Origin of the sequence: Nitrobacter vulgaris, from assembly GCF_002028545.1 — a bacterium.
GTDB lineage: Bacteria > Pseudomonadota > Alphaproteobacteria > Rhizobiales > Xanthobacteraceae > Nitrobacter > Nitrobacter vulgaris.
Window position 1 is genome coordinate 1 of the sequence record NZ_MWPQ01000009.1, and the last position, 55823, is coordinate 55823.

The following is a 55823-nucleotide window of genomic DNA, read 5'->3' on the forward strand; positions in this document are numbered from 1 at the left end:
CTTTAGCAGCCAGCGAGGCACGCGCCCTGGGCGACATCATGTCGGAATCTATGGGCGGCATCATCTCGGAATGCCCGGGCGACTTCATCGGAATCCGCACCATACTGCGCGATGATTTCCTGCACGCGCATCTCTATGTCGTCCATCTTCATAATCCTCTCGGCTGTCATGCTCATATGGCGACCCCGCGCCCGCATAACCAGCCTGCACGCGCCGAAAGGCTCCTAGCAATACGAACTTAGTTCCGGTCGTTGAGGAAGTCTTTGTACTCTTCATGCAGCTCGACCATATTGCGCATGAGGATTTGCATCCGTTCTTCCCGCGTGCCGGGGCCGTTCTCAAGGAAATGCCTCAGCATTTTCTTGAACTCCTGTACTGAAGTCTCCGTGCTCTGAGGCGCGTCGGCGTACTGCTCAATAAGCTCCCGTGCCTTCAACTCGTCATCGTAGCTCATTTCATAACCCTCTCGGGGTAGTCAGGTTATATGGTGGCTGACTCGCTACGAGGCTAGACCACATTGAAAGCAGGCGTACCTTCACACGTTAAATTGCGCAGACAAAAGCCGCGCCGTTATGGAGCGGCTTCTTGCTTCGTCTTTCCCGGATCGGACGAGCCGCGAATTTTATTTGCGCTCTAACCCTTCTCTTTTGAAGTAAGCAACGACGCAATCGCTGGATCGATCGCCGCTTTTGTACCGGCGGAGCGCCTCATAGTCGCCATCCAGGAACATCGCCAGCGCAACCTTGCTGACAATCCACTGGCCACCGCCAACCCTGCGACCAATACCGTGTTCGATGCACCAGTTACGGACAGTGCCAGGTGATTTGCCAGCGCGTTCGGCGGCTACGTTGAGCGGAATGCCTTCACGTTTGTCGTAGGGGATGAGTGTCATGCAGCCTTCAGACATGGGCGACCTCCGACAGAAGGACGCCGCCCGGCGAGGGGCGGGAGAATCTCAAGACGGCTCCGCTCGCTCGTCTGATCAATGCACCTTCCGCGGTGAGCGCAATGACCTCACCGCCTTGGACTAGAAGCAGCAGGCCCATGACATCGACCCGGCGAGCAGGCTGAGTTGGGTGGACGCCAAACAGATCGAGCGCGGTCCAGCCCATCGCATGCGCCGTCGATGACCATCGGCCGAGGAATCGATCGGCGTCGTGCAGCAGCACTTCCCACCGATCTGGCATCATCCAATCAGGGGACGCGCGCTCTTTCAGCCCTGCGAGAATTGCAAGCCATTCAGGAGGAAAGTCGTTGTCAGCATTCGCAGCTTCCCCTTCTTCAAAATAACGGGTTACGGGGGTTACAGGGGTTACACCATTGACAACTAGCTGATCTGACTCACTTTTGTTGTTACCCCTCAGGTGCGATGGCTGTAACCCCTCGATCTCAAGGGGTAACATAGGCGCGCGACAAGGGGTTACGGCTACAAGATTGTTTCGACTCGTGTTTTCTAACTTGTAACCCCTGTAACCCATGTAACCCCTGTTTTTCAGCAGGGTTGAGATGTCATCTGCGAGGTCATCGAAGCTATGCATCGCAGTCGGCCTCCAGGAAGCGCGCTGGCAGGTGATAGAGCCGCAAGCAGCCATGTCCCGGAACACGAACGACCTTCGCCCGATGGCGCGGATTGTCGGTCACCAGCATTCCCTTCTGATCGAGGATCGCCGCCACCCGGCGTGCATCGAGAGCGCGACAGACTTCTTCCTTCCATGCGGTGGTGGTGATGAAGTAGTCCCAGCCGTCGCCGACCTTCTGGCGATAGCCGGCCACGTCGCGCGGCTGAATGCGCTTGTCCTGGTCATCTTCCCAAGCTGGAATGAAGCGGGCCATGCCGTTGGCGAGAAGGAACGAGCGAACCTGATCGATGCCCTCGCGAGCTTCTGCCGGTTCGATCCCGCCGCGAACGGCAAGCCAGTCTTCGAAGCAGCGGCCAGCGGCCAAGGTCGCTTCGCCGCGCTGCCACGGGACGACGCCGCAGCGGACGGCAATCTCGCCACCGGCAGCGACCAACCCGAACCGCTGGGCTACCCGTTCGACCTGCCCATCAGCGCCGGCTGGCACGAACTGCTCGCAGAAGGCACGGACCAGATCCGTGACCTGTTTGCGAAGAACGTCGATGTTGGAGACCACCGCAGCCAGATACTCGCGAGCAGCGACGCCATAGTTCTGCATCGTGGCACCGCGTAGATGACGGGACAGCGCTTCAGCGGAGTCAAAGCCGTGCAGGTTCTCGAACAGCCCCATACCAGCGCCGGCATCGGCCGGAATGTCGACGATGCGCACCTGCTGACCGGCGGCGAGACGACGACCACGGCCATCCTCGGCAACCTTGTCGGCCAAGCTGATTTCACCAGACGAGAGGAACATGACGCGCCACTTGGCGGCACGTCGCGCCGACCCGTCACGGGAGGATCGGCTTTTGCCGGAGCCGTTGCCAAGCATGTAGGCGGCTTCACCTGCATCCTTGGCCGCAAGCTGCGAAAGCTCATCCAGACAGAGCAGCGTATCGGAATGACCCAGCGCCACGCCTTCGAGGCCGTTCGCGGTAGCGCGCCAGGAACGGACGAACCCGGTGACCTCGCCACCACCCCAGACGCTACCGGCCACCAGAAGCGCCGTGCTCTTGCCGGTGGATGAGGCGCCACGGAAATGCAGGCCCCCACCCTCCGCCGAACACGGCCCGATCAACGGGCCTGCAAATGCTGCCGAGAGCGCAACAACCAGTCGGCTGTTGCCGATCGCGTAGCGTGCAACTTGGTCCTGCCAGTCCTGCAACGTGCCCTTCTGGCGGAATGAATGCTCGTGAGCCGTCGCACTTTGCAGGAGCAGCATGTCGCGCTGATCGGCGCCGAAGCAGTCGTCCGGGAGAACGAACGAGTTACCGTGCCAACCAACGCGCTGGGTGGCACGCGCCCGGTTCGGAGAACGTACCTGGAGCAGGAAGGAATTGAACTGCGTGCGCGCCCCCGCACTTGGAGCAATGAACATGCCGCCATCGAGCAAGGCCCGACGAGCCTCCGACCCGTCACCGGCCAGCATGGCGCGCGGCAACGCATAGCGGTGTTCACGGCCATCGTGGTCCTTCCAATGGAGCAACAAGCCCCAGCTGCCGCCTTCACCGTCCCGGGTCTCTGCGAGAATGTCGAAGTGGCCGGCAATCTGTATCGGCGGCTTTTCATCACTATCCGGGTTGAGCCACATCAACCCGCGTTCGGTGAATTTGTAGCCATAGGGCAGAACGGTGGCGCCGGCATCCTCCTCCTTCGTATCCGATCCTGTCTCGTCAGCCGGCGGCGTCCATAGCAGTGTAGCATCGACACGGGCCCGCAAGTCATCCGCCGTGTGTCCGGCCTCGATCCAGTCGGAGACATCGCCTTTCTTCGGAACGTCGTCGAAGTGAACGAGGCGGACGCTGGCTACCACGGAAAATGCAAGAGCCGCCTTCTTGTCGGCATGGTTGCGACCCTCGTCGTCATTGTCAGCGAGGATCACAACATTGCGGCCGGTCAGATACTTCTCACAACCGGCAGGCAAACCGTCACCACAGCCTCCGAAGGTGAAGGCGGGTAAGCCGATCCGCGCGAGCGTCTCTGTATCCTTCTCGCCCTCTAACCAGTGGATGAATTGGTCCTGCTCACCCTCGAACGGATTGCGGCCGGTAAAGTATGGGACAGCGGCATAGCCCTCCGGCTTGCGGTACTGCCAGCCCGTCGCGCCGTCGGTGTCCATCACGCGATAGACGTTCATCGCGTTGCCGTCCTTGCGCATGATCTTAATCCGAACCGGCACGCCACCGACGCGATAGACATGACGCCGCTTCTCGTCGTCCCGGATGCGCGGACCCTCGTCGCCCGCCACCACGAAACGCGGCTTGCCGTCCTGATCCGACGGAGTCCGGGGCGGGAATGTCGGAGCCGCGTTTAGATCGATCGGAGGCGGTGTGGGGTTTGGCTGCTTCGCGGGGTGTGATGTTGACGCCGTACCACCCGTCACGCCGAGCCGGTGTGCAATCGCTCGTGCGGCATCCAGCTTTGATATCCCTTTGAGATAAGCCAGCAGATCGATGGCGTCGCCACCAGCTTCCCCGGTCGCAAAATCCGACCACACTCCGGTGGACAGATTGATCTTGAAGGAGCCGGGACGGGTATCGCAGCGCGTCGGGTTGCGATCGACCCATTCGGAGCCTTCGCGTTTTCCATCCGGTAGCCAGTCATGCACAAGGCTGGCCAAGGCGCTCTGGGCGGCATGGCTAACAGCCGCAAAATCGATCCGGCCGCTATGTTCAAAAGCCTGATTGACCGCGCCCATTATTGCACGCCTCCCTGCGGTTCGACGGTGCAGAGCAGCAGCGCAATGCCCGGATGATGAGATTCAACGAAGGTCTTCCAGGCCGGCTCGAACTTAAGCCGGGTTTCGACAATCAGGATGTCTTGACGAAACACGGCTGCATTGGTCGCGGCTGCGGCATAGGCGGCCGGCAATGGCGCGCATGACACGATGACTGCTCCACTCGCCCGCCTGATGAAGCGAACAAGCGATTTACGATGAAAAGCATTCGGTCCTTTGGCCTCGTGCATGTCATCACCGACGATGACGATGTTCGGACGCTTGCGCGGCGGATTGAACCTCTCTGCACCTTGAGGGACGACGCAAACACCTACGCCGTGATCCCGAGCCGCGCCCATAATGGGCCGAAGATGCTCCGGCCCATGTTCGATGGCGTGTGTGAATCGCTCACGCGGAACTGACACATTGAGGATGCTATTCATGCTGCATCCTCCGAAACGATGGTCACCGGAGTTTCGAGCCGATAGCGGCCGTGGCTGCCTGGGTATGGGCCACTATGGGATTCCCGGTCGGTCGAGATGATGAGACCGGCCCTGCGCAGCTTGAACACATAGTGCGACCAGCGCGGCGCGGGCTGCTCCAGCGTTGTGATGCCAGCAGGCCCGGCATTGACGAGGTGACGCAACGTCCAGGCCTCGCGCCCTTCGAACGTCTGGCGTCGCCCATCAGGCAGACGGATGGTGATTTTGTTGCTCATTGCCGCGCCTCCGTCTCAATGCCGAGACCGGCAAGGCGAGCGATGACGAGAGCGTGAGGGACGGTGATGCCGTAGCGCTGGGCCAGCTTTCGGACAACGGTTGGGGCGGGATTCAGGGTCAACGACGGATGCCAGTCGAATAGCGGCAACCCTGAAAGCGGATGACAAATGTGGGGGTGGAGAGTATGTTTGTGCACGTTAAAGACTCCTGCGAGCCCGGTGCGCACGATTTGATCCGCCAAGATGTGGATCGTGCTGCCGGGTTTTCGTTTGGGGAGGGTCAAGCTGCGTGACGCGCGTGCTCGGAGGTCGAGCGGACCAAAGGTCCGATCTTGCTGCGAGCCCAGGCGTCCAAGCCGTCTTGCGGATAAAGGGGAATGCGGCCGGCCATTCGAAAGGGCGGGCCGTCAGAACTGACGCAAGCCAGTTTTGCTAGTGTGTTCGGCGAACACGGAAAGCCGTAAGTCGCCGTTACATATTGAGCGGCTTCTTTCCGCCGCAGCAAGCGGTCCACGCTGCCGTTTTCTTCGGGATCAATTTCCATCTCGTCCTCGCAATGCGGAGCAATTCCGCGATGCGAGGAACATGGATGATGAAAAATTAGCGGCCTAAATGCGCAAACGCGCGGCTTATTTATTCTTGCGCGTTTGCAGTTTTGGCTGAAATCCGCAGACTATTTCTTGCGCGGGCGCCCAACCTTGGCTGGCTTGCCCTGTTTCTCGCGAGCCAGTTTCCATGCAGCCCGCACAGAATCGCGGTTAGCGCCGAGTTTGACTGCCAATGCATCGGCCTGTCCCTGGGGCGCTGTCGGGTTCTTATTGATCAGTTCGGCGACCGCTGCGATGACGTTTTGTCGTGACGTCCGTCTTTTTGCCGACGCGGGCACGAAAACCTCTGGCCAGACGCTCACGACATCACGTCGGAGTAAAGTTAAGTCGCGGTATTTTTCCTTGGTAGGAGTATGGCGATCTGACAGACAGTCGGTCGCTTGATCCTCACGATGAATAGTCGGTTCCAGCTTGCTCCACTCAAACGGAGCAACCTGAAGAACCTTTCCCGTAGTCGCTTCGACTGCTGTGGCCTTCATTTCATCGTGTGTTAGCGCTTCCCATAGCGATTGTCGGCCAGCGGTGAGCGACATTATCGGCGGGGATTCGGTAGCTTCGTAATACGACATACGATCAAGAGACATGAAGCCCCAAGGCTTCAGAACCCAGCCACTGTAATTGTAGTACGTCCAAGTGAGATGCTCCCCTCGGAAAGCATTCCAACACCGCTGAACCGCAGCTGGCGTCCGCCAGCATATCCACGCAATTGCCATTGCCAGCGACCAGTCCGTGACGGTCATTGGATCGTACATAGCCGGATCGGGGTATGATTCTTGTGGATCGCTCGGCTTTGGTTCAATGATCGGGAGCGTCAAGCCTTTCCGGAGCGCAACACGCTCTATCGTTGCGAGGCTCCATCCACGCTCGATGTACTTGTTCAAAACTCGCCGTTTCAACTCGGCCTTGTCGTCAATCATTCGCCCCTCCGCTCGGAGCATCCGCATAGTGACGACGCGGCAGGCCAGTGCGGTACTGGCTTTTCGGGAGCTACCCTAGCCGCGCCGGTTCTTTGTTCTCTTCGCTTCCGACAGATCGGCAATATTCGCGGGCGACGCTGGCGCTTCGCCCATCGCGGCCGCAATTTCATTCGCAATATAATTTGACGCTTTGCGCAAGGGATCGTTGTCGAGGTGGGCATAGCGCGCGGTGGTAGCTGCCTGAGTATGGCCGAGCAGTTTACCGATGATCGGCAATCCCAGGCCGGCGCCTGCGCCGATTGATGCATGCGTATGGCGTAGATCGTGGATGCGCACGTATTCAAGGCCAGCGCGGCGAGACACGGCTCGCCACGGCTTTTTCAAATCAGAGCGCGGACGCTCGTCCTCATGACCGGCCGACATGCCGGCAATGACGTACGTGCCGACGCGCGGCAGGCCGGAAAGGACCGAAAGGGCAGGGGCGTTCAGGATGATAGTTTTCTTGCCCGTCTTGCTCCTAGGCAGAAGCAGCAGGCCACGCTGGAAATCGATCTGGTCCCACTTGAGATGGAGTATTTCGCGGAGCCGAGCGCCAGTGAGTATCAGGAGCCTGATTGCCGCCGCCGCATGCGGGCCCAGCACGGTGCGGCGGCTTTCTTCTTTCCGCGCATGCTTCGCCGTCGGCTTGGTGTCGTCCACCGCATACGGCAACCCGACGGTTTCTGCTTCCCGGAGAGCTTCACCGAGCCGCGCTAGTTCTTCCCCACTGAGATAGCGTTCTCTGCCCTCCTCATGGAATTTCTCAATTCCCCGACAAGGATTAAATCCGGCCGGCACCAAATGGGCTTTGCCCGCATAGGTGAACAAGCTGCTCATGATCCGCAGTGCGCGGTTGGCCTGGTATGGATGGTCGCCAAGCTTGGAGTGGAGGCGATGAATTTCGGCGCTGGTGACCTTCTCGGCTTTGCGCTTTCCCAGTTCAGGCAGCACTAGCCGTTCCAATAGGTCCCGATATGAGGCTTCCGTGTTTTCGGCCCGCTTGGCCGCTACATGCTTAGTCAGGAATTGCTCGGCGACCTCGGCGAGGGTTGATGCTCGCTTTTCCGCCGCCCGCTGAGCTGCCGGATCGGCTCCATTGGCGACCGCCCCGAGCATTTTCCGAGCCTGAGCACGAGCCTCGTCAGGGGTGAGGGTCCCGACCTTGGCCAAGGTCAGCCGGCGGGTGGGGGCGGTACGGCCTGCTCCAGCCCGATATTTCACGACATAAGACATCGCTCCGGTGTTTTTCTGCACCCGGACGCCGAACCCAGACAGGCTGCCCTTGCCGCCATCCCAGACGAAGTATTCCTGCTCGCGGGCTTTCAACCCATCGACCAATTGCTTCGTGATTTTTGAGTGTGTTTCCAAACCTGCACTCCGCTCTAGGAACCACGGACGGCCAAGGAACCACCGCGTAACCACCGATTGGAAAACTCAGGAAATCTCTGGAAATGATGATAAGCTATAAAACAATGATTTTAAAGAGACTTATCTATCTGAAGAAAAACCTTGCAATCCCCGGAAATGTCAGGCCATCTCATTCGTAATGATGGGGTCAGGTGTTCGAGTCACCTAAGCGGCACCACTTCTTTCATCGTTCGATCCCGCAGATATTGGTGCCGACGGTCGCCGTCGATACAGGCAGATGTCACCTTGACTTGATGGAGCGCCAATGATCCGTTTCGCCGTCATTTTATCGCTTCTTCCCCTGCTCGCTGGCACCGCCGCGGCGTCGGCGCAGACCGCGGCGGAGAAACGCAATTCCGGGTGCGCGCGCGACGTTGCCAAATATTGCCGAGCCAAAATGAATGATGGCGACATGGTCGTTCTCACATGCTTGAAGGAACACCGTGCGAAGGTGAGCAAAAAGTGCGCCGAGACCTTGGCGGAGCACGGCCAGTAACCCAACTGCGGGCTGAGTCTTGTCAACGTGTGTAATCCAGCTACGAGAAACTCTGGCGGATGGCGCATGTTTTGCTTTCCGCGCGCTTATGAACGCACTCGTACGGCATTCCAAACATTGCGGTAGGCGGACCAATGCTTGATAGATTGCGCCATTTCATCATCGACGTCATATCGCCCGAAGCACCGGACCATCGATCATTCGATGAAACCGGTTGCAAGCTTGCGGCGACCGCGCTGTTCATCCATGTCATCTCGCTCGACGGCGAGCCGTCCGACGTGGAAATCCGCAAACTGCACGAGCTGATCGAAACCCGTTTCGGATTAGATCCCGGCACCGCCAACAAGTTGATCACGTCTGCGACGCTGGCGGAAGGCGAGGCGGTCGATCTTTATCAATTCACCAGTGTGCTGATGCGCTCGCTGACTGATGAAGATCGCTTGCGTATCGTCGAAATGATGTGGGAGTTGGTGTATGCGGACGGCCGCGTCAGCGAATTCGAGGAGAATGTCGTGTGGCGCGCCGCTGATCTTCTGGCCATTTCATCGCGCGATCGTATCGAACTCAAGCATCGCGTCGGCAGCAAAAGTTCAGCGCCAGATCCTGCGACCTGATCGGCAAATGTGCGAAGCAGAACTGAGGGTAGCGCGATAGGCTGGCAGGCCCCGTCGTCGCGCCGAACGTTGATCGTGTCATCTTCTAACCATTCAAGAGTGCAGATCGTGACCCATCCGGTGACATTGATAACAGGCGCTTCCTCCGGGATCGGCGCCGAACTGGCACGGGTGTTCTCCGCGCACGGGCACCGGGTGGCCCTGGTCGCCCGGCGTGCCGACCGCCTCCACGCACTTGCGGCTGAAATCGTCGCATCGGGCCGCATCTCTCCGATCGTGATCCCCTGCGATCTCGGGGAGGCCGATGCGGCAGACCGGATCGCTGCGGCGCTCACCGCCGAGAGCGTCGAGGTCATGTATCTCGTGAACAATGCCGGTTATGGATTGTTCGGCCGCGCCGCCGAACTGGATCGCGCCGCTCAGCTTGCGATGATCGACCTCAATATCCGGGCGCTGACGGATCTGACGTTGCGTTTCGCCGCAAGCGTGATCCGGCTGCGCGGCGGTATTCTCAACGTCGGTTCGATTGTAGGATTTCTGCCGGGTCCCGGCATGGCAGTCTATTATGCGTCGAAGGCCTATGTCCTGTCGTTCAGCGAAGCGCTGCGCGGCGAACTAGGTCCCCGCGGCGTCCGTGTCACTGTGATCTGTCCCGGCCCCGTACCATCGGAATTTCAGGCGCGGGCAGGCGTGACGCCCGGTTTCGACTCTGCGATCCTGAATGTTTCCGCCAAGGATGTTGCTCAGGACGGCTACCGCGGCCTCATGGCCAATAAAAGGGCCGTGCTGCCCGGCCTCGGGACCAAGGTGATCCCGTTTCTGCTTCGGTTATTCCCGCGCGACTTCGTCCTGTGGGGGGTGGCCGGCTTCCAAATGCGGAGGCGGCGATCATGACGTCCACCGCCAGCGTCGCCTAAGACCTTCACGCTCTCGAAAAATTCGCGCGGGACGACGACTTTAGCGCCGATCTGTTCGCGGCAACGCTTCTCTTGAAGAACGGTTTTCTTGAAGGAATCGATGGTGGAGCCAGGCGGGATCGAACCGCCGACCTCGTCATTGCGAACGACGCGCTCTCCCAGCTGAGCTATGGCCCCGTCTGCGATCAGCGGCGAATAAACGGGCGCTGCGACCGAAACGCTGTCATTTACAATCCTCGCCAACGGCAAGTCAAGAACGGCCGAAAACAGCGCGAATCGGCTCTTTGAGCGTCATTTGCCCTGCGTTCCCTTGTTTAGCGGGAACCGAAACGATATTTAGCAGGCTCGCGTTCCGAATTCGAAGCGCGTTGCCTTGGTTGTGTAACAAGGCGAATCTTCGAATTCTAGGGGACACGGAAGACCAATACTCCTAGTGTGGCTGCAATTCGGAGGTTCTCTTGACGGACTTTTGGCAAGGTGAAGGAACATCCGCATTGCAGCCACATCAGATACCGGTGGTCAGATCCTGACATTCGCATCCGGTTTCACCGAGCGTTCCTGCGAATGCCAGAATCCAACACCACTGGCAAATAAGTCGCGAACGTCAAATTCACTCCACTGGTCGTATTCACGATCAAACCCGCGAGCCAATCCGCCATGCGAGCCATACTGGATATCGTCCTTATCATCCTCGACCTCTATGTTTGGCTGCTGATTGCCTCGGCGATCCTGTCATGGCTGATTGCATTCAATGTCGTGAATACCCGCAATCAGTTCGTCGGCGCGGTGGCTGAGTTTCTGGAGCGGATCACCGAACCCCTGCTGGCGCCGATCCGTCGGTTGTTGCCGAATCTCGGCGGGCTCGACATTTCTCCGATCATTCTGATTCTGATCATCCTGTTCATGCAGCGAGTCATCACCTATTACATCTATCCTGCGGTGTTCTGACCGGCGGCCTGATGGAGCCGTGGCGGTATTCTTCGCAGGGCCTCAGCATCGCCCTGCGGGTGACGCCGCGCGGCGGCCGCGACGGGATCGACGGCATTGAAATGTTGGCCGACGGCCGGCCGGTGGTGAAGGTTCGCGTCCGCGCCGTTGCCGAAGGCGGCGAGGCCAACCGCGCTGTCATGGCGGTGTTGGCGAAGGCGCTGGGTGTGCGGAAAATCGACGTCCGGATACTTGCGGGAGCGACGTCGCGGCTGAAGCAGGTCGCTGTCGACGGCGACCCCGGTCAACTCGGCAACGCCCTGCGTGAATTGACGGCGGCTCAATCGAAATAGCCCGAACTGAGGATCAGCATGGCGGCCAGTATCATCGATGGAAAAGTCATCGCCGCCGATTTGCGTGCGCAGGTGGCCGGTGAGGTGACGCGGATGAAGCGTGACCACGGGCTGACGCCGGGTCTCGCCGTGGTGCTGGTCGGCAACGATCCGGCGAGCGAAGTCTATGTCCGCAGCAAGCACAAACAGACCCAGGCCGCCGGCATGGCGTCGTTCGAGCACATGCTGCCTGCGGACGTCGTGCAGGCCGATGTGTTGGCGCTGATCGCTGAATTGAACGCGGATGCCGCCGTTCACGGCATTCTGGTGCAATTGCCGCTCCCCAAGGGCCTTGATACCGAGGCGATCATCGCCGCCATCGATCCGGCGAAGGACGTCGATGGGTTGCATCCCTACAATGCCGGGCGCCTCGCAGGCGGTCTGTCAGCCCTGTCGCCATGCACGCCGCTTGGCTGCATCATCCTGACCAAAAGCGTGCATTCCTCGCTCGAAGGTCTGGACGCCATCGTGATCGGCCGTTCCAATCTCGTAGGACGACCGCTGGTGCAGTTGTTACTCAATGAAAACGCCACGGTGACCATCGCGCATTCGCGCTCCCGCAACCTGCCCGAACTCTGTCGCCGCGCCGATCTGGTTTATGCGGCGGTCGGCAAGGCTGAAATGGTGCGCGGCGACTGGCTTAAACCGGGCGCGACCGTGATTGATGTCGGCATCACGCGTGTGCCGACAACCGACGGCAAAACGCGGCTGATAGGCGACGTTGCATTCGACGAGGCGATGCAGGTCGCGGGCGCGGTGACGCCGGTTCCCGGCGGCGTCGGGCAGATGACCGTGGCCTGCCTGCTGGTCAATACGCTGCGCGCGGCCTGCGCGATCAGTGGGCTGCCTGCGCCGACGGTATGAGCGCCAAAAGACCGTCGTTGCCCGACTAGTTCGTTTCTGGGTTAACGGATGCGCGTGCGACGCGAGCGGCGCCGTTTTTCGAAGACTGTGCCGGCTGATGACGCTTGATTACGCCCCTCCGGCCCGCGCGATGCCCTCCAGGATCAGTCTGCGGGCGTCGTCCGCGCTGCCCCAGCGCAGCACCTTGACCCATTTGCCGGGTTCGAGATCCTTGTAGTGCTCGAAGAAGTGCTGGATCTGCTGCAACGTAATATCCGGCAGGTCGCTGTAGTTTTTTATCCTGTCATAACGCTGGGTCAGTTTCGACGTCGGGACGGCGATGATTTTCTCGTCGCCCCCGGCCTCGTCCTCCATCAAGAGCACGCCGACGGGCCGCACGCACATTACGGCGCCCGGCACGATGGCGCGTGTGTTGGCGACGAGGACGTCGCAGGGGTCGCCGTCTTGCGAAAGCGTGTGCGGGATGAAGCCGTAGTTACCGGGATAGCGCATCGCGGTATAGAGAAACCGGTCGACCACCAGCGTGCCGGCATTCTTGTCCATCTCGTACTTGATCGGCTCACCGCCGACGGGCACCTCAATGATGACATTTACCTCATGCGGCGCATTGGGTCCGATCGAGATCGCGTCGATACGCATTGGGGCTCCATGATTGAAGAGCGTCGGTCAACATATGGTCGTCATACGCTGGCTTGACGCGCGTATCTATCTATCTTCGAGAAAAGTCTTCCGAAAAACGATGGATGGCCCGGCACAGGGGATGCCGAACGGCAATGTCCGGCGCTGACCGAGAGCTGAAGAATGGCGATCAGAGATCTGGCTTCTAACTCGTCCAGGCGAACGCCATCTTGTCGAGCGACTTCGGCCCGAACCTCTCGGAGGAGCGGGCGACCATGCGGCCACCGAGCGCGCGATAGAATTCCATCGCCGGCTCGTTGTCGGACAACGCCCAGGTCACCATGCTTTTCAGCCCGCTCTGTATCAAATCGCGCCGCGCCGCGGTGAACAGCCGCCGGCCGAAGCCTAAGCCCTGGAATTCGGGGCGCAGGTAAAGCTCGTAAATTTCGCCTTCGTACTGCAGGCTGCGGGCGCGGTTGCGGCCGTAGTTGGCATAGCCTGCAACCTGCTCGCCGAAAACCAGAACGCTGATACGACTGCCCTTGCGGATCGCGCTGTCCCACCAGTGCGGGCCGCGCCGGTTGATCAGCTTTTCCAGCTCCGCGCCGGGGATGATGCCCTGATAGGCCGAACGCCAGGACTCGTCATGGGTTGCTGCGACCGCGGATGCATCCGCGACCTTGGCCGGCCGGAGTTCGATCAGGATCGTGCTCATGTCCCGATCAAAGCAAGTCGGCGCGCCGTCTTCAAGGTCCATCGTTAATTAAGGGTTAAAATGTGCATTTCGCACATCACGAGTGCGACGTTTTGTATCGAAAAGGGACAGTCATGACGCGGGCGCCGCGATCCTTCGACAGAAATCGGTTGGAGGTATCGTGACGTCTGCAAGGGCAGACCTGTTCAGCTCGACCGGTCCAACAAACGCACGACGGTATCGGAGGAAATAACCGGCACGAGAAAGTTGTTGGTCCGCTCCAACGCACCCGCAAGCTGTCCCGATTTCTTCGTGCCGTTCGTATTGCCGATGACGATAGGGGATCAGCGCTTTGGCAATTCTGCCGCCTTCATCACCTCCCGCGCCGCCCGCTCGCCGCTGTCGCGTGCGCCGTGCGCCGTGGAGAAAAAGTTCGGTGAAGTGGCTTCGCCGGCAAAAAACAGCCGGCCGTCAACGGGCGCGGCCAGCGCGGCGCGGTCGCCGGCATGCCCGGGCAGGGCATGGGAATAGGCACCTTGCGCGAAAGGATCGCTGGCCCAATGCGATTCCGCAAGCGGTTTCAGCTTGCTGCGAAAACCGGAACCGAGCAGCGCCGCGATCTCGTCGATCGCCTGCGCGGCGAATGCGCCATCGCCAGCGTCTTCCAGTTCGCGCGCGAAGCTGCCGCCGAAAAATCCCTCGATGCAGGGCTGGCCGAACGGGCGCAAGTGATACGTTCCCATCTTGGTCCGCATGGTGGCGCCGCTCAGGTTGCCGTCCTTTGGCACCATGCCTTCCGGATCGTCGAGGGTCAGTATGACCTTGTCGTCGACGCCAAGCGGCAGGCCGGCCGCAGCGTCCACTTTTGCGGGCAGCTCGGGATGGAAGCGGATCGATTCGTTCGCGAGCAGGTTGGTCGGTACGGTGATGATTACCTGCGTCGCGGACAGCTCGCCTTTCGATGTTTCGATACGGATACGCCGGCCGGAATGATCAATGCGCCAAACCTGCGTGTTCAGCACCAGCGGGCACGGCTTGGCGTAGGCGGCGATCAGCGCGCCGTAGCCGCGGCGCACCCGCCAGTTTACCCGTGTATCTTCGTAGGTGCTCGTGTCGCGAACCGAGACGCTGTCGAGTTCGCAGCCGTTCACATAGGTCGAGATGGCGTCGATCATCGAATTCCAGCGGTTGCCTTGTTCGAGATAGCGACTGGCGGAGTCATCGGCATCGTTCTTCGCTGCTTGCTGGAGGCGTTCATCGAACGCATCCAGCGCCGCGAGGAAGTCCTCGTGCTCGGCCATCGGAAATCCGGCATCAAGGCCGCGCTTGCGCCATGGGGGTGGTGTCTTGTCGATTTCGAAGCCGAGCTTGCCTGCGACCGGAACGAAGGAGTTCCTGTCGGCCGAATGCAGCCAGCCGCAGCCGAGATCGAAGACAACGCCGGGGGCGGGGACAATGGTGTGGGCGCGTCCACCGACCCTATCGCGGGCTTCGAGCATGACGACGGAGAGGCCGGAGTCTTTCAATGCATCGGCCGCGCCCAGCCCGGCGGCGCCGGCTCCGATAATGGCGACATCGATATTGGAGGGGAGATTTCGCGACATCGCAACACTGATTACTGTTTCGGCAGTTTCGCCTTGAGCGCATAGAGCGCTTCCAGCGCCTCGCGCGGGGACATCTCGTCTGGATGCAGGGATTTCAACGCTTCGATCAATTGAACGGTTTCGCTCGGCGGTGCGGATTCGTCGGCGGCGCGCGCCGGAACCGCAAACAACGGCAGATCGTCCACCAGCGTTCGCACGGTCGATCCGCGATCCTGCGCCTCCAGTTTCGCCAGCACCGATTTGGCGCGCGCGATGACCGACGGCGGTAGCCCGGCGAGCTTGGCCACCTGGATGCCGTAAGACCGGTCGGCGGCGCCGGGCAGTACCTCATGCAGAAACACCACCTCGCCGTGCCATTCCTTGACCCGCACGGTGGCGTTGAACAGCCGCGGCAGCTTTGCCGAGAGCGCGGTGAGTTCGTGATAGTGCGTCGCAAACAGCCCGCGGCACTTGTTGGCCTCATGCAGGTGTTCGATCGTCGCCCATGCGATCGACAGGCCGTCGAATGTCGCGGTGCCGCGACCGATTTCGTCCAGGATAACCAGCGCGCGTTCCGACGCCTGATTGAGGATGATGGCGGTTTCCACCATTTCGACCATGAAAGTCGAACGCCCGCGCGCCAGATCGTCGGCGGCGCCCACGCGCGAGAACAGCCGGTCGATGATGCCGATGCGCGCGCGGCGCGCCGGCACGAAACTGCCGGTCTGCGCCATCAACGCGATCAGCGCGTTCTGGCGCAAGAAGGTGGATTTCCCGGCCATGTTCGGGCCGGTGAGCAGCCAGATCTGCCCCGAAGTCTGGCTTGGGATTGGCGACAGATCACAGGCGTTGGCGATGAACGGATGGCCGGCGCGCTTCAGCGCCTGCTCGACCACCGGATGCCGCCCGCCTTCGACGGCGAAGCTGAGTGAGTTATCAACATCCGGCCGGGTGTAGTTCTCGTCGATCGCGAGCTTTGCGAGCGATGCCGCGACGTCCAACTGCGCAAAGGCGTGCGCAGCGTTGCGTAGCTCCTCGCCATTCTGGATTGCCATCTCGGCAAGCCGGTCGAAAATCTCGAGTTCAAGACCAAGCGCACGGTCGCCGGCATTGGCGATCCTGGCTTCGATTTCACCGAGCTCCGATGTTGTGAAACGCACCTGACCGGCCAGCGTCTGGCGATGGATGAAGGTGGCGTTGAGCGGCGCGCTCATCAATCGGTCGCCGTGCTGCGCGGTCACCTCGACGAAATAGCCGAGTACGTTGTTATGACGGATCTTGAGCGTCTTGACGCCGGTCTCCTCGGCGTAGCGCGCCTGCATCGCAGCGACGACGAGACGTGAATCGTCGCGCAGCTTGCGCGCTTCGTCGAGCGCGCGCTCGTAGCCTTCGCGGACAAACCCACCCTCGCGCTTCATCAGCGGCAGGCTTTCGGACAGCGCATCACCGAGTTCGCGCGCGAGATCGCAGGACGGCCGCCGCAGCGACTGCATCGCCGCGGCGATGTCCGCCGGTGGATCGGAAAACTCCTCAAGCCGCGCGAGCGCCTGGCCCGCCGCCAGCATACCGTCGCGCAGGCCGGCGAGGTCGCGCGGCCCGCCGCGCCCAACCGAGAGTCGCGCCAGCGCCCGCGACATGTCAGGAGCAGTCCGCAGGATGGTGCGGATGTCGTCTCGTGCCGGGCTGTCGGATGTAAATGCGGCGACGGCATCGAGCCGCCGTGTAATCGCGGTCGTGTCGGTTAGCGGGGCCGCCAGCCGTTGTGCCAGGAGGCGCGATCCCGCCGCCGTCATTGTGAGATCAATGGCGTCGAGCAGCGAACCGCGCCGTTCGCCGGCGAGCGTGCGCGTCAGTTCGAGGTTGGCGCGGGTGGCGGGATCGACGGCCATGGTGCTGCCGGACGCCTCGCGTGATGGCGGCGAGAGCGGTGGCCGTTGGCTAATCTGAGTGCGATCGATGTAGGTGACGGCGGCGGCGGCCGCGGTCGCTTCCAGCCGTGACATGGCGCTGAGGCCATCCATGGTGGCGACCGCGAAATAATCGCACAGTCGACGTTCGGCGGTCGCGCTGTCGAACACGTCGCGGGTCAACGGCGTCACCGACGGCAATTCGCGCAGCAGGGCGCGCAAGTCCGGATCGCCATGAAGTGCGTCGGATACGATCACCTCGTTGGGATTGATGCGCGCGAGCGTCGCCCCGAGTTCACCCGCCCCGCATTCGGTGACCATGAACTCGGCGGTCGAGATGTCGATCCAGGCCAGTGCGAAGCGATCGCCCCCGGAGGACGCTTGCGCCCTCGCCAATGCCAGCAGGTAATTGTTGGCCTTGGCGTCGAGCAGCGTGTCTTCGGTCAGCGTTCCCGGCGTGACGAGCCGGACCACGTCGCGGCGAACCACGCTCTTGTTGCCGCGCTTGCGCGCTGCAGACGGATCCTCCGTCTGCTCGCACACTGCGACGCGGTGGCCGGCTGCGATCAGCCGGTGCAGGTAATCGTCGGAGCGTTCGACCGGAACGCCGCACATCGGAATATCCGCGCCCTGATGCTTGCCGCGTTTGGTCAGGGTGATGCCGAGCGCGCGCGAGGCGATTTCGGCATCCTCGAAGAACAGCTCGTAGAAATCGCCCATTCGGTAGAACAGCAAGAGGCCGGGATTGGCCGCTTTTATTTCAAGGTACTGTTCCATCATCGGCGTAACCCGCGTCGCCTCAACAGGGGCGGCCGGGTTCGGTGATGGCGGCATGGTGCGCTGGATCGTCATGGCGGCGAAGCTACAAAGTTTCGCCGCCGGCTCCTACGGCATTGCGGCGGTCGTGCGCCTTTTCCACGCATCGCTTCGCGTTTAATAGCTCTTGGATCAGGGCACGATTGCCCATGCCCCCACAAGCCGCGGGTAGAAAACGCAATATTCGTCGGAAGCGGCCTCCTGCAAAAGCCGCTGGCGTAGCGTATCGATTTCCACGGTTTTCTCGGTCGCTATTCCCAGCTTCACGATCGCCGGCAGCAGGCTGCGCACAGAGTCGACCAGGAAGTCTATCCCCGCCTCGTCGTCAGCGGTCGTTATCCGGGTGAGCCCAGCCATCTGCGGTGTCAAACCTGCGGCACGGAACGTACTGAACAGCGCTACCCCCATATCGAGCTGGCGCCCGCTCCGGCGATAAACCTCACCCACCCAGCCGATACACTGTTGGAAAAATGTCAACGGCGGGTGGACCGCTGCCGTACTCAGATCAAATTCAATAAACGACAAGATCGCGCCCGTCCGCAACCGGTTCCGCAGTCCGCTCAGCGCCTCCGCTGGGTTCGCAAGATGGATAAGGATGAATCGGCCTATGACCGCATCGAACTGAGAACAGTCTTCAAGGCTTTCGAGCGTCCCCGGCGAAAAGCTTGCCCAAGGCTTGCCGTCGGCATCGAGTCGCATCCGCGCAATCGCGAGTGCCTCAGTGGCCGGATCGATTCCCTTTACGGTTCCCTCTTGGGAAACAAGGTCTGCAGCAATCAGGGAAACATCGCCAACGCCGCAACCAATATCAAGAACGTGCATCGCCTTTTTCAAGCCGGCGCGCACGAGAAGATCACGCGTGAGATCGGAGAATAACGCTCCCTGGCGGCGAAGCCTCTCAAGTTCTCGGTCGGAATGGCCCAACACATAATCCGTGCGGATCTTGCCATCCTGATCTTCGACCGCTGCAGTGCTGGCTTCGGAAGGAGGTGCCGAACAACTCACAAATGTCTCCTAAATCTTTAACACCTCTTGCGTCTTATCGTGCCTAAGCTGGGAACAGAGGTAGGGCGATGTTGTCGCGCACGATCAGTACATCGCAAGGGCAAATGGCGTTCCTGGAAAATTCAGGGAGCGGCACGCCTGTTGTTTTTATACATGGAAATTCGACCTGTCGTGACGTATTTCGGCATCAATTCGAAACAACGTGGGCGACGACACAGCACATCATCGCGATCGATCTTCTCGGGCACGGGCAATCGGATGACGCGCTGGAGCCGCAACAAGCTTACACCATTCCCGGTCATGCTGCCACGTTGATCGAGGCTTTACGATCATTGAATATCACGCGCGCGGCGCTTGTTGGCTGGTCGCTGGGTGGGCACATCAGCCTCGAAATGGTCGGGCAGGGATTCGAAGCTTCCGGTGTTATGCTGGTCGGAGCGCCGCCCATCAGGCGCGGTATTCTGGGAATGGTCCGCGGCTTTCGAATCCAGCGCGATCTGCTGCTCGCAACAAAAAGCGTTCTGAATGCGCACGAGATCAGCCGATTCGCGCGTGTCTGCGTCGGGGAGAAGCACGCGGCGCGGTTCCACGACACAATCGCTCGCACGGACGGTCGCGCACGTCAGATCCTGGGCCGTGGGTTGATAGCTGGGCTAGGCGTCGATCAACGCTGGATCGTCGAAAAGCTGTCAACACCGATTGCCGTCGTCAACGGTTCTGAGGAGCCGTTTGCACGCCTCGACTACGTGGCAAGCATCTCCTACAGGTCACTTTGGGACCATTCCTGCCATATCATCGACGGTGTCGGCCACGCGCCCTTTCTCGAAGCGCCCGAGCGGTTCAATCCGCTGCTATTCCGCTTTCTGAGCGACATCAATTTTAGCCGCATCGACAATACAACACAGCAACAAAGCTGTAGCGTTGCTTGAGCGCGGCACGTCAAGCATTCCGAGCGTCTGAACCCGGCAAGTTCCTCAGGCCATTCTTCGTGCATTCGAGAGGTCGGTGAACAGGCCTTTATTAAAAGGCTGGCGCAGGACGATGTGCTTTCAGATGCGTCGCATCGATCGCGCCAGCGCAGACCGTTTTTGATGACGAAGACGATGCCGCTGATCGCCCCGTCGATCGTCACTCCTCGCAGTTCCGCACGGCAGCGGCTCGGCCTGGTCCATTATGCTGCATTGCAATATGAACCAAAATTTGTCGGGTGATGGTGCTGAAGGGGGAGCAGAACCGGCTTAAACGGGTTAGATGAGTGAATCGAATGACCGCGACGAGACCGACATTCCCCGTTCCGGGGCACGACCATGACCGCTGCGCCGCGGAGGCGATCAGCCACGCGGAGCAAATCTGCGCGCGGCGTGCCCAGAAATTCACGCCTATCCGTCGCCAGGTGCTGCAGGCGCTGCTGTCGAGCCATCGGCCGCTCGGCGCCTATGAGGTGATAGAGGAACTGGCAAAGTCGATGCCGCGTCCCGCGCCGATCACGGTCTACCGCGCGCTGGATTTTTTGATAGGAAACGGCCTGGTTCACCGTATCGAAAGCCGTAATGCGTTCCTGGCCTGCGGGCATGACCACGATGAGAGCGCGATGGTGGCGTTTTTGATCTGCGAGCAGTGCGGCTCGGTCGGCGAAATTCCCGCAAGCCGCGTGGCGCAGAGTCTGAGCGATGCAGCCCGCACCACGGGGTTCACGCCGAAGCTGTCCGTGGTTGAAATTACCGGCACCTGCGCCCATTGCCAGAACGCGCCGTAGTTCTTGCGATTGGGCTCTTGCCGGGGCTACGAGGCACGAGGGTTCTTGACGGTGGATACTTCATGACCTTGACAGGAGACACTCGTCGTCAACTCGCGGCAATGAATGAAGTGACCATCCGTACATTTTTCGTAAATTTTTCAGTGGTTTAAATGCTTGCCAGCGAATTGTCGGCTTTTGGGTTCATAAGTTCTTTGTTTTGGTGTGGGACTGGCTATCTCATGCCGGGGATGCGGCTTTCGGGCATCGCATTGTTGTTGGCATGTCGGCCCTGGCTCGAAACAGTCTCTACACTCTCCATTGATCCGTTGCTGGATGTTACGAAAACCTGATATTTGAGCCCCATGAACAAGTTCGAAAGTCCGTCGGATATCGACGTCGCAGGCCCAAGCCCGCGGCACACAACCACGCAAGTGATGGTCGGCAATGTCGCCGTCGGCGGTGGCGCGCCGATCGTGGTGCAATCGATGACCAACACCGACACCGCCGATGTCGAGGGCACGATCGCTCAGGTCGCAGCCTTGTCGCGCGCCGGCTCGGAAATGGTCCGCATCACGGTGGATCGCGACGAGGCCGCCGCCGCCGTGCCGTATATCCGCGACGGCTTGCGCAAGCGCGGCATCACCACGCCGCTGATCGGAGATTTCCACTATATCGGCCACAAGCTGCTGGCCGAACATCCGGCCTGCGCGGAAGCGCTCGACAAGTATCGCATCAATCCGGGCAACGTCGGCTTCAAGAACAAGCGCGACAGCCAGTTCACCGACATCGTCGAAATGGCGATCAAGTACGGCAAGGCGGTGCGGATCGGCGCCAACTGGGGCTCGCTCGATCAGGAGCTGCTTACCAAGCTGATGGAAGAGAACGCCAATTCGGCGGCGCCGCGCGATGCCCGGGCGGTGACGCGCGAGGCGATGGTGCAGTCGGCGCTGTTGTCGGCGAAGCGCGCCGAGGAGATCGGCCTACCGAAGAACAAAATGGTTCTGTCGGCGAAGGTCTCGGCGGTGCAGGATCTGATCGCCGTCTACCAGACGCTGGCGTCGCGTTCGGACTACGCGATCCATCTCGGCCTCACCGAAGCCGGCATGGGCTCGAAAGGCATCGTCGCCTCAAGCGCCGCGCTTGGCATTCTGCTCCAGCAAGGCATCGGCGATACCATCCGCATCTCGCTGACGCCCGAGCCCGGCGGCGACCGCACGCTGGAAGTTCAGGTCGCGCAGGAACTGTTGCAGACCATGGGCTTCCGGACCTTCGTGCCGCTGGTCGCGGCATGTCCCGGCTGCGGGCGCACCACCTCGACCACGTTCCAGGAACTGGCGCGATCGATCCAGGACTTCATCCGCGACGAGATGCCGAACTGGAAGGCGCAGTATCCCGGCGTGGAGCAGCTCAACGTCGCGGTCATGGGCTGCATCGTCAATGGCCCCGGCGAATCGAAGCACGCCGATATCGGCATCTCGTTGCCCGGCACCGGCGAGGCGCCGGCGGCGCCCGTCTTCGTCGACGGCAAGAAGTTCAAGACCTTGCGCGGGCCGGCGATCGCGCAGGACTTCAAGGCGCTGGTGATCGATTACATCGAGCAGCGATATGGTAACGGCGCCAAGGCGCGGGCCGAAGCGGTGAGCGCGGCGGAGTGAGGCCGTCTCCTGAATCGCGTGAGATCAATATGCCGGCTTCTCAGCCGTCATATTGACGGAGCGCTCGTCGTATTCCTCACAGCGGCGTATTCTTTTCCCGGTTGTTGACAACCGCTTCTTCGAGGTCGAGATCGCGTTCGATCCGGCGGCGGGTTTCGTCGGTGATCTTGCCTTCACGTAGCAGCCTGTGCAGATGCGCGCGCTCGATACCGATGATTTCCCGCACCATGGATGCTCCCTTCGTCGCCGGCGAATGTTCGTCGCCCTCGCGCGGCGGATCGGGTAACGCCCGTATCCGGGTTTCGTGCCGTGCCTCGAGAAACCTGGCGAGGCCTTCGGGCAGCTTGCGTTCGGCGATGATGGTGTCGAGGGCGCCCCGCGTGGCCTCGATAATGCTGCGCCGCGCCGTGATCTCGGCTTCGCGTTCATTCAGTGCTTCACGGTGGCCGTGCTGCGAAATGCCGAGCAGGTTGACGACAGGCGGTAGCGTCAGACCGATGCCGAACAGCGTCGCGAAGATGACGCCGAAGCTCGTCAGCTGAATGAGGTCGCGGTAGGGAAACGGCTCGCCGTCCGGAAGCGTCAGCGGCAAAGCGAGAGCGACCGCGAGCGACACCGCGCCGCGAATGCCGGTGAAGCCGATGACGGCGACATAGCGCCACGGCGGCGTCGGATCGCGCCGCCTGACCCGCGCGCTTAGGATGCGGGTCAGGTAGGTGGCCGGAAACACCCAGATGAATCGCGCAGCGATCACGATGGCCGAGGTCAATGCGATCGCGACTAGCACCTGGCTGACCGGAACCGCCTTGGCCTTCTCCATCAGCACCCGGACTTCGAAACCCATCAGCAGGAACAGCACGCCCTCGATCAGCCAGATGGCAAGATCCCAGAAGAAGATGCCCTGAAGCCGCGTTGCCGCCGAGATCAGCAGCGGTCCGTTCCAGCTCACGTAAAGTCCCGCGGCGACGGTGGCGATGACGCCGGAGCCGCCGAGATGTTCGGGAACCCAATAGGCGAGATAAGGCGTCAGCAACGACAGCAGGATTTCCACCCGCGCGTCATGGGCCCACTGGCGTAGCCGCAGGCTGAGCCAGCCGACAATGATGCCGAACGCGATTTCGCCGAGCAGGATGAAGATGAACGATCCGGCGGCGGATGGCAGCGAAAACGCGCCGGTCGAGACGGCCAGCACCGCGAAACGATAAAGAATCAGCGCGGTGGCGTCGTTGGCGAGGCCTTCGCCTTCGAGGATAACGAGAATCCTGTGCGGCAGGTGCAGCCGTTTGGCGATGGCGAGCGGCGCCACGACGTCGGGCGGCGAGACGATGGCGCCGAGCACGAAGCCGACGCCCCAGGGCAGCCCGAGCAGCCAGTGCGTTACGGCGGCGACCGTACAGGTTGTGAAAATGACGCAGCCGATGGCGAGCAGGGCGATCGGCCGCAGGTTGGATTTGAACTCGCGCCAGCTCATGGAAACGCCGGCCGAATAGATCAGCGGCGGCAACACCATCAGTAGCACGCTCTCCGGCTGCATTTCGATGGGCGGAAAGCCCGGCACGAAGGCCAGCATGATGCCGACCATTAGAAATACGATGGCCGGCGCCGTCACCAGCCGCCGTGCCAGCGCGGCCGATGCGGCCATCACGGTAAGAACGAGCAGGGATGTCAGGAAGGTTTCGGTCATGCCAGCGGAGGGCTCCTGGGCCGAGAGCGTAATGGACAGAGCTTGACCGCAACCGCAAGGATATTCTGATCGTCCAGCCGCCGGGCGGGATCGCCGGAAACCGCCCGGAAGGAACGATTAGACGCGCCCCCATGATCTTGCTTGGTGGCGCGGCGATGTCCAGATCTGCAAGTGTTTACCCGCGTGATGCCGGTCAGATTGCGCTCGCCGCGATATTGACCATCAGCGCCAGCAGCGCGGTGTTGTAGAAGAACGAGATCACGCCATGCGCCGTCGCCGTGCGGCGGATGATCTTGTCGGTAATGCCGACATCGGACACCTGCGCGGTCATCCCGATGACGAATGAGAAATAGACGAAATCCCAGTAGTCTGCGTCCTCGCGCTGATCGCCGCTCGGAAATTGCAGACCTCCGGGTTTATTCCCGCGATAGTATTCGTGCGCGTAATGCAGAGCGAAGGTGGTGTGCACGGCCGCCCAGGACAGCGCGATAGTCAGCATCGCGAGCGTCAGGTCGAGGGCGCTATGGTTATGCGCGCCAAGCTCGAACACGATCGCTGCAATGCTGGCGAACGCACCGATTGCGGTCATCAGCAAAATCACGAAGCGGCCGTCGTCCTGAATCCGGGCATTTCGGCGGATGTGGGTGGCACCGCTGCCGAATACCACGGTGAAGACCAGAAGGAGATAGAACGCGGCGAAGACGTCCCAGCCGATCAGGAGCCGGGGGACGAGCCGCACATTGTCGGGGATTAGGAAGCTGGCGATAACGCCGATCGCGACGGCGATGAAGGTTCGGCGCCGGGCGTAGATCACGCGCGCCGGCGCGGGCATTTTCCTGAAGCGAAGCAAGAACGGATCGTCATCGTCCTTGCCTGCCATGGCGGCTTCAGCTCTTGCGATCGGCGACAAAATGCGCGGCGGCGCGCAGCACGTCACCGCGTGGACCAAACACCGACAAAGCCTCATCCGCCTTCGCCAGAAGGTCCCGAACGCGTTTCTTGGCGCCGTCGATGCCGAGTTGGGTGACGAATGTGGTCTTGCCGAGTGCCGCGTCGGCGCCGGCCGGCTTGCCGAGCGCCGCCGCATCGCTTTCGACGTCGAGAAGGTCGTCGGCGATCTGGAAGGCTTCGCCCAGCGCGCGACCGTAAGCGTCGAGCGCCTGATAATCTTTTTGCGAGGCCTGGCCGAGCAGCGCGCCGGCAATGCAGCCGAAGCGGAGCAGTGCGCCCGTTTTCATCTGCTGCACGCGCGCCACGTCGACCGGCTCGCGGTCGCCGAAGCGGCCTTCACCGGCGAGATCGAGCAGCTGCCCGCCGACCATGCCGCCAATGCCGGCAGCGCGCGCCAGCGCGCGCGTCAGCAACAGGCGGACGGCGGGATCGTCATGGACCTCGTCGCGGGTGATGATGTCGAAGGCAAGCGTCAGCAGACCGTCTCCGGCGAGGATTGCCGTGGCATCGTCGGTGGTCTTATGCAGAGTTGGCCGCCCCCGGCGCAGGTCGCTGTTGTCCATCGCCGGCAGGTCGTCATGAATCAGCGAATAACAATGGATGCATTCGAGCGCTGCGCCGGCCAGCAGCGCGGCGTCGCGCGGAACGCCGAATACAGCCGAACTTTCGACCACGAGAAACGGCCGCAACCGCTTACCGCCGCCGAGCGAGGAATAACGCATGGCGTCCATCAGCCGCTTCGGGCGCGCGATCTCGTCGGGCAGAGGGCTGTCGGATAGCAATTTTCCCAACAGGACCTCGGTCTCGTCCGCCGTCGTGTCAAGGCGCTTTGTAAAATCGGCGGATGAAAGTCCTGACGTCATCAAAATGGCTCCAAGAACAGAAAAGGGCACCGAGACTGCAAAGGTTTGGCGAGGTCGATTTTTGCGGGACAATCCTTCATGGTGTCGGCTTCGTCAATTCCGGCCGACCGACAATCTGCTGGTCGCGGTGATCCGACAGAAGGAGTTTTCAATGCCTTCTTACGCCGGCTTCGGTGTAATTAACGGTGATTTTGTGAATCCCCTCCGTCACGGACGAGGTGAACCCGTTCGCCGATCGATTGAAGGCGTCGCGGCCTGATGCGGCGGGCGATCCGTATCGGGGTGCTCTTCGTCACTGGCCTGCTGCTGTTGCCTTATTTGCTGACGCCGCTGTATCGGATCGGCCATCCGGTCTCGACGCTGATGATATGGCGCACGCTCTCGGGCGCCCCGATGTCGCGGCAATGGATCGATTTTTCCGCGCTTCCTTCGGCGCTGCCGCGCTCCGTGGTCGCGTCGGAGGATGCAAAGTTCTGCAGCCATCACGGCATTGATTGGGATTCGCTACGGGATGTGCTCGACGATGCCGAGGACGGCGAGTTCAGGCGTGGCGGCTCCACCATCACTCAGCAAGTGGCAAAAAATCTGTTCCTCTGGCCCGGACGCAGCATGGTCCGCAAGGCGCTGGAATTTCCGCTGGCGATGTGGATCGATGCGGTACTGCCCAAGCAGCGAATTCTCGAAATCTATCTGAATATCGCGGAATGGGGGCCGGGCGGCCAGTTCGGTGTCGAAGCAGGGTCCCGCTATGCCTTCGGGCGATCCGCAGCCAGCCTAACGGCGCGGGAAGCGGCGCTCTTGGCTGCAATCCTGCCTAATCCAGTCCGGCGCAGCGCCCGAAGGCCCGGCCCGGGGGTTCGCCGGCTGGCCGGGACCTATATGGTCCGGGCCAGAGCATCCGAACTGCGCAGTTGCTGGCACGGCGATCGTGGCCTATAAGGCCGGCTTATCAGCATTCAACTCGCGCGTTCGGGACTCGCCGCGCCTGCCCATTGGCGTTTCGAGACGGACTCGACAACATCCTGTAAGGACACGGATATGGCCGTTCCAAGAAGAAAGACATCGCCGTCACGGCGTGGCATGCGCCGTTCGGCAGATGCGCTCAGCAAGCCGACCTACGCCGAGGACAAGGATTCCGGCGAGCTGCGCCGTCCCCACCATCTCGACCTGAAAACTGGCATGTACAAGGGCCGGCAGGTTCTGAAGGCCAAGAGCGACTCCTGAGCCCAGGCCTGATCAGCCTTGCGGTCCGGAACAGGCGCGGGGCTGGAATGAAGGGAGCGCCAGGGACGGAGGGATTCGGCACGCGGTTCTCGAACCTCCCGCTTGAATGAAGGAGGCCTTGGTGATGTCCGTGATCGGTTTCCCTCTGCTCCTGATTCCTCTAGCGATCTGCAACATCATTGTCTTCCTGATGCCGGGCGTCCTCTTGACGGAGCCCGTTCTCACCTTGACCTTGATGTCGGGTGTGCCTTGGCCGGTGACGCTCGGGGACACGCTGCTCGCGCTCGGCATCGTCCTGTTGCTGTTCGAAATTATCAAAAGCGTGCGCCCCGGTGGCAAGTATCTCACCGACCATCTGCTGTCGCTGGCGGTGTTCGGGGGTGCCGCGGCGGAATTCGTGATGCTGCCGCAATTCGGTTCGTCGACCTACTTCATGTTGACGCTGCTGGCGCTGGTCGATTTCCTCTCCGGTTTCGTCTTGCGGGCGCGGCGGCCTGCCCGTGCGGTCACCGGACCGTCGCAAGGCGTGGCAGAGGCCGAAGCGTGTGAACCGCGCTTCGATCCGGCACCTGCATCCATGGCGTCATCGGTTTCGTCGCCGGAGCCCGCCGACGCACTAACGGTCGTTGCCGAGCAGGTTCCGGAGAGTGTCCCGCCGATCGTTCATGGCGAGACTGCCGGAGCCGAACGGCATCCGGATGTTCCGGGTCCTCGCATCCAGCCGGGCAGCGAAACGCCGATGCCTTCTGATCAGTCCCGCCGCTAGCGCCCAGCTTCTGAGTTCGTCAGAACGGAAAGGCTGGAGGCTCAGATGACGCGCAGTAGCCGCGGACCAGACCGCGCGCCCGCTTGATTCCGCTCGCCCGTTGAATGATAGGCTGCCTGGGCGACCTGTGGCGTCGCGCGGCGGAACATCCGCGTCTGTGGACTATGCTCCGCGACGGCGATCAGTTGCGTGACAAAGAACGCGTCATGGCGCGCCGTGGAACGCCGAACCAGCCGACGCTCCACGGGCGCGACGGCTGACATCGGCCCTGGGCTCGGAGACTTTGTCGCGCCGCTGCGGTCCCGCCCGGGATTGGCAGCGATTCCAGATATCCGGCCCGTTCCTGCGATCGTCATCGTTGATGCAGCCTGTGTGAATGTGTTGTTCCGGGACATTGTGCCCGTGCTCGCAACGACCATCGCAAAAGCTGTGCCGGGACCGCTTCCTTGGGAAGGAAACGCATTTGGGTTGGAAATGGCGATCTTTAGGGTTGTTTTATGAACTTTACCTAGCGTGTCCGGGACGGGACGCTCTATTCTTTAAGATGGGAATCACTTGGCAGCGTCCTAAAATGAGGCGACCGTGACATCCGCCATTTCACCGGCAGTCAATCCCTCGTCCGGCGCTGATGCGTCACAAGCCGCCAGCGCGCCTACGGCCCTGCCCCGAGCGACTCAAGAACCCCGGGTGCCGGCGATTCTTGCGGCGCTGGGTCGGGCCGCGTTTACTTGGGATATTCCAAGCGATTCCCTGACCTGGACCGAGGGAGCGGCATCGATCTTTCAGGACATCGACCCGCCCTCGCTTGCTACCGGAAACGGGTATGGAGCTCTGATCGAACCGTCAGGATCGATCCGTGTCGATATTTTGTCAGCCACGCCAACCGCCCGGCAGCGCTGTGGGGAGGGAGTGCCCTATCGCATCGAATATGGACTGCGCGCCAGTGCCTCCGCGCCGATGCTGTGGATTGAGGAGTCCGGATGCTGGTTCGCCGACGCCGATGGCAAGGCGGTGCGCGTCGAGGGTATCGTGCGGCTTGAGAATGAGCGGCGGGCGCGGGACGAGCGGCTTATCAGTCTGTCCCGGAACGATGCCCTGACCGGCGAGCTTAATCGCACGTATCTGACGGCGGCTCTCGCCGAAGCGATCGAGGAAGCCGTGCGCTACCGCTCGTCGTTTGCGTTCATGATGGTCGGGATCGATCACCTCGCGCGCATCAACAATGCTTTCGGCTTCGATGTCGCCGACGAGGTGATCGGCGATGTCGCCAGGCGCATCCGGGCGCGATTGCGCGGCGGCGACGTTCTTGGCCGCTTCTCCGGCAACAAGTTCGGAGTGATCCTGAAGAACTGCGGTTTGGACGACGTGAGTGTCGCGGCCGAACGCCTTCTGGCGGGCATCCGCGAAGAGATCGTGATGACCAAATCCGGCCCCGTTTCGGTCACCGCCTCGATCGGCGCCGTTTTGGCTCCGCGTTATGCTCGGACCGCTGATGAAGCGATCAATCGCGCCCAGGAAGTCCTCGAGGCTGCGAAAAGTCGCCGTAGCGGTTCGCTCGCAGTGTGGCGACCCGATATTGAGCGCGACGCGCAGCGTCGAATCAACATCAGGGTTACCGACGAGATCGTGACCGCATTGAACGAGCGCCGTATTCTCACCGCTTTCGAGCGGGTGGTCGACGCGCGCACGCGTGAAACGGCGTTTTATGAGTGCCTGGTCCGGATGCAGCAGCAGAACGGTCAGGTTCTGCTCGCGCCTGATGTCGTGCCGGTAGCGGAGAAGCTCGGTCTGATCCGTCTGGTCGATCATCGCGTGCTGGAGCTTGTCATCGCCGAGCTCGCGGAAGCGCCCCACGTCCGGCTCAGCCTCAATATCTCGCCGGAGACCACCATGGACGTTGATTGGTGGACAGCGATCGAAGCACTGATGGGTGCGCATCCCGGCGTGGCCGAACGCCTGACCGTGGAGATTACCGAAACTGCGGCGATACAGGATATCGACGACGTCCAACGATTCGTCACGCGGTTGAAGAACTTGGGCAGTCGCATTGCGATCGACGATTTCGGAGCCGGCTACACCTCGTTCCGGAACTTGCGCAAGCTCGGCGTGGATATCGTCAAAATCGACGGCGCGTTCGTGCACAACCTCGCGCGCTCCTCCGACGACCGGGCGTTCGTGCAGACGCTGATCGATCTCGCGCGGCGGCTCGATATCAGGACGGTTGCCGAGTGGGTTCAGGACGAGCAATCCGCCGCCATGCTGCGCGACTGGGGCTGCGACTACATCCAGGGTAGGCTGATCGGCCTCGCTTCGCCGACGCGGCCATGGAACGTTCCGGCGGCTGTTCCGGCGGCGAACTGAAATCCTTTATTCGCAATGAAGCAGATGCTGCCTCTTCGCTTCTGTCGGGAAGATCGGAATGCACCGCGATGATGTGTGACGAGATGTGTTCATCCCAATAGGCACGCTTGAGCACAACGTCTTCAAGCCTCAGGTGACGTCAACGCGACGGAATCCATTCCACAGGGCGGTGGCAGCGCCCGACGTCAGCACCGGAAGGACGCGGGCAGTCTGATAGTTTCCGTTGAGGGAAATTCGCGGTAGCGCGGTCGGATGCTCCGCATTCTCAGGAAAGATCATGCCCGGTCGCGTCGTGATCGCAGTATTGAAACCGGCCGCCTTGGTCATAGCGAACTCGCGCACTCCCGCGGCGTCACGGTCGCCGTAGGGATAGGCGAGATGGACGACCGCACGCTGCAAGACAGCTTCGATCTGTGTCCGGCTGAAGGTGATCTCCTGAAGGGCCTGCTCCTCGCTTCGCTTTGCGAGGTTGCAGTGACTGACGGTATGAGCGCCGATCGTGACCAGCGGATCGGTGGCGAACGCTTTCAATTCGTCCCAGGATAGACACAGCTCCGCGCTGATGATGGATTCATCGACGCTATAGCGTGCACACAACCCATCCAGTTCGCGCGCGACATCGCGGTCGTCCGGCAGCCCACGCAGCAGATCGTGAATGAGAGAGAACGCTCCCTGCTTTTGTTCGACTGTGCGGGTATCGAGACGTATGGCGGTGTCACCGATCGTGCTGTCGATCCGCTCGGTGGAGGCAATGACCCGTTCGAGCGCTACCCACCAGAGGTGACCGGTTCCGTTTGCGAAATCATTCGCGACATAGACGGTGAACGGCGCGTCATATTCGCGCATTGCGGGCAGTGCGAAGTCGCGGTTATCGCGGTAGCCATCGTCGAAGGTGAAGCACGCAAACCGTCGCGAGAAGTCGCGTTGGCTCAACCGGCGATGCATCTCGTCCGCGGTCACGATGTCGATTCCGCGCGACCGGACATGGGCCAGGATCATGCGCAGAAATTCCGGAGTCACTTCCAGGTGATGATTGGGTTGGAATGGAGCATTTCGGCGCGGCCGCACATGGTGCAGCATGAAGATCGTTCCGACGCCTGCGAAGATCGGCCGCAGCAGATGATGAGCGCCGCTGAAATACAGGGCATCCAATCCGGCCCGAATGACGGTGTTGCGGAGCTGCTTCATTTGAAGTGATCGGCCAGTCCCTGCTGTTGACCAAATCTTAGTCGGAAACGGTTGAAGAAACGGTTATCCCTTCGGTCCGTCGCTGATGAGGCCTCCGTTTCATTTCGGTTTGACAGCCCGGCAAGGGTTTGTTTTCTCTTCATTTCGTCACGCGCGGCCGACCGAATCGCGTCCGGCTTTACCCGGTGCGCGTTTCAAAAGCTGGAGCGGATTGCATGATCCGGTCCGTCGGCAGCCGGCAGATTTTGCGCGACAGGATATTGAATGCGCGGATTTTTCAGATGGAGCAGCAAGTGGTGGCCGGGTGTCATCCCGCTCACCGTTCTTTGGGGGCTAGCCGCTTGGACGACAACGGGTCCGCTGGAAGCCGATCTGAGCGAGCAGGCCGCCGCCGTACTCAAGGACAGCGTTCTCGATAAAACCACGATCAGCGCCGCCGGGCGCGACATTATGTTCTCCGCCGAGGCGTTTTCGGAGCAGGAACGCAGCAACGCGGTGGCCTCGGTAGAGACGGTCCCGGGTGTGCGACGGGTCAACGATCGCACCGCGCTCGTCGCCGAAGCCAAACCGTTTGTTTGGACCATCGAACGGAAGGTCGGAAGGGTAACGCTCGGCGGAAACGCGCCGTTGCCGGTGGTCAAGAACAAACTGCTGGACGCTGCGCGTGCAACGTTTGCCGGCATCGACATCGCTGATCACATGGATTTAAAGCGCGGGGCGCCGCCGAGATTTGAAGCCGCAGCGACACTACTGATCGGTGAGACAGGCAAGCTCAAGACCGGCAAGGCAACGATTTCGGATTTAACGGTGAACCTGTCAGGCATGGCGCGTGAACTTGGCGGACGCGAGGCAATCGCCTCGGCGCTGAAGAATTTGCCTGACGGATATTCGGTCGCCAACGATATTCACGCCCCGCCATATGTCTTCGAGGCCAACAAGGATCCGGTCGCCGGGACGCTGATATTGACGGGGTATGTGCCCGACAATGCGATTCATGCCACGATCGTTGCATCCGCGGGCCGCAAATTCGGCGAGAAAATCATCGATAAGCTCAAGGCAAGTCTGGGTGCGCCGGCAGGCTTCGATGCCGTCGTCACGCGGGCGCTGCGATCTTTGTCGCGTCTGTCGACAGGGAGACTCGTCGTCTCTGATCGGAGCGTCGATCTCTCCGGCGACGCGCTATATGACCCGGCCGAAAGGCAAATCCGCGCTAATTTGCCCAAGGATCTACCTCGTGGCTGGGAGGCAAAAATGGAAATTTCGGTCAAGCCGCCGGCAGCCCCGGTCGATCCGACGGTGTGTCAGCAACTGTTCGGTGAACTTCTGGAGAAGCGCACCATTCAGTTTGAAACCGGTCAGGCGACGTTGGAGCTCGATTCGATCGGCCTGCTCGATCAATTGACGGAAACCGCGCTGCGTTGCCCGACGGCCACAATCGAGATCGTGGGGCACACCGACAGTGACGGTGATGCGTCATTTAACCAGACACTGTCTGAACGACGCGCGCAGGCGGTTGTGGACTTTCTGGTGAAAGCCGGATTGCCTGCCAGTCGATTCAGGCCGATCGGATTCGGCAGCGCTCAGCCAATTGCCACCAATGACACCGACGAGGGCAAAGCGAAGAATCGACGCATTGATTTCATTGTGAGGCAGTAAAGATATGGTCTACCTGGCAGGATTTCACTGGGTTTGGCTCATTGTATCGTTGCTGCTTGGCCTTGCTATGGGTTGGATTGCGGTGGTGCATCGCGGGCGGGGAGTCCCAAAACCAACTGCGCGGTGGCTATCGGCTTTGGTCTTAGCGCTGATTGTGGCAGCTTTCATGCACGTTGTTCCCGGCCGGTTCGGTTATTGGCTTGACCTTGGACTGGTGATGCTCGGAGTCTATCTTGTAGGTTGCGCGGTCGGATCGTGGTTGCGCGAGGGGGTAGTCTCGCGTCAGGCGGCGTCCGGGGGATCGACGGAACACTCTGGCGAGACACTCTGATGTGTTGAAATTAAGGGATTTGTTGACGCCGGCTGAATTCCACTAGGAACCAAAACACGCTACGACCATGTCCCGTGAATGAATGCGGAAAGGCACGACGTTGCCGTGGACCGCATTTCGAGGTTCTCGATGCTTGGATTAATACGCAGAGCGATTTCGATTCTGCGCCGGAAACGAATCCTGCACAAGCTCGGTGTGGCGATCAGCGTCACTGTTATCGCGGCCGCTTTCTACGTGCTCTTCCATATTCTCCGGGACATCGATGTCGAGGAGGTGATGGAGGCCATCAAGCGGACCGAGTGGAGCTCGATCGCGTTGGCGGGCCTGTTCGTTGCCGCGGGCTATTTCACGCTGACATTCTATGACTTGTTTGCAGTGCGGACCATCGGGGTCACTCATGTCCCCTACCGCGTCACGGCGTTCGCGGCTTTTACCAGCTATTCGGTCGGCCACAACGTCGGCGCCAGCGTGTTTACTGGCGGGGCGGTGCGCTATCGCATCTATTCCGCCTGGGGGTTGAATGCGGTCGATGTCGCAAAAGTCTGCTTTCTGGCGGGTCTCACCTTCTGGCTCGGCAATGCCGCCGTGCTCGGACTTGGTATCGCCTACCACCCCGAGGCGGCGACGAGCATTGATCAGCTTCCGCCAGTGTTCAATAGGCTGATCGCAATCGCGATCATTCTTGCACTGATCGGGTATGTGATCTGGGTTGGGATCCGGCCGCGTCGCGTTGGTAGCGGGGCATGGACGGTGGTTCTGCCGGGCAGTCGGCTGACGCTGCTGCAAATTTTTATCGGAATCGTCGATCTGGGATTTTGCGCACTCGCGATGTACGTGCTGCTTCCCCACCAGCCCAATGTCGGCTTTGTCGTTGTCGCGGTGATTTTTGTGTCCGCGACGTTGCTGGGTTTTGCAAGTCATTCGCCCGGGGGGCTCGGCGTGTTCGACGCTGCCATGCTGATCGGCCTGTGGCAGATGGAGAAGAAGGATCTTCTGGCCGGGATGCTGTTGTTCCGGCTGTTCTATTATGTTTTGCCCTTCACCATTTCCATAATCTTGCTCACGTTTCGGGAAGTTTTTGTCAGCGCGCGAATGAGACGCGTGGGTAAGGCGCCGACCGGATCGAAAGCTGGACCCGACAGTAAACTGCCCTATCTGGGGGAGCATGGCGATTCTGGCGCCTGACAGCACTCAAGCGGCTGCGGAAGCAAACGCCTCCCGGGTCTCAGGGCCCGGTGCGAGGTCCACATCCTGGCCGGACCGGTTGCGCCGCTCCGCGCTCATCCTGCTCGTTGCCGGGCTTGTTTTGACCGCACTGGTTGTGTTCGGCGGCTTGCAGCCTTTGGGCGCCATCGTTGCCTTTGTCTGCATCACCGGTGCGGCGCTGGTGCCCTGGCAGGTTCAGGATCCGGATGCCTCGCGCGAAACCGAACTCTGGGCCAATCCGGTCGAGACGGAGGTGGCACATGCCATCGTTGCCGGTATGCCGGATCCCAACGTGCTGCTCGATAGGGTCGGCCGCGTCATCCATCTCAATGCCGCGGCGGCGCAGCTCGTACCGGCGTTGCGCCGGAGCGAGCTCGCGCAGTTCGCACTGCGAGCGCCTGAGATCGTCACAGCGTTGCGTGAGGCGATTGCGACCCGGGAATCGCGGCGGACGACCTATCTCAATCCTGTTCCGGTCGATCGGTGGATGGAATTGATCATCACGCCGATTCCGGTGCCGACTGCATTCGGTGGCGTCGACTATTGCATGCTTTTGACGTTTCACGATCAGACGCCGTTGCGCCGGGTCGAGGAAATGCGCGCCGATTTCGTCGCCAATGCGAGCCACGAGTTGCGCACGCCTCTCGCTGCGCTCTCGGGGTTCATCGACACGCTGCAAGGTCCTGCGCGCGAGGATGCCCGGGCACGAGAGCGGTTTCTTGGCATCATGCACGCGCAGGCGGCGCGGATGGCACGGCTGATCGACGATCTCTTGTCGCTGTCGCGGGTCGAGCTGTCGGCGCATGTGCGTCCAGAGACGATTGTCGATGTTGTTCCGATCGTACGAGAGGTCGTCGACGGACTTGAGCCGCTGGCGGCGGAGCGTCATGTCGAGATCGAGGTCGCATTGCCCGAGGCCTCGGTGCGGATCTGCGGCGATCGTGAGGAGCTGCTGCGGCTATTCGAGAACCTGATCGAGAACGCGCTGAAATATGGCGCGTCCGGCGGCAGGGTCATGGTGTCGTCGATGCTCGGCGTCTCGCCGGAGGGCGCGCCGGAATTCCGGGTGGTGGTGCGGGATTTCGGTCCTGGCATCGCGCCTGAGCATTTGCCGCGCCTTACCGAACGCTTCTATCGGGTCGACGTCGGCGACAGCCGGGCTCAAGGCGGCACAGGCCTCGGCCTGTCCTTGGTGAAACATATTCTCAACCGTCATCGCGGTCGGCTCCTGATCGAGAGCGTGCCCGGTCATGGCGCGAGCTTTACCGCTTGTTTTCCACAGGCGCAGAACGCGACGGAAGCTGAAAATTAAATCATTTCAGATGCTTGGATGTGTCATGCCACTGTCGTCAAACTGTCGTAAAAGCAGCATCGGCCGTACCTAGAAGGGGCGATGAGCGCAACCGCGCTCTCTGCTCAATGCGAGGGAGATCGCGCATGAATTTCTTCCGGGTCATCGCCGCCGCTGGCCTCGTCGTCGCCTCTGCGGCTGTCTTTTCGGTTCCGGCGAAGGCAGCCGATGTCACTGGCGCGGGCGCGACCTTCCCGTTTCCAGTCTATTCCAAATGGGCTGATGCCTACAAGAAAGAGACCGGCAACGGTCTGAACTATCAGTCGATCGGGTCGGGCGCCGGCATCAAGCAAATTCTTGCCAAGACGGTGACCTTCGGCGCGACCGACGCGCCGCTGAAGGCCGACAAGCTCGAGAAGGATGGTCTTGTGCAGTGGCCGATGGTGATGGGAGCGATCGTACCCGTCGTGAATGTCGAGGGCGTGAAGCCTGGTGAACTGGTTCTTTCGGGCGAATTGCTCGGTGATATCTATCTCGGCAAGGTCACGAAGTGGGACGATCCTGTGATCGCGAAACTCAATCCGGGCGTCAAGCTGCCTTCGGCTCCGATCGCGGTGGTGCATCGTTCGGACGGGTCAGGCACCTCGTTCAATTTCACCAACTATCTGTCCAAGGTGAACGCGGAGTGGAAGTCCAAGGTCGGCGAGGGCACCGCGGTCGAATGGCCGGCGGGTGTCGGTGCCAAAGGCAATGAAGGGGTTTCCGGCAATGTCGGCCAGACCAAGAACTCGATCGGCTATGTCGAATACGCCTATGCCAAGCAGAACAAGCTGACTTATGTCGCGCTCGTCAACAAGGCCGGCAAGGCGGTGCAGCCGACCATCGCTTCCTTCCAGGCCGCGGCCGCCAGCGCCGATTGGGCTCACTCGCCGGGATACTACGTCATCCTGACGGATCAGCCGGGCGAGACTTCCTGGCCAATCACAGCCGCGACGTTCATCCTGATGCACAATGAGCCGGCCGACAAGGCGGCCTCCGCTGAAGCCATCAAGTTCTTCAAATGGGCGTTTGAGAAGGGCGGCAGGATGGCTGAGGAACTCGACTACATTCCGATGCCGGACTCGGTCGTCGAGCAAATCAAGAAAACCTGGACCTCCGAGATCAAAAGCTGATCTTGGGTAGTAGAGGAGCGCCAGAGCGCTCCTCCACTAGTTTTTGACTGGTGCAAAAAAGCTGTCTCCGTATCCCGGGCATGATGCTTTGCGAGACATACAGGACATAGGAATAGGCGTGACGGAAATAGCCCTTCATGGCAGCGCGGTGGAGTCGGCGGACCGCTATGATCGAACCCGCGCTCTGAACGCATTCAGGTTCGGGGATCGCGCGTTCTACTGGACCACGCGCATCAGCGCGATGCTCGTTCTGATGTTGCTTGGCGGAATCATCATTTCGCTGGTCGTGGGATCCTGGCCTGCGATTGTGGAGTATGGAAGCGGGTTCCTGACGACGCAGCGCTGGGCGCCGTCCGCCGAGCCGCCGGTGCTGGGCGCGCTGAGTCCGGTGTACGGCACCGTCCTGACCTCGGTCATCGCCATGATGATCGCTGTCCCGGTCGGAATCGGAATTGCTGTTTTCCTTACCGAGCTGTGCCCGCTGTGGGCGCGCCGGCCGATCGGCATGGCGATTGAGCTGCTCGCGGGCATTCCTTCGATCATCTACGGCATGTGGGGCTTCTTCATCCTCGGTCCGATCCTCGCCAACACGGTGCAGCCCTTCTTCATAGACCTATTTGAAGGTGTGCCGGTCCTTGGTGCGATCTTCGGCGGTCCGCCGTCGTATCTGAGCCTGTTCAACGCGTCGCTGATCCTCGGGATCATGGTGCTGCCTTTCATCACCGCGATTTCGCGTGACGTATTCGCAACCGTGCCGCCCGTCCTGAAAGAGGCGGCCTATGGCGTCGGCTGCACCACCTGGGAAGTCGTCTGGCACGTTGTGCTGCCCTATACGCGCGTTGGCGTGATCGGCGGCGCCATGCTGGCGCTCGGCCGTGCGCTCGGCGAAACGATGGCGGTGACATTTATTATCGGCAACTCGTTCCGCATCTCGCCATCGATCTTCGCGCCCGGCACGACGATTTCCGCAGCGATCGCCAGCGAGTTCGCGGAGAGCGACGGCTTGCATCAGTCGAGCCTGATGCTGCTCGGTCTGCTGTTGTTCGTTCTGACGTTCTTTGTGCTCGCTGCAGCGCGGCTGTTGCTGTTGCGGTTGGAGAAGAAGGCAGGGAAATAGGCATGGCACGGAAGAACGGAACCCGGTTTTTCCCGACAAACGAATTCGTTTGTCCAGCGATTATGCCTGTTCAGGTCAAGCCATGAATCCGATCTATGCGTCCCGCCGCCGTCGAGACGTTATCGTCCGCGCCCTCTGCTTTGTTGCCGCCGCATTCGGTGTCTCCTGGCTCGGGCTCATTCTGTTCACGCTGTTCTATAACGGTCTCGCCGGGATGAGCTGGCAGCTTTTCACCCAGAACACGCCGCCGCCCGGCGCGTCCGAAGGCGGTCTGCTGAACGCTCTTGTCGGCTCCATCATCATGACGGTGATAGGTGTGGGGGTAGGTGCGCCGATCGGGATGTTTGCGGGCACCTACCTCGCGGAATACGGCAAGCACGATCGCCTCGCGCCGGTCATTCGCTTCATCAACGACATCCTTCTCAGTGCGCCTTCAATCATCATCGGTTTGTTCGTATACGGCGCGGTGGTGGTCCCGATGGGAGGATTCTCGGCGCTCGCGGGGTCACTAGCGCTCGCCGTGATCGTCATTCCGATCGTGGTGCGCACCACCGAGGACATGCTGAGCCTGGTGCCGAACTCGCTGCGCGAGGCGGCCTCCGCGCTCGGCTTACCGCGCTCGCTCGTCATCAAGCGCATCGCCTATCGCGCCGCGCGAACCGGCCTGATCACCGGCGTGCTGCTTGCCACCGCGCGCGTTGCCGGCGAGACCGCGCCGCTGCTGTTCACCGCCTTGAGCAACCAATTCTTCAGCATGGACCTGACCAACCCGGTCGCTAACCTTCCTGTCACCATCAACAACTTCGTGCAGAGCCCTTACGTCTACTGGAAAGAACTGGCGTGGAGCGCCGCGCTGTTGATCACCTTGGCGGTACTGGCGCTGAACATCATTGCGAGGTTGATGGGCTCTGAGAGGATCGCAAAATGACCCACGGTTCCGTCGCCGCCTCAGGCTCGGCTGCTCCACCGCCGGTGATTGATCCGGTCATTCCGGTGAAGATCGACGCTCTTAACCTCAATTTCTATTACGGCCAGCATCATGCGCTAAAGAACGTCAACCTGTCGATCGCCGGCAACCGCGTGACGGCTTTCATCGGCCCCTCGGGTTGCGGAAAATCGACCCTGCTTCGCATCTTCAACCGCATGTACGACCTGTACCCCGGCCAGCGCGTCGAAGGACGCGTGTTATTGGACGACGCCAACATCCTGGACCCCAAGCTCGATCTTAATCTTTTGCGCGCCAGGGTCGGCATGGTGTTCCAGAAGCCGACGCCGTTTCCGATGACGATCTATGACAACATTGCGTTTGGCATCCGCTTGTACGAGAGGCTGCCGAAATCGGAAATGGACGATCGGGTGGAAAAGGCACTGCGGGACGGCGCCTTGTGGAACGAGGTCAAGGACAAGCTCAATGCGAGCGGACTCAGCCTTTCCGGTGGTCAGCAGCAGCGCCTGTGCATCGCGCGGACCGTTGCGGTGCGGCCCGAGGTGATCCTGTTCGATGAGCCGTGCTCGGCTCTCGACCCGATCTCAACGGCCAAAATCGAAGAGCTGATCGATGAGCTGAAAAGGCACTACACCATTGCGATCGTTACCCATAATATGCAGCAGGCGGCGCGCGTATCGGACTACACCGCGTTCATGTATCTCGGCGAGATGATCGAATTCGGTCCGACCAACAAGCTGTTCACATCGCCCTTAGATCGCCGCACCCAGGATTACATCACCGGCCGTTTCGGCTGAGGCTGCCTGCGGAGACGCGAGGAGAATTTTGATATGGCTTTCGAACACACCGCCAAGGCGTTCGACGACGACCTCCAGGAGCTGACGCGGCTGGTGTCCGAAATGGGCGGACTAGCTGAACGGCAGATCGTGGAATCCCTGGACGCGTTGATCCGCCGCGACGTTGCATTGGGTGCTCGCGTCGTGGCCGCCGATGCCGAAATCGACAAGCTGCAGCGTATGATCGAGGAACGCGCCATGCTGACTATCGCTCGGCGACAACCGATGGCCGTGGATCTGCGCGAGATCGTCGGCGCCATGCGAGTTGCTATCGATCTGGAGCGCATCGGCGATCTCGCCAAGAACATGGGCAAGCGCGTGGTTGCGATCGACAGCGATTTCCGCCCGCTGAAACTGATCCGCGGTCTCGAACATATGACCGATCTCGTGCGGTCCCAGGTCAAGTCGGTGCTCGACGCTTATGCGGCGCACGATCTGCCTTCGGCGATGGCAGTCTGGAAGGGGGACGAGGAGGTGGATGCTATCTGCACCTCTTTGTTCCGCGAACTCCTGACTTACATGATGGAGGATCCGCGGAACATCGGGTTCTGCATTCATCTCATGTTCTGCGCCAAGAACATCGAGAGAATCGGCGACCACGCCACCAACATTGCCGAGACGGTGTTCTACATGATCGAGGGTCAGCAGATTCTCGACAAGCGTCCCAAGGGGGATATGACTGGTTTCGCATCGGCGACTCCACAGAACTGAAACGGGATCAGGCGAGACACGATGGGTGCACGCATTCTGGTAGTGGAAGACGAGGAAGCGTTGACGACGCTGCTGCGTTACAATCTTGAAGCCGAAGGTTATGAGGTCGAAACGGTAACGCGGGGCGACGAGGCGGATACGCGGCTGAAAGAGCGCATCCCCGATCTTGTGGTGCTGGACTGGATGTTGCCGGGCCTGTCCGGCATCGAGCTATGCCGCCGGCTGCGGGCGCGTCCCGAAACCAAGCAGCTTCCGATCATCATGCTCACCGCTCGCGGTGAGGAGAGCGAGCGGGTGCGGGGGCTTGCGACCGGCGCCGACGACTACGTGGTCAAGCCGTTCTCGGTGCCGGAGCTCCTGGCGAGGGTAAAAAGCCTGCTGCGGCGCGCGAGTCCGGCGCGGCTGGCATCGATCCTGATTTTTGGCGACCTAGAGCTCGACCGCGATAGGCACCGCGTTGCGCGTTCCGGTCGTTCGATCGATCTTGGCCCGACCGAGTATCGGCTGTTGGAGTTTTTTCTCGAGCATCCCGGCCGGGTGTTCAGCCGCGAGCAATTGCTCAACAGCGTCTGGGGCCGTGACGTCTATATCGACGAGCGTACCGTCGACGTTCACATCGGACGACTGCGCAAACTGCTCAGTCCGGGTGGTGAGGCGGATCCGATCCGCACGGTGCGTGGTGCAGGCTACGCGTTGGACGAGCAGTTCGCGAGCGCGACTGAGTAAGCGGGGATAGCTGAACAGCGTCGATAATTGTCGTGATGCTGCGCTAGAGCATTTTGTTTTTGATTGAATCAGAAACGAAGGTCTAGATGCTGTTTTGACGCGTTTCCTTCACGCGAACCGGCATCGACTTCACTCGAAAACGCTATAAAGCGTCAACCGCGGCTTCCCGCAGATCTACGATCTGCTTGGACGCAAAACGAAATGGCCGGCTCAAGCCCGGCTATGACGAGATTTGAAGTTACGCTGTGATTACCGCGCCTTCGGCGCTTGGCGGCGACGGTCAGCGGCGGGCTGATAGGCGATGCGCGAGTGGTGCGCGCAATAAGGCAGGCCGGTGAGAGCCTTGCCACCGCAGAAGAAGAATTCCGGACTCGAGGGGTCGCCAACCGGCCAATGGCAAGTGGCTTCGCTGAGTTCGAGTAGCGATAGCCGCTGGCTCATAGGCACGACATTGTCGTAGGCGATCGGGTCTGGCTCGAGTTCAATCTCGAAGGCTTGCGCGAGCGCGGTATTTCCCCGGGAGACAGGGCGGGACACCCGCATCATGTGCTGGGCCGGACGGGCCTTGCGCGGCCGCGGCACCGTTGACGAAGGGCTCTTGGCGCGGCCCGATAGACCCAACCGGTGCACCTTGCCGATCACCGCGTTACGCGTCACGTTGCCGAGTTCGGCGGCGATCTGACTTGCGGAAAGTCCCGCTTCCCAAAGTTTCTTCAGTTGTTCGACACGGTCGTCGGTCCAGGTTATCACCGTCATCGCACATTGTTCCCTTGTTTAAGGCGTGCCCCCCGCAAGGCCGCGCACCTGAAGCGCCCCCTGAGAAACTCGTGTCGGCAGAATCCCTTAACCCTCGCCGGGCGGGAAAACGCCCGGGCGCTTACGCTGAGAACAGGGACCGATCGAGGATCAAAACGCCGCACGAGATGTCGTATTCGACAAGCCTAAGGCTACAATATGCCGTGACTCACGCGCAAGAGTCGGGCCTTACGGCGTCCACATGTTCTGCAAGAAAATGAGAGAATCGGCTCATTCTGCGACTTTCCCGCATCACCGAAGCACAAGTGGAATATTGACAGTAATCGCCGCGCACCTAGAATAACCGTCGCGTGCCGCCTTGAAAGGCGGCACATTTCGTTTCCGGGGCTGACAGTTCGTTGGTCGCGCCACAGCGCAGCCGAGCCGTTCCGCTTCCCATCAACCGGCAAATCGTCATGACTACAGCAGCGGCGTCTCATCTATTGCCCGTTTTCGCAAGGGCCGATCTTTCATTCGAGAGCGGCGAGGGAGCCTGGTTGCTTGGCTCCGACGGCGGACGCTATCTCGATTTCACCAGCGGCGTTGCCGTGAATGCGCTTGGCCATTGTCACCCGCATCTCGTCGCCGCGCTTCAGGCGCAGGCGGCAAAGCTCTGGCACGTCTCGAACCTTTTCAAATCGCCCGACGGCGAGCGTCTGGCGGCACGGCTCTGCGACCAGAGCTTTGCCGATTTCGTCTTCTTCGCCAATTCCGGCGCAGAGGCGGTGGAGTGCGCCATCAAGGTCGCGCGCCGTTATCATGCCCACAGGGGCAATCCGGAACGCTATCGGATGGTCACCTTTGAAGGCGCCTTCCATGGCCGCACGCTGGCGATGCTGGCTGCCACCGGCTCGAAAAAATATCTCGAAGGATACGGGCCGCCGGCGGACGGCTTTGACCAAGTGCCGCTCGGCGATATCGAAGCCGTAAAGAAGGCGATCGGTCCTGAGACCGCCGGAATCCTGATCGAGCCGTTGCAAGGCGAAGGTGGCGTGCGCGAGCCGCCCCACGCGTTCTTCCGAGCGCTGCGTCAGCTTTGCGACGAGCGTGGCCTGCTGCTGGTTTTTGACGAGGTGCAGACCGGTATGGGGCGCACCGGCGATCTCTTTGCCTACAAGCGCATTGGCGTTGCGCCGGATGTGATGTCATTGGCGAAGGCGCTCGGCGGCGGTTTTCCGATCGGCGCCTGTCTTGCGACCGCGGAAGCCGCTTCCGGCATGACGCCTGGCTCGCACGGTTCGACCTTTGGCGGTAATCCGCTAGCGGTTGCGGCGGCCAATGCCGTGCTCGACGTGATGCTTGAGCCTGGCTTCTTCGAGCGGACCCGAAAGATGTCGCTGCTTTTGAAACAGAAGCTGGCTTCGGTCGTCGATCGATACCCTGATGTGCTTAGCGATGTGCGAGGCGAGGGGCTTCTGATTGGCCTCAAGGCCGTGGTCCCATCGGGCGATCTGGTCAGCGCGCTACGTGAGGAAAAGCTCTTGACCGTTGGCGCCGGCGAAAACGTTGTACGCTTGCTGCCGCCGCTGATCATCGGCGACGCCGAGATCGACGAGTCGGTGCGGCGGCTGGAGCGGGCCTGCGTCAGGCTGTCCGGCGCATCCGCCAAGAAGGAAGCCGCGCAATGAGCAAGGCGCCACGGCATTTTCTCGATCTGTTCGACGTGCCGAGGACGGAACTGCGCGCGATTCTCGACGCCAGCGTCGCGATGAAGAAGCGACGCAAGGAGGGCCGGATCGCCGACAGGTCGCTCGAAGGCAAGACGCTGGCGATGATCTTCGACAAGCCCTCGACACGCACCCGCGTGTCGTTCGACGTCGGCATGCGCCAGCTCGGTGGCGAGGCGATCATGCTGACCGGGGCCGAAATGCAGCTCGGACGCGGCGAGACCATCGCTGATACCGCGAAGGTGCTGTCACGCTTCGTCGATATCATCATGATCCGCATCCTCAGCCACGACGCGCTGACGGAACTGGCGACCCACGCAACCGTGCCCGTCATCAACGGACTGACGCGGCGATCGCACCCCTGCCAGGTGATGGCCGACGTGATGACTTTCGAGGAACACCGCGGGCCTATCAAGGGCCGTACCGTGGCGTGGACCGGCGACGACAACAACGTGCTGGCGTCGTGGGCGCACGCGGCGGAGCGCTTCAGCTTTAATCTCAACATCGCGACTCCGCCGGAGCTTGCACCGAACAAGCTGCTGAAGGACTGGATCAGATCGAGCGGCGCGCCGATCAGGCTCGTCACGGATCCGGAAGCGGCGGTGCGCGGCGCAGACTGCATCGTCACCGACACCTGGGTGTCGATGGGCGACAAAGACGGCGAGCACCGTCACAATCTGCTCAAGCCTTACCAGGTCAATTCAAAGCTGATGCGGCTCGCAAAGCCGGACGCGCTGTTCATGCACTGCCTGCCGGCGCATCGCGGCGACGAGGTCACCGACGAGGTAATTGACGGACCGCAGTCGGTGGTGTTCGACGAGGCCGAAAACCGGCTGCACGCGCAGAAGGGCATTCTGGCCTGGTGTCTCCACGCGGCGGGATAGCGGAGCGGTTTCGGCCGGTGTTTTAAGGAGGCGGCCAATTTAAGGAGGCGGCCAAGCCTGATGTAACGCGAGCTAGCCCGGCCGGCGTCCCGCGCGGGGGGCATGAGATTCCAGAGCACGGATGCGGTCGGCCAGCGTGCTAACCGGAATCGCTCCGTTACCCGCCGAGCCATTGACCGTTTTCGTGGCTTTGGCGGGACCCGTAGCTGTTGCCGTCAGGATGGCTTCGATCGGGGAATCCGGCCCTTCGATGGTCATGGCCAGCCTCGCGACTTCGGCGGCGATGTCATTAATGTGCTCCCGCAACAGCGCGTTTTCCATCTGCTCGACCGTACCGGACTCCGCCTGACGCTGGAGCACGTTGATGTCGCGCTGCAATTTGGTTCGCTCGTCGTGGGCAGCGCGCAGCGCCCGTTCGGTCGCCAGTATTTCGTTGCGCAGCCCATCGATGAGCGGAGACTTACCGCCGTTTAGCGACGCAATCTCGTCGCGTAACTCACTGTTGGCGCGTTCCGCGGCAGCTTTGACTCGCCGCAACTCACTGTTCTTCGTATTTCGCTCGGCAAGCGCCGTGGTCTGCGCAGCGAAGTCGGCTTCGAGTTCTCTGACCCGACCGCCGAGCCTTTCCGCGTCCTTGGTTTTGTCGATGAGCTGGCCGTCAATCTTGACGATGCGCTGGCTTAGATTCTCGACGTGTTTGCGTGCCTCGTCGCGCTCCCTGGCCGCGACTGTTGTTTGGCCGCGCTGTTGCTCGAGTAGTGTATTCGTAGCGGCGAGTTCGTTTTCGATATCGTTGAGGCGGCTCTGCAATCGCTCGATCTGCGCGCGTACGACGAACAGTTCGGCTTGCCGGCCTTCGGCAGTCAACGAGCGGTCCGACAAGTCCTGGCGAAGCCGCCCGAGTTCCTTTTGCCGCTCGGCGAGGGTCTGCTCGACGCTCCGCAACATTTCCGCCTTGGTGGCAAGCTCCTGTTCGGCTGACTGCAATCGCTCCCCTGCCGTTTTCCCGCGTCCCTCTAGACTGAATATCCTCGCGTTCTTCTCGCCGAGCTCCACCTTCAGGCGGTTGATTGCGTCGGCCTTTTTGCCGAGCTCAGCGGACTGGCTGGCGACCTTCCTCTTGAGTTGGTCGACACTCATTTCCAGCCGCCGCGCCGACATCGCAAATTCGGCACGCAACTGATCTTTGTCGGCCTGGATTTCAGCCATCGACATCGGGGTAGCGGCTTCCATGCGTTTGATGGTGAGGCGGACTGCGCGGTCGTGCACGAGCGGCATGACCATCAGTCCGCACAGCATCGAAATTAGAAAACCGATCGCCAGATACATGATCGGCTCGACCATGGGCAACGCTCCACAACCCGGATAGGCGCTAGGGATCTGGTTACCATGCCACGGGCGGCCGGTAAAACGCCAGCGCTACGCCTCAATCGGTTTCCCAACCAAGCGGAATAGCCGCAAGAAAATGCTTTCAGTTAGTAACGTGCGCGTACTTTGATGCAAGACCGCATCCTTCTGCGGATATTCGCTGGACGTCAGAACGGGTTCCAGGTCGCTTGGGGCGTATACTTCAAATAGCCGATATTGGCGCCGAGCCGTAGTCCGAGACCCGAGCGGATCGGCACCAGCACGATGTTGTTTGCGGTCAGCGCCGTCATTCCGAAGCCGCCGACGATATAGGCGGAACCGTCGATGCCTGCGAAACGCTGATAGATCGCGCTTGTGGCGGGCAGGTTGTAGACCAGCGTCATGGTGCGGGCGCCGTCGCCGCCCCAGTCGAATCCGACGGATGGCCCCTGCCAATAGACTTTCAGGTCGCCGGCATTCTTGGTGTAGAGGGTGCCCTCGCCGTAGCGCAGCCCCGCCACAAAGGCCCCCGAGCCTTCCTCGCCGAGGATGTAGCCGTTCGGCAGGCCCCATTGGCTCACCGCACGTTCGATGACCGAGGCGAGCCCGCGTGAGACGTTGCCGAAGAACCGGGTTCCGGATGTGAGGAGTTCATCCGACGAATAGGTCCCAGGACCGCTGCTCCGTTGTGCCGGCTGTGCCCGGTAAGGCGCCGATTGCTGGGCAGAGGCCGGCACAGTCCCGAACATCACCGCAGCGAGCGTGACCGCTGCAAGGCGCGAAATAAGAGTCATGAAAAGCACCCCAAGTAGCAACTTGTCACTGCGTCCTTAACCCGATGCTGAGATGCAGGTTCGTAGGATGCGGCGATCGTCCCCCGACTCGCGAGTTATCGGCACCAACTATGACGGCACGGCGGCAGGAAAGATATGGCTTGCGCCTCGGAATAGCCGTGATCGCCTCGCTGGGGTGCGCCTTCGCTATCTCGGACATCAATTTGGCGGCTCGGGCCGCCACCTCCGAACGGGTCGTGGTCGACAGGTATACGGGGCTGGCGATCGGCGGGTTCGATCCCGTGGCTTTTTTTACCGACGCACGGCCGGTGCAGGGCGACGCCGACTACGAGGTCTCGCAGGGCGGCGCTATCTGGCGCTTCAGCAATCCCGACAACCGCGCCTTTTTCATCGCCAACCCCGATGTTTATAGTCCACGTTTCGGGGGCTACGATCCGGTGGATATTGCGCGGGGTGTGACTTGCGCTGGAACGGCGCGACTCTGGCTGATTTTCGGTCAGCGGCTTTATCTATTCGGTCATGAGGACAGTCGCGCGGCTTTCGCGGCTAATCCGACGCACTATCTGCGCGAGGCGACGCGCCGCTGGGCCGTGCTGAAAGAAACCCTCGCGCAGTAGTGCTGCGCCGGCTTCGCCTAACCTCGGGGCGCGGCAGAAGGGTCGCCCCAGGCAATAAACTCCGGGACCAGAAACCCCTCGCGGGCTAGGCCGAAATGCAGCGGCGCACCCAACTCATCCGTGACCTTGCCGCCGGCGGCGGTGACCAGAGCGTGACCTGCCGCAACGTCCCATTCGCCGGTCGGGGCGAGTCGTGGGTAGATATCGGCGCCGCCCTCCGCGATCCGGCAGAACTTGACGGCGGAGCCGAGCGGTTTGCGCACCGCGCCGGGCCGGCGCTCGATGAATGCGTCCGAGCGGTGGTCGGCGTGGGAGCGGCTGACGGCGGCGACCCATTGGGAGCCGGGGGGAGGAAGCGGTCGGGTCGCAATCGGCTTTGCGGCGCCGGACTCACCGCCGTCCGGCGTGACCGCGACGCGCTGGGCGCCGCGTCCGACAAGACCTCGCCAGATCGACCCGAGCGCCGGCGCGCCGATGATGCCGAGTAGCGGCACCCCGTCCGTCACGATTGCAAGGTTCACCGTGTATTCGTCGCGACCCGCGATGAATTCCTTGGTGCCATCCAGCGGATCGATCACGAACAAACTTCCGGAGTAAGGCGGTGTCGCGAGATGCACGCGCTCCTCGGACAGCACCGGAATATCGGGGCGGAGTTGCGCGAGTCCTTCGGCGATCACACGGTCAGAGGCGAGATCCGCGTCCGTGACGGGAGACCCGTCGATTTTGCCGCCGATCATCATGCGGCCGCGATTGACCGAGAGCACGGCGGCGCCGGCTTTCGCGACCAGTTCCGTGAGTGAGTCCATCAGCGCGGCAGCGGAGTGAGCGTCGATCACCGGCACGTTCGAGGTGTCCTTGCGTAGCACCGGGGGACGGCGGCGACTGCCTCAAGGTGGCAGCACAGGCTCAGGCCGTGTATCAAACTCTGAAGATCGTTTGATTCGCCATGTCCGCGTGCTGCGGAGTTGCCGAAACTGATCCCAGGAATACATTTTATGTCTGGCACACCGTCTCCCGATTCCGCTCCCGACGCGCTTGAACTCGCGGCACTGCTCTGTTCACGCGTCTGTCACGACCTCATTAGTCCCGTAGGCGCAATCGTCAACGGACTTGAGGTATTGGACGACGATCCCAAGCCGGACGATCGTGAGTTTGCCCTCGATTTGATTCGCAAGAGCGCCAAAATTGCCTCGGCGCGGTTGCAGTTTTGCCGTCTCGCATTCGGGGCAGCGGGCTCGGCCGGAGCGCAGATCGACCTCGGCGATGCCCAGAACATGGCGAAGGGCCATTTCGAGGACGGCAAGATCACGCTCGCCTGGAATTTACCGCGCCTTCTGCTGCCGAAGAACAGGGTGAAACTCTTGCTCAACTTGCTGATGATCGCGCAGCAGACGATTCCCCGCGGGGGAGTGCTAACGGTCGACTCGCTCGGGGAGGGCGAGGCCATGGGCTTCCGGATCACCGCCGCCGGGTTGAATGCCCGCGTGTCGCAGCCCGTCGCCGATCTTCTAGCGTCTGGTTCGTCCAACACCGTCGATGCCCACGCGGTTCAACCCTATTACACCCGTCTGCTGGCAGACGCCTGCGGCATCAGCATTTCGCTTGTCGCCGACGGCGACCAGGTGGTTGCGACTGCCAACTAAAGCCTCCGCCTCACCGACCAGGTTAACAAATGGTTTCCAGGTTGGACGCAATGGTTTCGAAGCTCGTTGCGAATGATGGTCTCGGTCGTTTTGTTTACCAGTTTGGCGGGCTCTTTTTGACTTGCTCAACCAATGTTAACGCTTTGCGGTGAAACTGGCCCGGCCGTGAAAGGCGCGACGACGTCGCCTCGGCGTTTCGAAGGCCAGAAGGCATGGATGATCTTCTTTGCGAATTCCTGACCGAGACCAACGAGAGTTTGGACACGGTTGACAACCAGCTCGTCCGATTCGAGCAGGATCCAAACAATGCGAAGATATTGGATAATATCTTCCGGCTAGTCCATACCATCAAGGGAACGTGCGGCTTTCTGGGCCTTCCAAGGCTAGAAGCGCTCGCTCATGCGGCGGAGACGCTGATGGGCAAGTTTCGTGACGGCATGCCGGTGACCGGCGAGGCCGTGACGCTTATTCTCTCCACCATCGATCGTATCAAGGACATCTTGGGCCAGCTCGAGGCGACCGGAACGGAGCCGGAGGGGGCCGACGCCGATCTGATCGATGCATTGCATCACATGGCCGAGGATGGTCCGTCCAACGCCGCTCCCGAGCCGTCCGAGCCCATGTCGGCAGATGAAACGGCGGGGACGCTCACCTACCAGATTCTCGAACGACCTCTGCGCCCCGGCGAGGTGTCGCTTGATGATCTCGAGCGCGCGTTCCGTGAGACGAATGTCGAGCCGACTGCGCCTGCTTCGCAGCCCGCGCCCGAAGTGTCCGCGGCGCCCGTTGCTTCGAAGCCAGTCGCAAAGGCTGCTCCGAAGAAAGTGGAGGATGCTCCGGAAGGCGATCGGGTCGCCAACCAGTCCATTCGCGTCAATGTGGATACGCTTGAGCACCTGATGACGATGGTGTCCGAGCTCGTGTTAACGCGCAACCAGCTGCTCGAGATCAGCCGTCGCCAAGAAGACAACGAATTCAAGGTGCCGCTGCAACGGTTGTCCAACGTCACCGCGGAGCTGCAGGAGGGCGTCATGAAGACGCGGATGCAGCCTATCGGCAACGCCTGGCAGAAGCTGCCCCGCATCGTGCGAGACCTCTCGAGCGAACTCGGCAAGCAGATCGAACTCGAGATGCATGGTGCCGACACCGAACTCGACCGTCAGGTTCTCGATCTCATCAAGGATCCGCTGACGCACATGGTACGAAATTCCGCCGATCATGGCCTGGAAACACCGGCCGAGCGCGTCAAGGCGGGCAAGCCGGAGCAGGGCTCGATCCGTCTTTCGGCGTATCACGAGGGCGGCCACATCATTATCTGCATCGCTGACAACGGCCGCGGTCTCAATACCGAGCGCATTAAGGCCAAGGCCATTCAAAACGGTTTGGCGACCGAGGCCGAAATCGAGAAGATGACTGAGGCGCAGATCCATAAGTTCATCTTCGCACCGGGGTTCTCCACCGCTGCAGCTGTAACCAGCGTCTCCGGTCGCGGCGTCGGTATGGATGTGGTGCGGACCAATATCGATCAGATCGGCGGTACAATCGACGTCAAGTCGGTGGCCGGCGAGGGTTCGAGTGTCACCATCAAAATTCCGCTGACGCTGGCGATCGTGTCTGCGCTGATCGTGGAGGCCACGGGTGATCGCTTTGCGATACCGCAGCTTTCGGTGGTCGAGCTGGTGCGCGCGCGCGCCAATTCGGAGCACCGTATCGAGCGGATCAGGGACACTCCGGTCTTGCGGCTGCGAAATAAGCTCTTGCCATTGATGCACTTGAAGACCCTTCTGAAGATCGATGATGGCTCGGCCAGCGATCCCGAGAACGGCTTCATCGTGGTCACGCAGGTCGGCAACCAGACCTTCGGTATCGTCGTGGACGGCGTGTTCCATACGGAGGAAATCGTGGTCAAGCCGATGTCGACCATGCTGCGGCATATCGGCATGTTCTCGGGCAACACCATCCTGGGCGACGGTGCTGTGATCATGATCATCGACCCGAACGGGATCGCCCACGCGCTGGGCGCATCGGTCTTGTCTCAGCAAGAGATCTCCGATGAGAGCGCTGCGCGAGCCAGCGCCGCCGAGCAGACATCACTTCTGGTCTTCCGTGCCGGATCGGATCAACCCAAGGCCGTGCCGCTCGCACTGGTCACGCGACTGGAAGAGATCGCGGTCGACAAGATCGAGATCTCCGACGGCCGCTATATGGTGCAGTACCGCGATCAGCTCATGCCACTGATTCAGATGGATGGCGTTTCGGTTGGAAAAGACGGGTCGCAACCGGTCCTGGTGTTCGCTGATGACGACCGGGCAGCGGGGCTGGTGGTCGACGAGATCATCGACATCGTCGAGGAGCGTCTGAACATCGAGGTGGCGAGCAGCCAGCAGGGCATCCTCGGCTCCGCCGTCATCAAGGGCCGGGCGACGGACGTAATCGATATCGGTCATTTCCTGCCGATGGCCTTCGCCGACTGGTTCAAGCGCAAGGAGATGCGTGCGGCTGCCACTGCGCGGTCGGTGCTGCTGGTGGATGACAGCGCCTTCTTCCGCAACATGCTCGCGCCGGTTCTCAAGGCTGCAGGCTATCAGGTTCGGCTCGCGACCAACGCGCGGGAAGGTCTCGTCGCGCTGCGGTCGGGTCAGGAATTCGACGCGATCCTCACAGACATCGAAATGCCGGACATGAACGGCTTCGAGTTCGCGGAGACGGTGCGCTCCGATAACCGCTTGAACGGCACTCCGATTATTGCGCTGTCGTCGATGATTTCTCCGGCCGCGATCGAACGGGGCCGTCAGGCCGGTTTCCACGACTACGTAGCCAAATTCGACCGGCCTGGCCTGATTGCTGCACTGAAGGAGCAGACCGCCGAAATTTGCCGGGCGGCATGAAGGACCAGATGATGACCACGGTAAATCACGCAAACGAAAGCGCACTCACCGAATACGTCACCGCGACGATCGGCGACCAGTTGTTTGGGCTGCCGATCTCACGCGTGCAGGACGTGTTCAAGCCGGAACGTCTAACCCGCGTGCCGCTGGCCTCGAACGATATCGCGGGCGTCCTGAATCTGCGGGGCCGTATCGTCACCGCGATCGATATGCGCGCCCGGCTCAAACTTCCCAAGGGAGAAGCCGGTCGCCCGCCCATGGCTATCGGCGTCGAACTGCGCGGTGAGTCCTACGGACTTTTGATCGACTCGATCGGCGAGGTCATGAAACTCCCGGATGAGGGCCGCGAGGTCAATCCGGCTAATCTCGACCTGCGGATGGCGGAGCTGTCGGCAGGTGTGTATCGGCTGGATGGGCAGTTAATGGTTGTTCTCGATGTCGATCGTGTTCTGGAGATTGGACCTGACAAGCTTGCAGCTTGACCCGGCAAATGCCGGCCGAGGGAAAGCGCTGAAAAGACACGGAGACCAAAATGAAAACGTGCCTGATCGTTGACGACTCGAGTGTCATTCGCAAGGTCGCACGACGTATCCTGGAGGGCTTTAATTTCCACATCGTCGAGGCGGAGGATGGCGAGAAGGCGCTGGATGTTTGCAGGCGTGAACTGCCTGACGCCGTGCTTCTGGACTGGAATATGCCGGTCATGGATGGCTACGAATTCCTTCGCAACCTTCGCCGGATGCCTGGCGGCGATCAGCCGAAGGTTGTGTTCTGCACCACGGAGAATGATGTGGCGCACATCGCCCGCGCGCTCCACGCCGGCGCCAACGAATACATCATGAAGCCGTTCGACAAGGACATCGTGTCAGCCAAATTTCAGGAAATCGGCCTGATCTAAATCTCGTCGCGATCCGGACGGCTGGACATTTTTATTCGTTGCGTGGGGTGGGGCATGAGTACTGCTGTGGCAAGTCCGGTGGCTCAAGATTCGAGAAAGCAGGAGCCGCTGCGCGTCATGGTGGTCGACGACTCCGTCGTAATACGCGGACTGATTTCCCGATGGATCGAGGCTGAACCCGACATGATAGTTGCGGCCTCGCTGCGCACCGGGCTCGACGCCGTCAAGCAGGTTGAGCGCGCCAATCCCGATGTCGTGGTCCTCGATATCGAAATGCCCGAACTCGACGGCATTTCCGCGCTGCCGCAACTGCTGGCCAAAAAGCGCAACCTCATTGTCATCATGGCCTCGACGTTGACACGCCGCAATGCGGAGATCAGCTTCAAGGCGCTGTCGCTCGGCGCCGCCGATTACATTCCGAAGCCCGAGAGCACGCGCGAGATCGCGGCGGCTGATATCTTCAAGCATGACCTGATCCAGAAGATCCGGCACCTCGCTGCAAAACGTCGTCGTCCGGCGACGGCCGCCGCACCGCCGCTGGTCCCGCGCGAACAGGAACCGCTGGCCAAAGCTACTCCTGCGACGAGCCGCCCCCCGCCAACGCTGCGTGCCTTCAGCGCAAACGTCCCGCGTGTGCTGCTGATCGGCTCGTCCACGGGCGGGCCGCAGGCGCTGATGGCGCTGGTGGCCGGAATAGGGCCGGTGATCGACCGTTGTCCGGTGCTGATCACCCAGCACATGCCGCCGACGTTCACCACCATTCTCGCCGAGCATCTGGCGCGGGCCGCAGGGCGCCCCGCGCATGAGGGAGTGGATCAGGAGACCGTGAAGCAGGGTCATATCTATCTTGCACCCGGCGGTCGTCACATGCGGGTGGTCCGAAAAGGAGTAGACGCGGTCATCGTTCTGGATGACGGCCCGGCGGTGAATTTCTGCAAACCAGCCGTCGATCCTCTGTTCACGTCGGCGATAGACGTCTGGCAGGGCAGCGCTCTGGCCGTGATCCTGACCGGAATGGGATCCGATGGAATGCGCGGCGGCAGGCAGATTGTCGCCGCCGGGGGGAATGTCATCGCGCAGGACGAAGCGAGCAGCGTGGTGTGGGGAATGCCAGGCGCCGCTGTCCAGGACGGAATTTGCGCGGCCGTTCTGCCGCTTCAACAAATCGCTCCGAAGCTGGTTCGGTTATTTGCGGGAGACCGTCTGTGACACCGCTTGATTTTGAGTACTTGCGCAAGTTGCTGAAAGAGCGGTCCGGCCTCGATCTTGCCGCCGACAAGCAATATCTGGTCGAGAGCCGTTTGACTCCGCTCGCACGCAAGGCCGGCTTCTCCGGTATCGGCGACCTCGTGCAGAAAATGAAGAACGGTGCTGCGGCCCTGACGGTTGACGTCGTCGAGGCGATGACCACCAACGAAACCTTCTTCTTTCGCGACAAGACACCGTTCGATCATCTGCGCGAGACCGTGATCCCGGCGCTGGTCGAGGCCCGCGCGGCTCGTCGGAACCTGCGGATCTGGTGCGCCGCAGGTTCGACCGGGCAGGAGCCGTATTCGATCGCGATGTGCCTGAAGGAGTGCGGTCCGGCGCTCACGGGCTGGCGCACCGAGATCATCGCCACCGATCTGTCGAACGAGGTGCTCGAAAAATCGCGCGCCGGCCTCTACAGCCAGTTCGAAGTGCAGCGTGGACTGCCCATTCAGTTGCTCATCAAGTATTTCAAGCAGGTTGGCGAACTGTGGCAGATCAACCCCGACATTCGCGCGATGGTTCAGCACCGCCAGCTCAACCTGTTGCAGGATTTTTCCCATCTTGGGACCTTCGACGTGATTTTCTGCCGCAACGTACTGATCTATTTCAATCAGGAAACCAAAATCGGCGTCTTCACGCGGCTTGCGAAGCAGATGGAAGCTGATGGTTTCCTTGCGCTCGGCGCTGCTGAAACCGTAGTCGGGCTGACCGATGCGTTCAAACCGCATCCCGATAAGCGCGGTCTTTATCTGCCCAATCGCGTTTGCTCGCCCGCGCTGGTGCCGGGCATGCCGTCACCCAAGGCGGCGGCCCGCGCGTAGCTGCGCTTCGGGGGCATTCTGGAGCGCGGCTTTGGCGACGACGAATGTGTTGCGCTCGCCGCTTACGCGGCATCCGGAGTGATGCCGCGTTTCACAAGATCGCATGCGGCACAAAGCGAGACGTGTTGCCCGTGATCGGGTTCTCGTCCTCACGGATCGACAGTCCGCAAGCCTGATCGCCAACGATCCAGCTTCCGATCACCGGATACTGACCATCAAAGGTCGGCAACGGCGCGAAGGCCTGACGCACGAACCCTTCGCCGCCGTAGGGTCCACCCTGCTGATCCAGCGCCGTTCCGCCGCTGATCAGTTCGATGTTGGCGCCTTCGCGTGAGTATATCGGCTTGCGCACATACGAGTTGCCGAGCTTGCTCGCCGCGGCATCGTCCTCGAAATAGGCGGGCAGCAGGTTCGGGTGGTTGGGGAACATCTCCCACAGCAGCGGCAGAATTCCCTTGTTGGAGAGCACGACCTTCCAGGGCGGCTCAACCCATCGCGTCGACGCAGCCTGAACCTTGGAGCCAAAGCTGTCGCGCAGCATCCATTCCCAAGGGTAGAGCTTGAACGCGAGCTCAATGCGACGATTGTCAAGATCGACGAACTGGCCGGTGCCGTCGACGCCGATGCGCTCGATCTCCAGCGATGTCGTTTGAAGGCCGGCCTGCCGGGCGGTGTCCTCGAGATAGTTCAGTGTGACCGCATCCTCGGGGTTGTCGTACAGCCCGGTCAGATGCAGATGGCCATTCGTCGCGATCTCGCGCCAGCGCGCGATCAGTTTGTCGTGGATGGAATTAAACTGATCGACATTCTTGGGAATGATCTGGCGCTCCATCGCCTGTTCGAGCCAGGTCCATTGAAACACCGCGGCCTCGAACAGCGAGGTGGGGGTATCGGCATTGTATTCGAGCAGTTTCGCTGGCCCGTGACCGCTGAAGCTGAAGTCGA

The 55823-nt window shown here is 61.1% G+C and carries 56 protein-coding genes, 1 tRNA gene and 1 pseudogene (1 of these 58 running past the window's edge); 33 read left to right on the forward strand and 25 right to left on the reverse strand.

Features of this window, described 5'->3' with window-relative positions; genetic code table 11:
- The coding region (locus tag B2M20_RS19945) for a hypothetical protein (protein ID WP_210189118.1) at window positions 1-242 on the forward strand (242 nt) is incomplete at its 5' end.
- Here B2M20_RS19945 and B2M20_RS03045 read toward each other — a convergent pair.
- The 9 genes from B2M20_RS03045 to B2M20_RS03085 form a co-directional block, all read right to left on the reverse strand.
- Window positions 239-454: a hypothetical protein gene (locus tag B2M20_RS03045; protein ID WP_079445631.1), complete on the reverse strand. Its 216-nt coding sequence runs from the start codon at window positions 452-454 to the stop codon at window positions 239-241. The genes B2M20_RS19945 and B2M20_RS03045 overlap by 4 nt on opposite strands.
- A 168-nt stretch (window positions 455-622) precedes the next feature.
- Window positions 623-907: a MerR family transcriptional regulator gene (locus B2M20_RS03050; RefSeq protein WP_079445632.1), complete on the reverse strand. Its 285-nt coding sequence runs from the start codon at window positions 905-907 to the stop codon at window positions 623-625.
- Window positions 900-1538, reverse strand: coding sequence for a hypothetical protein (locus B2M20_RS03055; RefSeq protein ID WP_079445633.1), 639 nt, complete (start codon window positions 1536-1538; stop codon window positions 900-902). The genes B2M20_RS03050 and B2M20_RS03055 overlap by 8 nt, the downstream gene beginning before the upstream one ends.
- Window positions 1531-4311 (reverse strand): DUF927 domain-containing protein, encoded by a 2781-nt coding sequence (locus tag B2M20_RS03060; RefSeq protein WP_079445634.1) that lies wholly within the window; start codon window positions 4309-4311, stop codon window positions 1531-1533. Before B2M20_RS03060 ends, B2M20_RS03055 begins: the two co-directional genes overlap by 8 nt.
- Window positions 4311-4772, reverse strand: a complete 462-nt coding sequence (locus tag B2M20_RS03065) for a hypothetical protein (protein ID WP_079445635.1) — start codon at window positions 4770-4772, stop codon at window positions 4311-4313. Before B2M20_RS03065 ends, B2M20_RS03060 begins: the two co-directional genes overlap by 1 nt.
- Complete coding sequence (locus B2M20_RS03070; RefSeq protein WP_079445636.1) at window positions 4769-5047, reverse strand: winged helix domain-containing protein; 279 nt, start codon at window positions 5045-5047, stop codon at window positions 4769-4771. The genes B2M20_RS03065 and B2M20_RS03070 overlap by 4 nt, the downstream gene beginning before the upstream one ends.
- Window positions 5044-5244 (reverse strand): hypothetical protein, encoded by a 201-nt coding sequence (locus B2M20_RS18900; RefSeq protein WP_139372824.1) that lies wholly within the window; start codon window positions 5242-5244, stop codon window positions 5044-5046. The genes B2M20_RS03070 and B2M20_RS18900 overlap by 4 nt, the downstream gene beginning before the upstream one ends.
- A gap of 476 nt (window positions 5245-5720) precedes the next feature.
- Window positions 5721-6572, reverse strand: a complete 852-nt coding sequence (locus tag B2M20_RS03080) for a hypothetical protein (RefSeq protein WP_139372825.1) — start codon at window positions 6570-6572, stop codon at window positions 5721-5723.
- Between the two features lie 75 nt (window positions 6573-6647).
- Window positions 6648-7979: a site-specific integrase gene (locus tag B2M20_RS03085; RefSeq protein ID WP_079445639.1), complete on the reverse strand. Its 1332-nt coding sequence runs from the start codon at window positions 7977-7979 to the stop codon at window positions 6648-6650.
- A gap of 304 nt (window positions 7980-8283) precedes the next feature.
- Here B2M20_RS03085 and B2M20_RS03090 point away from each other — a divergent pair, with 304 nt between their 5' ends.
- The 3 genes from B2M20_RS03090 (at window position 8284) to B2M20_RS03100 (ending at window position 10022) form a co-directional block, all read left to right on the forward strand.
- Entirely contained in the window at window positions 8284-8514 is a 231-nt protein-coding gene (locus B2M20_RS03090; RefSeq protein WP_079445640.1) for a hypothetical protein, read from the forward strand.
- Window positions 8515-8648: 134 nt separating this feature from the next.
- Window positions 8649-9128, forward strand: a complete 480-nt coding sequence (locus tag B2M20_RS03095) for a tellurite resistance TerB family protein (RefSeq protein ID WP_079445641.1) — start codon at window positions 8649-8651, stop codon at window positions 9126-9128.
- A 108-nt stretch (window positions 9129-9236) separates the two neighbouring features.
- Window positions 9237-10022 (forward strand): SDR family NAD(P)-dependent oxidoreductase, encoded by a 786-nt coding sequence (locus tag B2M20_RS03100; protein ID WP_079445680.1) that lies wholly within the window; start codon window positions 9237-9239, stop codon window positions 10020-10022.
- 124 nt (window positions 10023-10146) lie between these two features.
- Here B2M20_RS03100 and B2M20_RS03105 read toward each other — a convergent pair.
- A tRNA-Ala gene (locus B2M20_RS03105) sits at window positions 10147-10222 on the reverse strand.
- A 480-nt stretch (window positions 10223-10702) separates the two neighbouring features.
- Here B2M20_RS03105 and B2M20_RS03110 point away from each other — a divergent pair.
- Genes B2M20_RS03110 through folD form a run of 3 tightly spaced genes read left to right on the forward strand, consistent with a single transcriptional unit; the run spans window position 10703 to window position 12228 of the window.
- Window positions 10703-10993: a YggT family protein gene (locus B2M20_RS03110; RefSeq protein ID WP_011313809.1), complete on the forward strand. Its 291-nt coding sequence runs from the start codon at window positions 10703-10705 to the stop codon at window positions 10991-10993.
- A gap of 11 nt (window positions 10994-11004) precedes the next feature.
- Window positions 11005-11325 (forward strand): DUF167 domain-containing protein, encoded by a 321-nt coding sequence (locus B2M20_RS03115; protein WP_079445642.1) that lies wholly within the window; start codon window positions 11005-11007, stop codon window positions 11323-11325.
- A gap of 18 nt (window positions 11326-11343) precedes the next feature.
- Window positions 11344-12228, forward strand: coding sequence for a bifunctional methylenetetrahydrofolate dehydrogenase/methenyltetrahydrofolate cyclohydrolase FolD (gene folD, locus B2M20_RS03120; protein WP_079445643.1), 885 nt, complete (start codon window positions 11344-11346; stop codon window positions 12226-12228).
- A gap of 108 nt (window positions 12229-12336) precedes the next feature.
- Here the strand turns inward: folD and ppa are convergent, their stop codons facing one another.
- The 5 genes from ppa to B2M20_RS03145 all read right to left on the reverse strand — a co-directional run bounded on the left by ppa (window position 12337) and on the right by B2M20_RS03145 (window position 18773).
- Window positions 12337-12867 (reverse strand): inorganic diphosphatase, encoded by a 531-nt coding sequence (ppa, locus tag B2M20_RS03125; protein ID WP_079445644.1) that lies wholly within the window; start codon window positions 12865-12867, stop codon window positions 12337-12339.
- 184 nt (window positions 12868-13051) lie between these two features.
- Window positions 13052-13561: a GNAT family N-acetyltransferase gene (locus B2M20_RS03130; RefSeq protein ID WP_079445681.1), complete on the reverse strand. Its 510-nt coding sequence runs from the start codon at window positions 13559-13561 to the stop codon at window positions 13052-13054.
- A 323-nt stretch (window positions 13562-13884) separates the two neighbouring features.
- Window positions 13885-15144 (reverse strand): flavin monoamine oxidase family protein, encoded by a 1260-nt coding sequence (locus B2M20_RS03135; RefSeq protein ID WP_079445645.1) that lies wholly within the window; start codon window positions 15142-15144, stop codon window positions 13885-13887.
- A gap of 11 nt (window positions 15145-15155) precedes the next feature.
- On the reverse strand, window positions 15156-17882 hold the full coding sequence (gene mutS, locus B2M20_RS03140; RefSeq protein ID WP_079445646.1) for a DNA mismatch repair protein MutS: 2727 nt from the start codon (window positions 17880-17882) through the stop codon (window positions 15156-15158).
- Window positions 17883-17978: 96 nt separating this feature from the next.
- Window positions 17979-18773 (reverse strand): class I SAM-dependent methyltransferase, encoded by a 795-nt coding sequence (locus B2M20_RS03145; protein WP_274533933.1) that lies wholly within the window; start codon window positions 18771-18773, stop codon window positions 17979-17981.
- 146 nt (window positions 18774-18919) lie between these two features.
- Here B2M20_RS03145 and B2M20_RS03150 point away from each other — a divergent pair, with 146 nt between their 5' ends.
- The 3 genes from B2M20_RS03150 to ispG all read left to right on the forward strand — a co-directional run bounded on the left by B2M20_RS03150 (window position 18920) and on the right by ispG (window position 22244).
- Window positions 18920-19780 carry an alpha/beta fold hydrolase gene (locus B2M20_RS03150; protein ID WP_079445647.1) on the forward strand — a complete coding sequence of 287 codons (861 nt, stop codon included), beginning with the start codon at window positions 18920-18922 and terminating at the stop codon, window positions 19778-19780.
- Window positions 19781-20115: 335 nt separating this feature from the next.
- The gene (locus tag B2M20_RS03155; RefSeq protein ID WP_079445648.1) at window positions 20116-20607 is read left to right on the forward strand and encodes a Fur family transcriptional regulator; all 492 of its coding nucleotides are present in this window, start codon (window positions 20116-20118) and stop codon (window positions 20605-20607) included.
- A 344-nt stretch (window positions 20608-20951) separates the two neighbouring features.
- A complete protein-coding gene (gene ispG, locus B2M20_RS03160; RefSeq protein WP_079445649.1) occupies window positions 20952-22244 on the forward strand; it encodes a flavodoxin-dependent (E)-4-hydroxy-3-methylbut-2-enyl-diphosphate synthase in 1293 nt (430 codons plus the stop codon).
- Between the two features lie 76 nt (window positions 22245-22320).
- Here the strand turns inward: ispG and B2M20_RS03165 are convergent, their stop codons facing one another.
- The 3 genes from B2M20_RS03165 to B2M20_RS03175 all read right to left on the reverse strand — a co-directional run bounded on the left by B2M20_RS03165 (window position 22321) and on the right by B2M20_RS03175 (window position 25742).
- On the reverse strand, window positions 22321-23928 hold the full coding sequence (locus tag B2M20_RS03165; RefSeq protein WP_079445650.1) for a Na+/H+ antiporter: 1608 nt from the start codon (window positions 23926-23928) through the stop codon (window positions 22321-22323).
- Between the two features lie 193 nt (window positions 23929-24121).
- Window positions 24122-24808, reverse strand: a complete 687-nt coding sequence (locus tag B2M20_RS03170; protein ID WP_079445651.1) for a DUF1345 domain-containing protein — start codon at window positions 24806-24808, stop codon at window positions 24122-24124.
- 7 nt (window positions 24809-24815) lie between these two features.
- On the reverse strand, window positions 24816-25742 hold the full coding sequence (locus B2M20_RS03175; RefSeq protein WP_079445652.1) for a polyprenyl synthetase family protein: 927 nt from the start codon (window positions 25740-25742) through the stop codon (window positions 24816-24818).
- Between the two features lie 258 nt (window positions 25743-26000).
- On the opposite strand from B2M20_RS03175, the gene mtgA reads away from it, so the two are divergent.
- The 3 genes from mtgA (at window position 26001) to B2M20_RS03190 (ending at window position 27732) form a co-directional block, all read left to right on the forward strand.
- On the forward strand, window positions 26001-26681 hold the full coding sequence (gene mtgA / locus B2M20_RS03180; protein ID WP_079445653.1) for a monofunctional biosynthetic peptidoglycan transglycosylase: 681 nt from the start codon (window positions 26001-26003) through the stop codon (window positions 26679-26681).
- Window positions 26682-26780: 99 nt separating this feature from the next.
- Window positions 26781-26966, forward strand: coding sequence for a 50S ribosomal protein L32 (gene rpmF / locus B2M20_RS03185; protein ID WP_009798498.1), 186 nt, complete (start codon window positions 26781-26783; stop codon window positions 26964-26966).
- 124 nt (window positions 26967-27090) lie between these two features.
- On the forward strand, window positions 27091-27732 hold the full coding sequence (locus B2M20_RS03190; protein WP_079445683.1) for a hypothetical protein: 642 nt from the start codon (window positions 27091-27093) through the stop codon (window positions 27730-27732).
- Window positions 27733-27773: 41 nt separating this feature from the next.
- On the opposite strand, the gene B2M20_RS03195 is transcribed toward B2M20_RS03190, so the two are convergent.
- Window positions 27774-28127, reverse strand: a complete 354-nt coding sequence (locus B2M20_RS03195; protein ID WP_139372826.1) for a hypothetical protein — start codon at window positions 28125-28127, stop codon at window positions 27774-27776.
- A gap of 187 nt (window positions 28128-28314) precedes the next feature.
- Between B2M20_RS03195 and B2M20_RS03200 the strand changes: the two genes are divergently transcribed.
- Window positions 28315-30093, forward strand: a complete 1779-nt coding sequence (locus tag B2M20_RS03200) for an EAL domain-containing protein (RefSeq protein ID WP_374708855.1) — start codon at window positions 28315-28317, stop codon at window positions 30091-30093.
- A 129-nt stretch (window positions 30094-30222) separates the two neighbouring features.
- Here B2M20_RS03200 and B2M20_RS03205 read toward each other — a convergent pair whose 3' ends face one another.
- On the reverse strand, window positions 30223-31281 hold the full coding sequence (locus B2M20_RS03205; RefSeq protein WP_079445655.1) for a polysaccharide deacetylase family protein: 1059 nt from the start codon (window positions 31279-31281) through the stop codon (window positions 30223-30225).
- A 264-nt stretch (window positions 31282-31545) separates the two neighbouring features.
- On the opposite strand from B2M20_RS03205, the gene B2M20_RS03210 reads away from it, so the two are divergent.
- The 10 genes from B2M20_RS03210 to phoB all read left to right on the forward strand — a co-directional run bounded on the left by B2M20_RS03210 (window position 31546) and on the right by phoB (window position 41273).
- Window positions 31546-32937: an OmpA family protein gene (locus B2M20_RS03210; protein WP_079445656.1), complete on the forward strand. Its 1392-nt coding sequence runs from the start codon at window positions 31546-31548 to the stop codon at window positions 32935-32937.
- A 4-nt stretch (window positions 32938-32941) separates the two neighbouring features.
- Window positions 32942-33268 (forward strand): hypothetical protein, encoded by a 327-nt coding sequence (locus tag B2M20_RS03215; protein ID WP_079445657.1) that lies wholly within the window; start codon window positions 32942-32944, stop codon window positions 33266-33268.
- A 129-nt stretch (window positions 33269-33397) separates the two neighbouring features.
- Window positions 33398-34453: a putative bifunctional lysylphosphatidylglycerol flippase/synthetase gene (locus tag B2M20_RS03220; RefSeq protein ID WP_079445685.1), complete on the forward strand. Its 1056-nt coding sequence runs from the start codon at window positions 33398-33400 to the stop codon at window positions 34451-34453.
- Window positions 34434-35786, forward strand: a complete 1353-nt coding sequence (locus tag B2M20_RS03225; RefSeq protein WP_244553402.1) for an ATP-binding protein — start codon at window positions 34434-34436, stop codon at window positions 35784-35786. The genes B2M20_RS03220 and B2M20_RS03225 overlap by 20 nt, the downstream gene beginning before the upstream one ends.
- Window positions 35787-35911: 125 nt before the next feature.
- The gene (pstS, locus tag B2M20_RS03230; protein WP_079445658.1) at window positions 35912-36937 is read left to right on the forward strand and encodes a phosphate ABC transporter substrate-binding protein PstS; all 1026 of its coding nucleotides are present in this window, start codon (window positions 35912-35914) and stop codon (window positions 36935-36937) included.
- 127 nt (window positions 36938-37064) lie between these two features.
- The gene (pstC, locus tag B2M20_RS03235) at window positions 37065-38054 is read left to right on the forward strand and encodes a phosphate ABC transporter permease subunit PstC (RefSeq protein WP_079445687.1); all 990 of its coding nucleotides are present in this window, start codon (window positions 37065-37067) and stop codon (window positions 38052-38054) included.
- 82 nt (window positions 38055-38136) lie between these two features.
- Window positions 38137-38982 (forward strand): phosphate ABC transporter permease PstA, encoded by an 846-nt coding sequence (pstA, locus tag B2M20_RS03240; protein ID WP_079445659.1) that lies wholly within the window; start codon window positions 38137-38139, stop codon window positions 38980-38982.
- Window positions 38979-39797: a phosphate ABC transporter ATP-binding protein PstB gene (gene pstB / locus B2M20_RS03245; protein ID WP_079445660.1), complete on the forward strand. Its 819-nt coding sequence runs from the start codon at window positions 38979-38981 to the stop codon at window positions 39795-39797. Before pstA ends, pstB begins: the two co-directional genes overlap by 4 nt.
- Before the next feature lie 33 nt (window positions 39798-39830).
- Window positions 39831-40547: a phosphate signaling complex protein PhoU gene (gene phoU, locus B2M20_RS03250; protein WP_079445661.1), complete on the forward strand. Its 717-nt coding sequence runs from the start codon at window positions 39831-39833 to the stop codon at window positions 40545-40547.
- A gap of 21 nt (window positions 40548-40568) precedes the next feature.
- Entirely contained in the window at window positions 40569-41273 is a 705-nt protein-coding gene (gene phoB / locus B2M20_RS03255; protein ID WP_079445662.1) for a phosphate regulon transcriptional regulator PhoB, read from the forward strand.
- A gap of 249 nt (window positions 41274-41522) precedes the next feature.
- Here phoB and B2M20_RS03260 read toward each other — a convergent pair whose 3' ends face one another.
- A complete protein-coding gene (locus B2M20_RS03260; RefSeq protein ID WP_079445663.1) occupies window positions 41523-42029 on the reverse strand; it encodes a GcrA family cell cycle regulator in 507 nt (168 codons plus the stop codon).
- 455 nt (window positions 42030-42484) lie between these two features.
- On the opposite strand from B2M20_RS03260, the gene B2M20_RS03265 reads away from it, so the two are divergent.
- Window positions 42485-43696 carry an aspartate aminotransferase family protein gene (locus B2M20_RS03265; RefSeq protein ID WP_079445688.1) on the forward strand — a complete coding sequence of 404 codons (1212 nt, stop codon included), beginning with the start codon at window positions 42485-42487 and terminating at the stop codon, window positions 43694-43696.
- Complete coding sequence (gene argF, locus B2M20_RS03270; protein WP_079445664.1) at window positions 43693-44619, forward strand: ornithine carbamoyltransferase; 927 nt, start codon at window positions 43693-43695, stop codon at window positions 44617-44619. The genes B2M20_RS03265 and argF overlap by 4 nt, the downstream gene beginning before the upstream one ends.
- Before the next feature lie 72 nt (window positions 44620-44691).
- Here argF and B2M20_RS03275 read toward each other — a convergent pair whose 3' ends face one another.
- A complete protein-coding gene (locus B2M20_RS03275; protein WP_079445665.1) occupies window positions 44692-45963 on the reverse strand; it encodes a coiled-coil domain-containing protein in 1272 nt (423 codons plus the stop codon).
- Between the two features lie 191 nt (window positions 45964-46154).
- Window positions 46155-46760, reverse strand: coding sequence for a DUF1134 domain-containing protein (locus B2M20_RS03280; protein WP_079445666.1), 606 nt, complete (start codon window positions 46758-46760; stop codon window positions 46155-46157).
- Between the two features lie 110 nt (window positions 46761-46870).
- Here B2M20_RS03280 and B2M20_RS03285 point away from each other — a divergent pair, with 110 nt between their 5' ends.
- Entirely contained in the window at window positions 46871-47377 is a 507-nt protein-coding gene (locus B2M20_RS03285; protein WP_079445667.1) for a YHS domain-containing (seleno)protein, read from the forward strand.
- Between the two features lie 17 nt (window positions 47378-47394).
- Here B2M20_RS03285 and B2M20_RS03290 read toward each other — a convergent pair whose 3' ends face one another.
- Window positions 47395-48183 carry a 3'(2'),5'-bisphosphate nucleotidase CysQ family protein gene (locus tag B2M20_RS03290; protein WP_087881097.1) on the reverse strand — a complete coding sequence of 263 codons (789 nt, stop codon included), beginning with the start codon at window positions 48181-48183 and terminating at the stop codon, window positions 47395-47397.
- Between the two features lie 189 nt (window positions 48184-48372).
- Here B2M20_RS03290 and chpT point away from each other — a divergent pair, with 189 nt between their 5' ends.
- The 6 genes from chpT to B2M20_RS03320 all read left to right on the forward strand — a co-directional run bounded on the left by chpT (window position 48373) and on the right by B2M20_RS03320 (window position 54878).
- On the forward strand, window positions 48373-49020 hold the full coding sequence (chpT, locus tag B2M20_RS03295) for a histidine phosphotransferase ChpT (protein WP_079445669.1): 648 nt from the start codon (window positions 48373-48375) through the stop codon (window positions 49018-49020).
- Window positions 49021-49232: 212 nt separating this feature from the next.
- Window positions 49233-51908, forward strand: coding sequence for a hybrid sensor histidine kinase/response regulator (locus B2M20_RS03300; protein WP_079445670.1), 2676 nt, complete (start codon window positions 49233-49235; stop codon window positions 51906-51908).
- An 11-nt stretch (window positions 51909-51919) separates the two neighbouring features.
- Window positions 51920-52390, forward strand: a complete 471-nt coding sequence (locus B2M20_RS03305) for a chemotaxis protein CheW (RefSeq protein ID WP_079445689.1) — start codon at window positions 51920-51922, stop codon at window positions 52388-52390.
- 50 nt (window positions 52391-52440) lie between these two features.
- A complete protein-coding gene (locus tag B2M20_RS03310; RefSeq protein ID WP_079445671.1) occupies window positions 52441-52806 on the forward strand; it encodes a response regulator in 366 nt (121 codons plus the stop codon).
- A gap of 54 nt (window positions 52807-52860) precedes the next feature.
- On the forward strand, window positions 52861-54015 hold the full coding sequence (locus B2M20_RS03315; RefSeq protein ID WP_079445672.1) for a protein-glutamate methylesterase/protein-glutamine glutaminase: 1155 nt from the start codon (window positions 52861-52863) through the stop codon (window positions 54013-54015).
- Window positions 54012-54878, forward strand: a complete 867-nt coding sequence (locus B2M20_RS03320; RefSeq protein WP_079445673.1) for a CheR family methyltransferase — start codon at window positions 54012-54014, stop codon at window positions 54876-54878. Before B2M20_RS03315 ends, B2M20_RS03320 begins: the two co-directional genes overlap by 4 nt.
- A gap of 91 nt (window positions 54879-54969) precedes the next feature.
- Here the strand turns inward: B2M20_RS03320 and B2M20_RS03325 are convergent.
- Window positions 54970-55823: pseudogene (locus B2M20_RS03325) on the reverse strand (glutathionylspermidine synthase family protein); it runs 303 nt beyond the window's last position.

Excerpts from the sequence above, each read along its gene's own strand:
- B2M20_RS03045 (WP_079445631.1), bottom strand. The coding sequence starts at position 454 with ATGAGCTACGATGACGAGTTGAAGGCACGGGAGCTTATTGAGCAGTAC.
- B2M20_RS03050 (WP_079445632.1), bottom strand. The coding sequence starts at position 907 with ATGTCTGAAGGCTGCATGACACTCATCCCCTACGACAAACGTGAAGGC.
- B2M20_RS03055 (WP_079445633.1), bottom strand. The coding sequence starts at position 1,538 with ATGCATAGCTTCGATGACCTCGCAGATGACATCTCAACCCTGCTGAAA.
- B2M20_RS03060 (WP_079445634.1), bottom strand. The coding sequence starts at position 4,311 with ATGGGCGCGGTCAATCAGGCTTTTGAACATAGCGGCCGGATCGATTTT.
- B2M20_RS03065 (WP_079445635.1), bottom strand. The coding sequence starts at position 4,772 with ATGAATAGCATCCTCAATGTGTCAGTTCCGCGTGAGCGATTCACACAC.
- B2M20_RS03070 (WP_079445636.1), bottom strand. The coding sequence starts at position 5,047 with ATGAGCAACAAAATCACCATCCGTCTGCCTGATGGGCGACGCCAGACG.
- B2M20_RS03080 (WP_139372825.1), bottom strand. The coding sequence starts at position 6,572 with ATGATTGACGACAAGGCCGAGTTGAAACGGCGAGTTTTGAACAAGTAC.
- B2M20_RS03090 (WP_079445640.1), top strand. The coding sequence starts at position 8,284 with ATGATCCGTTTCGCCGTCATTTTATCGCTTCTTCCCCTGCTCGCTGGC.
- B2M20_RS03095 (WP_079445641.1), top strand. The coding sequence starts at position 8,649 with ATGCTTGATAGATTGCGCCATTTCATCATCGACGTCATATCGCCCGAA.
- B2M20_RS03110 (WP_011313809.1), top strand. The coding sequence starts at position 10,703 with ATGCGAGCCATACTGGATATCGTCCTTATCATCCTCGACCTCTATGTT.
- B2M20_RS03115 (WP_079445642.1), top strand. The coding sequence starts at position 11,005 with ATGGAGCCGTGGCGGTATTCTTCGCAGGGCCTCAGCATCGCCCTGCGG.
- folD (WP_079445643.1), top strand. The coding sequence starts at position 11,344 with ATGGCGGCCAGTATCATCGATGGAAAAGTCATCGCCGCCGATTTGCGT.
- ppa (WP_079445644.1), bottom strand. The coding sequence starts at position 12,867 with ATGCGTATCGACGCGATCTCGATCGGACCCAATGCGCCGCATGAGGTA.
- B2M20_RS03130 (WP_079445681.1), bottom strand. The coding sequence starts at position 13,561 with ATGAGCACGATCCTGATCGAACTCCGGCCGGCCAAGGTCGCGGATGCA.
- B2M20_RS03135 (WP_079445645.1), bottom strand. The coding sequence starts at position 15,144 with ATGTCGCGAAATCTCCCCTCCAATATCGATGTCGCCATTATCGGAGCC.
- mutS (WP_079445646.1), bottom strand. The coding sequence starts at position 17,882 with ATGACGATCCAGCGCACCATGCCGCCATCACCGAACCCGGCCGCCCCT.
- B2M20_RS03150 (WP_079445647.1), top strand. The coding sequence starts at position 18,920 with ATGTTGTCGCGCACGATCAGTACATCGCAAGGGCAAATGGCGTTCCTG.
- B2M20_RS03155 (WP_079445648.1), top strand. The coding sequence starts at position 20,116 with ATGACCGCGACGAGACCGACATTCCCCGTTCCGGGGCACGACCATGAC.
- ispG (WP_079445649.1), top strand. The coding sequence starts at position 20,952 with ATGAACAAGTTCGAAAGTCCGTCGGATATCGACGTCGCAGGCCCAAGC.
- B2M20_RS03165 (WP_079445650.1), bottom strand. The coding sequence starts at position 23,928 with ATGACCGAAACCTTCCTGACATCCCTGCTCGTTCTTACCGTGATGGCC.
- B2M20_RS03170 (WP_079445651.1), bottom strand. The coding sequence starts at position 24,808 with ATGGCAGGCAAGGACGATGACGATCCGTTCTTGCTTCGCTTCAGGAAA.
- B2M20_RS03175 (WP_079445652.1), bottom strand. The coding sequence starts at position 25,742 with ATGACGTCAGGACTTTCATCCGCCGATTTTACAAAGCGCCTTGACACG.
- mtgA (WP_079445653.1), top strand. The coding sequence starts at position 26,001 with ATGCGGCGGGCGATCCGTATCGGGGTGCTCTTCGTCACTGGCCTGCTG.
- rpmF (WP_009798498.1), top strand. The coding sequence starts at position 26,781 with ATGGCCGTTCCAAGAAGAAAGACATCGCCGTCACGGCGTGGCATGCGC.
- B2M20_RS03190 (WP_079445683.1), top strand. The coding sequence starts at position 27,091 with ATGTCCGTGATCGGTTTCCCTCTGCTCCTGATTCCTCTAGCGATCTGC.
- B2M20_RS03195 (WP_139372826.1), bottom strand. The coding sequence starts at position 28,127 with ATGTCCCGGAACAACACATTCACACAGGCTGCATCAACGATGACGATC.
- B2M20_RS03205 (WP_079445655.1), bottom strand. The coding sequence starts at position 31,281 with ATGAAGCAGCTCCGCAACACCGTCATTCGGGCCGGATTGGATGCCCTG.
- B2M20_RS03210 (WP_079445656.1), top strand. The coding sequence starts at position 31,546 with ATGCGCGGATTTTTCAGATGGAGCAGCAAGTGGTGGCCGGGTGTCATC.
- B2M20_RS03215 (WP_079445657.1), top strand. The coding sequence starts at position 32,942 with ATGGTCTACCTGGCAGGATTTCACTGGGTTTGGCTCATTGTATCGTTG.
- B2M20_RS03220 (WP_079445685.1), top strand. The coding sequence starts at position 33,398 with ATGCTTGGATTAATACGCAGAGCGATTTCGATTCTGCGCCGGAAACGA.
- B2M20_RS03225 (WP_244553402.1), top strand. The coding sequence starts at position 34,434 with ATGGCGATTCTGGCGCCTGACAGCACTCAAGCGGCTGCGGAAGCAAAC.
- pstS (WP_079445658.1), top strand. The coding sequence starts at position 35,912 with ATGAATTTCTTCCGGGTCATCGCCGCCGCTGGCCTCGTCGTCGCCTCT.
- pstA (WP_079445659.1), top strand. The coding sequence starts at position 38,137 with ATGAATCCGATCTATGCGTCCCGCCGCCGTCGAGACGTTATCGTCCGC.
- pstB (WP_079445660.1), top strand. The coding sequence starts at position 38,979 with ATGACCCACGGTTCCGTCGCCGCCTCAGGCTCGGCTGCTCCACCGCCG.
- phoU (WP_079445661.1), top strand. The coding sequence starts at position 39,831 with ATGGCTTTCGAACACACCGCCAAGGCGTTCGACGACGACCTCCAGGAG.
- phoB (WP_079445662.1), top strand. The coding sequence starts at position 40,569 with ATGGGTGCACGCATTCTGGTAGTGGAAGACGAGGAAGCGTTGACGACG.
- B2M20_RS03260 (WP_079445663.1), bottom strand. The coding sequence starts at position 42,029 with ATGACGGTGATAACCTGGACCGACGACCGTGTCGAACAACTGAAGAAA.
- B2M20_RS03265 (WP_079445688.1), top strand. The coding sequence starts at position 42,485 with ATGACTACAGCAGCGGCGTCTCATCTATTGCCCGTTTTCGCAAGGGCC.
- argF (WP_079445664.1), top strand. The coding sequence starts at position 43,693 with ATGAGCAAGGCGCCACGGCATTTTCTCGATCTGTTCGACGTGCCGAGG.
- B2M20_RS03275 (WP_079445665.1), bottom strand. The coding sequence starts at position 45,963 with ATGGTCGAGCCGATCATGTATCTGGCGATCGGTTTTCTAATTTCGATG.
- B2M20_RS03280 (WP_079445666.1), bottom strand. The coding sequence starts at position 46,760 with ATGACTCTTATTTCGCGCCTTGCAGCGGTCACGCTCGCTGCGGTGATG.
- B2M20_RS03285 (WP_079445667.1), top strand. The coding sequence starts at position 46,871 with ATGACGGCACGGCGGCAGGAAAGATATGGCTTGCGCCTCGGAATAGCC.
- B2M20_RS03290 (WP_087881097.1), bottom strand. The coding sequence starts at position 48,183 with ATGGACTCACTCACGGAACTGGTCGCGAAAGCCGGCGCCGCCGTGCTC.
- chpT (WP_079445669.1), top strand. The coding sequence starts at position 48,373 with ATGTCTGGCACACCGTCTCCCGATTCCGCTCCCGACGCGCTTGAACTC.
- B2M20_RS03300 (WP_079445670.1), top strand. The coding sequence starts at position 49,233 with ATGGATGATCTTCTTTGCGAATTCCTGACCGAGACCAACGAGAGTTTG.
- B2M20_RS03305 (WP_079445689.1), top strand. The coding sequence starts at position 51,920 with ATGACCACGGTAAATCACGCAAACGAAAGCGCACTCACCGAATACGTC.
- B2M20_RS03310 (WP_079445671.1), top strand. The coding sequence starts at position 52,441 with ATGAAAACGTGCCTGATCGTTGACGACTCGAGTGTCATTCGCAAGGTC.
- B2M20_RS03315 (WP_079445672.1), top strand. The coding sequence starts at position 52,861 with ATGAGTACTGCTGTGGCAAGTCCGGTGGCTCAAGATTCGAGAAAGCAG.